The sequence below is a fragment of the Halorubrum sp. C191 genome (assembly GCF_002727095.1).
Classification (GTDB): Archaea; Halobacteriota; Halobacteria; order Halobacteriales; family Haloferacaceae; genus Halorubrum; species Halorubrum ezzemoulense.
This window is the reverse complement of record NZ_NHNZ01000098.1, coordinates 1-54,858: the sequence shown is the minus strand read 5'-3', so window position 1 is coordinate 54,858 and position 54,858 is coordinate 1. Positions and strand designations below refer to the sequence as shown.

At 70.1% G+C, this 54,858-nt stretch carries 58 protein-coding genes; 25 read left to right on the top strand and 33 right to left on the bottom strand.

The features are described from left to right. Positions 1–314: 314 nt before the first annotated feature. Together Z052_RS09155 and Z052_RS09150 are read right to left on the bottom strand one after the other, a co-directional pair. The gene (locus Z052_RS09155) at positions 315–2,006 is read right to left on the bottom strand and encodes a tryptophan--tRNA ligase (RefSeq protein WP_094520975.1); all 1,692 of its coding nucleotides are present in this window, start codon (positions 2,004–2,006) and stop codon (positions 315–317) included. A gap of 125 nt (positions 2,007–2,131) precedes the next feature. Continuing rightward, entirely contained in the window at positions 2,132–2,956 is an 825-nt protein-coding gene (locus Z052_RS09150) for a TOBE domain-containing protein (RefSeq protein WP_099288985.1), read from the bottom strand. A gap of 116 nt (positions 2,957–3,072) precedes the next feature. Between Z052_RS09150 and Z052_RS09145 the strand changes: the two genes are divergently transcribed. The 3 genes from Z052_RS09145 to Z052_RS09135 are packed head-to-tail and all read left to right on the top strand — an operon-like array spanning position 3,073 to position 5,568. Then, complete coding sequence (locus Z052_RS09145) at positions 3,073–4,044, top strand: substrate-binding domain-containing protein (protein WP_049930602.1); 972 nt, start codon at positions 3,073–3,075, stop codon at positions 4,042–4,044. 2 nt (positions 4,045–4,046) lie between these two features. Continuing rightward, positions 4,047–4,793, top strand: coding sequence for an ABC transporter permease (locus Z052_RS09140; RefSeq protein WP_049930601.1), 747 nt, complete (start codon positions 4,047–4,049; stop codon positions 4,791–4,793). 22 nt (positions 4,794–4,815) lie between these two features. Then, positions 4,816–5,568 carry an amino acid ABC transporter ATP-binding protein gene (locus Z052_RS09135; protein ID WP_094520977.1) on the top strand — a complete coding sequence of 251 codons (753 nt, stop codon included), beginning with the start codon at positions 4,816–4,818 and terminating at the stop codon, positions 5,566–5,568. A 401-nt stretch (positions 5,569–5,969) separates the two neighbouring features. On the opposite strand, the gene Z052_RS09130 is transcribed toward Z052_RS09135, so the two are convergent. Next, complete coding sequence (locus Z052_RS09130; RefSeq protein WP_094520978.1) at positions 5,970–6,521, bottom strand: HIT domain-containing protein; 552 nt, start codon at positions 6,519–6,521, stop codon at positions 5,970–5,972. Beyond that, positions 6,521–7,429: a type II methionyl aminopeptidase gene (map, locus tag Z052_RS09125; RefSeq protein ID WP_049930597.1), complete on the bottom strand. Its 909-nt coding sequence runs from the start codon at positions 7,427–7,429 to the stop codon at positions 6,521–6,523. The genes Z052_RS09130 and map overlap by 1 nt, the downstream gene beginning before the upstream one ends. 62 nt (positions 7,430–7,491) lie before the next feature. Between map and Z052_RS20190 the strand changes: the two genes are divergently transcribed. Both Z052_RS20190 and Z052_RS09115 read left to right on the top strand, forming a co-directional pair. Beyond that, positions 7,492–7,668: a hypothetical protein gene (locus Z052_RS20190; protein ID WP_158228677.1), complete on the top strand. Its 177-nt coding sequence runs from the start codon at positions 7,492–7,494 to the stop codon at positions 7,666–7,668. Between the two features lie 47 nt (positions 7,669–7,715). After that, positions 7,716–8,027, top strand: coding sequence for a CGCGG family rSAM-modified RiPP protein (locus Z052_RS09115; RefSeq protein ID WP_094520980.1), 312 nt, complete (start codon positions 7,716–7,718; stop codon positions 8,025–8,027). Positions 8,028–8,051: 24 nt separating this feature from the next. Here the strand turns inward: Z052_RS09115 and Z052_RS09110 are convergent, their stop codons facing one another. Next, positions 8,052–10,127 carry a histidine kinase N-terminal 7TM domain-containing protein gene (locus Z052_RS09110; RefSeq protein WP_094520981.1) on the bottom strand — a complete coding sequence of 692 codons (2,076 nt, stop codon included), beginning with the start codon at positions 10,125–10,127 and terminating at the stop codon, positions 8,052–8,054. 74 nt (positions 10,128–10,201) lie between these two features. Between Z052_RS09110 and Z052_RS09105 the strand changes: the two genes are divergently transcribed. After that, the gene (locus tag Z052_RS09105) at positions 10,202–10,669 is read left to right on the top strand and encodes a peroxiredoxin (protein ID WP_049930591.1); all 468 of its coding nucleotides are present in this window, start codon (positions 10,202–10,204) and stop codon (positions 10,667–10,669) included. Positions 10,670–10,700: 31 nt separating this feature from the next. Here Z052_RS09105 and Z052_RS09100 read toward each other — a convergent pair whose 3' ends face one another. The 3 genes from Z052_RS09100 to Z052_RS09090 form a co-directional block, all read right to left on the bottom strand. After that, positions 10,701–11,615 (bottom strand): DMT family transporter, encoded by a 915-nt coding sequence (locus Z052_RS09100; protein WP_049930589.1) that lies wholly within the window; start codon positions 11,613–11,615, stop codon positions 10,701–10,703. A 132-nt stretch (positions 11,616–11,747) separates the two neighbouring features. Next, positions 11,748–12,794 (bottom strand): geranylfarnesyl diphosphate synthase, encoded by a 1,047-nt coding sequence (gene idsA3 / locus Z052_RS09095; protein ID WP_049930588.1) that lies wholly within the window; start codon positions 12,792–12,794, stop codon positions 11,748–11,750. Continuing rightward, entirely contained in the window at positions 12,791–14,143 is a 1,353-nt protein-coding gene (locus Z052_RS09090) for a ribonuclease J (protein ID WP_049930694.1), read from the bottom strand. Before Z052_RS09090 ends, idsA3 begins: the two co-directional genes overlap by 4 nt. A gap of 256 nt (positions 14,144–14,399) precedes the next feature. Here Z052_RS09090 and Z052_RS09085 point away from each other — a divergent pair, with 256 nt between their 5' ends. The 7 genes from Z052_RS09085 (at position 14,400) to Z052_RS09055 (ending at position 20,414) form a co-directional block, all read left to right on the top strand. Then, entirely contained in the window at positions 14,400–15,053 is a 654-nt protein-coding gene (locus tag Z052_RS09085; RefSeq protein WP_094520983.1) for a hypothetical protein, read from the top strand. Further along, on the top strand, positions 15,050–16,378 hold the full coding sequence (locus tag Z052_RS09080) for a hypothetical protein (protein ID WP_099288984.1): 1,329 nt from the start codon (positions 15,050–15,052) through the stop codon (positions 16,376–16,378). Before Z052_RS09085 ends, Z052_RS09080 begins: the two co-directional genes overlap by 4 nt. 101 nt (positions 16,379–16,479) lie before the next feature. Continuing rightward, complete coding sequence (locus tag Z052_RS09075) at positions 16,480–16,722, top strand: LSM domain-containing protein (RefSeq protein ID WP_049930582.1); 243 nt, start codon at positions 16,480–16,482, stop codon at positions 16,720–16,722. Further along, positions 16,719–16,895, top strand: coding sequence for a 50S ribosomal protein L37e (locus tag Z052_RS09070; protein ID WP_006112801.1), 177 nt, complete (start codon positions 16,719–16,721; stop codon positions 16,893–16,895). Before Z052_RS09075 ends, Z052_RS09070 begins: the two co-directional genes overlap by 4 nt. Before the next feature lie 154 nt (positions 16,896–17,049). Then, on the top strand, positions 17,050–18,087 hold the full coding sequence (locus tag Z052_RS09065) for an MsnO8 family LLM class oxidoreductase (protein WP_094520985.1): 1,038 nt from the start codon (positions 17,050–17,052) through the stop codon (positions 18,085–18,087). A gap of 155 nt (positions 18,088–18,242) precedes the next feature. Next, the gene (locus Z052_RS09060) at positions 18,243–18,866 is read left to right on the top strand and encodes a hypothetical protein (RefSeq protein WP_099288983.1); all 624 of its coding nucleotides are present in this window, start codon (positions 18,243–18,245) and stop codon (positions 18,864–18,866) included. Positions 18,867–19,004: 138 nt separating this feature from the next. Beyond that, complete coding sequence (locus Z052_RS09055; protein ID WP_094520987.1) at positions 19,005–20,414, top strand: carotenoid oxygenase family protein; 1,410 nt, start codon at positions 19,005–19,007, stop codon at positions 20,412–20,414. 39 nt (positions 20,415–20,453) lie between these two features. Here Z052_RS09055 and Z052_RS09050 read toward each other — a convergent pair whose 3' ends face one another. The 6 genes from Z052_RS09050 to Z052_RS09025 all read right to left on the bottom strand — a co-directional run bounded on the left by Z052_RS09050 (position 20,454) and on the right by Z052_RS09025 (position 25,938). Beyond that, the gene (locus Z052_RS09050) at positions 20,454–21,173 is read right to left on the bottom strand and encodes an SDR family NAD(P)-dependent oxidoreductase (RefSeq protein WP_094494488.1); all 720 of its coding nucleotides are present in this window, start codon (positions 21,171–21,173) and stop codon (positions 20,454–20,456) included. 109 nt (positions 21,174–21,282) lie between these two features. Next, a complete protein-coding gene (locus Z052_RS09045; RefSeq protein ID WP_086215532.1) occupies positions 21,283–21,756 on the bottom strand; it encodes a hypothetical protein in 474 nt (157 codons plus the stop codon). A 114-nt stretch (positions 21,757–21,870) separates the two neighbouring features. Then, entirely contained in the window at positions 21,871–22,986 is a 1,116-nt protein-coding gene (locus tag Z052_RS09040) for a deoxyhypusine synthase (RefSeq protein ID WP_049930571.1), read from the bottom strand. Positions 22,987–23,025: 39 nt separating this feature from the next. Next, entirely contained in the window at positions 23,026–23,310 is a 285-nt protein-coding gene (locus Z052_RS09035) for a ubiquitin-like small modifier protein 1 (RefSeq protein ID WP_049930569.1), read from the bottom strand. Between the two features lie 22 nt (positions 23,311–23,332). After that, complete coding sequence (locus Z052_RS09030) at positions 23,333–24,676, bottom strand: potassium transporter TrkA (RefSeq protein WP_094520988.1); 1,344 nt, start codon at positions 24,674–24,676, stop codon at positions 23,333–23,335. Further along, positions 24,673–25,938 (bottom strand): potassium channel family protein, encoded by a 1,266-nt coding sequence (locus Z052_RS09025; RefSeq protein ID WP_094520989.1) that lies wholly within the window; start codon positions 25,936–25,938, stop codon positions 24,673–24,675. The genes Z052_RS09030 and Z052_RS09025 overlap by 4 nt, the downstream gene beginning before the upstream one ends. Before the next feature lie 121 nt (positions 25,939–26,059). On the opposite strand from Z052_RS09025, the gene Z052_RS09020 reads away from it, so the two are divergent. Next, positions 26,060–27,235 carry an NAD-binding protein gene (locus Z052_RS09020; RefSeq protein ID WP_049930564.1) on the top strand — a complete coding sequence of 392 codons (1,176 nt, stop codon included), beginning with the start codon at positions 26,060–26,062 and terminating at the stop codon, positions 27,233–27,235. A 27-nt stretch (positions 27,236–27,262) separates the two neighbouring features. Here Z052_RS09020 and Z052_RS09015 read toward each other — a convergent pair whose 3' ends face one another. The 6 genes from Z052_RS09015 to sdhC form a co-directional block, all read right to left on the bottom strand. Beyond that, positions 27,263–27,898 (bottom strand): uracil-DNA glycosylase family protein, encoded by a 636-nt coding sequence (locus Z052_RS09015; protein ID WP_049930561.1) that lies wholly within the window; start codon positions 27,896–27,898, stop codon positions 27,263–27,265. Between the two features lie 111 nt (positions 27,899–28,009). Beyond that, the gene (locus Z052_RS09010; protein WP_086215536.1) at positions 28,010–28,237 is read right to left on the bottom strand and encodes a helix-turn-helix domain-containing protein; all 228 of its coding nucleotides are present in this window, start codon (positions 28,235–28,237) and stop codon (positions 28,010–28,012) included. 327 nt (positions 28,238–28,564) lie between these two features. After that, the gene (locus Z052_RS09005) at positions 28,565–30,394 is read right to left on the bottom strand and encodes an FAD-binding protein (RefSeq protein ID WP_049930559.1); all 1,830 of its coding nucleotides are present in this window, start codon (positions 30,392–30,394) and stop codon (positions 28,565–28,567) included. Between the two features lie 53 nt (positions 30,395–30,447). Next, positions 30,448–31,338 carry a succinate dehydrogenase/fumarate reductase iron-sulfur subunit gene (locus Z052_RS09000; protein WP_089308217.1) on the bottom strand — a complete coding sequence of 297 codons (891 nt, stop codon included), beginning with the start codon at positions 31,336–31,338 and terminating at the stop codon, positions 30,448–30,450. Positions 31,339–31,345: 7 nt separating this feature from the next. Then, positions 31,346–31,717 carry a succinate dehydrogenase hydrophobic membrane anchor subunit gene (locus Z052_RS08995; RefSeq protein ID WP_049930555.1) on the bottom strand — a complete coding sequence of 124 codons (372 nt, stop codon included), beginning with the start codon at positions 31,715–31,717 and terminating at the stop codon, positions 31,346–31,348. Position 31,718: 1 nt separating this feature from the next. Further along, complete coding sequence (gene sdhC, locus Z052_RS08990; RefSeq protein WP_049930554.1) at positions 31,719–32,144, bottom strand: succinate dehydrogenase, cytochrome b556 subunit; 426 nt, start codon at positions 32,142–32,144, stop codon at positions 31,719–31,721. Positions 32,145–32,388: 244 nt separating this feature from the next. Here sdhC and Z052_RS08985 point away from each other — a divergent pair, with 244 nt between their 5' ends. The 5 genes from Z052_RS08985 to Z052_RS08965 all read left to right on the top strand — a co-directional run bounded on the left by Z052_RS08985 (position 32,389) and on the right by Z052_RS08965 (position 35,900). Then, on the top strand, positions 32,389–32,583 hold the full coding sequence (locus tag Z052_RS08985; protein WP_004596869.1) for a cold-shock protein: 195 nt from the start codon (positions 32,389–32,391) through the stop codon (positions 32,581–32,583). 172 nt (positions 32,584–32,755) lie between these two features. Beyond that, a complete protein-coding gene (locus tag Z052_RS08980; RefSeq protein ID WP_089308218.1) occupies positions 32,756–33,478 on the top strand; it encodes a TetR/AcrR family transcriptional regulator in 723 nt (240 codons plus the stop codon). After that, on the top strand, positions 33,475–34,848 hold the full coding sequence (locus Z052_RS08975; protein WP_049930551.1) for an MFS transporter: 1,374 nt from the start codon (positions 33,475–33,477) through the stop codon (positions 34,846–34,848). The genes Z052_RS08980 and Z052_RS08975 overlap by 4 nt, the downstream gene beginning before the upstream one ends. A 132-nt stretch (positions 34,849–34,980) precedes the next feature. Further along, complete coding sequence (locus tag Z052_RS08970; RefSeq protein ID WP_049930549.1) at positions 34,981–35,457, top strand: 50S ribosomal protein L11; 477 nt, start codon at positions 34,981–34,983, stop codon at positions 35,455–35,457. A gap of 155 nt (positions 35,458–35,612) precedes the next feature. Continuing rightward, complete coding sequence (locus tag Z052_RS08965) at positions 35,613–35,900, top strand: transcriptional regulator (RefSeq protein ID WP_094520990.1); 288 nt, start codon at positions 35,613–35,615, stop codon at positions 35,898–35,900. A gap of 27 nt (positions 35,901–35,927) precedes the next feature. On the opposite strand, the gene Z052_RS08960 is transcribed toward Z052_RS08965, so the two are convergent. Both Z052_RS08960 and Z052_RS08955 read right to left on the bottom strand, forming a co-directional pair. Further along, entirely contained in the window at positions 35,928–36,380 is a 453-nt protein-coding gene (locus Z052_RS08960) for a universal stress protein (protein WP_049930546.1), read from the bottom strand. 138 nt (positions 36,381–36,518) lie between these two features. Continuing rightward, a complete protein-coding gene (locus Z052_RS08955) occupies positions 36,519–38,420 on the bottom strand; it encodes an ATP-binding protein (RefSeq protein WP_094520991.1) in 1,902 nt (633 codons plus the stop codon). 104 nt (positions 38,421–38,524) lie between these two features. Here Z052_RS08955 and Z052_RS08950 point away from each other — a divergent pair, with 104 nt between their 5' ends. From Z052_RS08950 to Z052_RS08940, 3 genes are all read left to right on the top strand, one after another. Then, positions 38,525–38,860 carry a hypothetical protein gene (locus tag Z052_RS08950; protein WP_086215542.1) on the top strand — a complete coding sequence of 112 codons (336 nt, stop codon included), beginning with the start codon at positions 38,525–38,527 and terminating at the stop codon, positions 38,858–38,860. Positions 38,861–38,903: 43 nt separating this feature from the next. Beyond that, positions 38,904–39,611 (top strand): DUF2270 domain-containing protein, encoded by a 708-nt coding sequence (locus tag Z052_RS08945; protein ID WP_094494494.1) that lies wholly within the window; start codon positions 38,904–38,906, stop codon positions 39,609–39,611. Between the two features lie 80 nt (positions 39,612–39,691). After that, on the top strand, positions 39,692–41,083 hold the full coding sequence (locus tag Z052_RS08940; protein ID WP_049930540.1) for a M28 family peptidase: 1,392 nt from the start codon (positions 39,692–39,694) through the stop codon (positions 41,081–41,083). A gap of 63 nt (positions 41,084–41,146) precedes the next feature. Here Z052_RS08940 and Z052_RS08935 read toward each other — a convergent pair whose 3' ends face one another. From Z052_RS08935 to Z052_RS08920, 4 genes are all read right to left on the bottom strand, one after another. Continuing rightward, entirely contained in the window at positions 41,147–42,379 is a 1,233-nt protein-coding gene (locus Z052_RS08935) for an alkaline phosphatase family protein (RefSeq protein ID WP_094520992.1), read from the bottom strand. Between the two features lie 182 nt (positions 42,380–42,561). After that, positions 42,562–42,753 (bottom strand): hypothetical protein, encoded by a 192-nt coding sequence (locus tag Z052_RS08930; RefSeq protein ID WP_049930539.1) that lies wholly within the window; start codon positions 42,751–42,753, stop codon positions 42,562–42,564. Between the two features lie 67 nt (positions 42,754–42,820). Further along, positions 42,821–43,561 carry a helix-turn-helix domain-containing protein gene (locus tag Z052_RS08925; protein ID WP_094520993.1) on the bottom strand — a complete coding sequence of 247 codons (741 nt, stop codon included), beginning with the start codon at positions 43,559–43,561 and terminating at the stop codon, positions 42,821–42,823. A 114-nt stretch (positions 43,562–43,675) separates the two neighbouring features. After that, entirely contained in the window at positions 43,676–44,248 is a 573-nt protein-coding gene (locus Z052_RS08920; protein WP_049930536.1) for a peroxidase-related enzyme, read from the bottom strand. 136 nt (positions 44,249–44,384) lie between these two features. Here Z052_RS08920 and Z052_RS08915 point away from each other — a divergent pair, with 136 nt between their 5' ends. Together Z052_RS08915 and Z052_RS08910 are read left to right on the top strand one after the other, a co-directional pair. Beyond that, complete coding sequence (locus Z052_RS08915; protein ID WP_049930535.1) at positions 44,385–44,858, top strand: PaaI family thioesterase; 474 nt, start codon at positions 44,385–44,387, stop codon at positions 44,856–44,858. Next, positions 44,851–45,696, top strand: a complete 846-nt coding sequence (locus Z052_RS08910; protein WP_094520994.1) for an amidohydrolase family protein — start codon at positions 44,851–44,853, stop codon at positions 45,694–45,696. The genes Z052_RS08915 and Z052_RS08910 overlap by 8 nt, the downstream gene beginning before the upstream one ends. 55 nt (positions 45,697–45,751) lie before the next feature. On the opposite strand, the gene Z052_RS08905 is transcribed toward Z052_RS08910, so the two are convergent. From Z052_RS08905 to Z052_RS08875, 7 genes are all read right to left on the bottom strand, one after another. After that, positions 45,752–46,915, bottom strand: coding sequence for a phenylacetate--CoA ligase family protein (locus tag Z052_RS08905; protein ID WP_049930533.1), 1,164 nt, complete (start codon positions 46,913–46,915; stop codon positions 45,752–45,754). Between the two features lie 137 nt (positions 46,916–47,052). Then, on the bottom strand, positions 47,053–48,099 hold the full coding sequence (locus tag Z052_RS08900) for a branched-chain amino acid ABC transporter permease (protein ID WP_099288982.1): 1,047 nt from the start codon (positions 48,097–48,099) through the stop codon (positions 47,053–47,055). An 87-nt stretch (positions 48,100–48,186) separates the two neighbouring features. Beyond that, complete coding sequence (locus Z052_RS08895) at positions 48,187–49,140, bottom strand: branched-chain amino acid ABC transporter permease (RefSeq protein ID WP_049930529.1); 954 nt, start codon at positions 49,138–49,140, stop codon at positions 48,187–48,189. Further along, the gene (locus Z052_RS08890) at positions 49,141–51,219 is read right to left on the bottom strand and encodes an AMP-binding protein (protein ID WP_099288981.1); all 2,079 of its coding nucleotides are present in this window, start codon (positions 51,217–51,219) and stop codon (positions 49,141–49,143) included. Beyond that, complete coding sequence (locus Z052_RS08885; RefSeq protein ID WP_129452547.1) at positions 51,220–52,053, bottom strand: ABC transporter ATP-binding protein; 834 nt, start codon at positions 52,051–52,053, stop codon at positions 51,220–51,222. Then, the gene (locus Z052_RS08880) at positions 52,053–52,904 is read right to left on the bottom strand and encodes an ABC transporter ATP-binding protein (RefSeq protein WP_049930523.1); all 852 of its coding nucleotides are present in this window, start codon (positions 52,902–52,904) and stop codon (positions 52,053–52,055) included. The genes Z052_RS08885 and Z052_RS08880 overlap by 1 nt, the downstream gene beginning before the upstream one ends. Further along, entirely contained in the window at positions 52,904–54,199 is a 1,296-nt protein-coding gene (locus Z052_RS08875) for an ABC transporter substrate-binding protein (protein ID WP_080508555.1), read from the bottom strand. Before Z052_RS08875 ends, Z052_RS08880 begins: the two co-directional genes overlap by 1 nt. A 160-nt stretch (positions 54,200–54,359) precedes the next feature. Between Z052_RS08875 and Z052_RS08870 the strand changes: the two genes are divergently transcribed. After that, a complete protein-coding gene (locus Z052_RS08870) occupies positions 54,360–54,755 on the top strand; it encodes a universal stress protein (RefSeq protein WP_049930521.1) in 396 nt (131 codons plus the stop codon). Positions 54,756–54,858 lie beyond the last annotated feature (103 nt).

Sequence of the window (54,858 nt, the reverse complement as noted above, 5' to 3'; positions counted from 1 at the left end):
CCTCCAAAGCCCCAGTCGCGAGGACTCGCGCGGCTCGCTGTGCTCCTCACTCGGTCGCTCACTCCGTTCGCTCCCTCATTGCGGTGCTTACGTCGCCGTGCTTCGTCCTCGCGACTGCCCCTTTGAGTCCCGCCCAGCACAGCACCTCACGCCTCCCCAGCCTCGTCGCTGGCACCCTCCGCTTCGCTCCGGGAGCCAGCGACTCCCTCGCGCGTGCTGCTCGGCCGCAAGGCGGCCTCGCAGGCACGCGCCACCGCACCGTTCGTTTATAAAACAGCTCGTGAGAGTTGCCCTGCGGCCTCAATAGAGACGCCTCAGTGCTCGCCGCCGGTGCCGCGCCGGTCGGAGTCGAGGTCGATGTCGAGGTCGTCGAGGAGTTCCTCGGCCTCCGCGCGCTTCTCCTGGTGGTCCTCGAGGAACTCGCGCATGAGCTCCGCGGCCTGCTCCTTACAGCCGCCGCAGAGGCGCTCGCCGTTGACGCACTCGGAGTACACCTCCTTGGTGAGTTCGTCGTCGTCGCCCGCGAGCAGGTAGGCGTACAGCTCGTAGACCGGGCACTCGTCGGCCTCGCCGCCCAGCTCGCGCTGCTCCTCGGCGGTGTCGCGGCCCCCAGTCGTCGCCGCCTTCACCTTGTCGTAGCCGTCCTCAGGATCGTCGAGCAGCGAGATGTGGCTCGCCGGGATCGACGAAGACATCTTGCCGCCGGTGAGCCCGGTCATGAACCGGTGGTAGATCGAGGAGGGCTGCCGGAAGCCGAACCCGTCGTGGTCGATCTCGACCTCGCGCGCGATGGACTCGGCCTCGTCGCGGGTCAGGTCGAACGCGTCGACGTGGCCCTCGAACACGCGTTTTTCCCCTTCCACGGCCTCGATCAGCGCCTCGAATGCCTCGTCGGTGGCGTTGCGGTCGAAGAACCGCACGCGGGGGCGGAGCGGCTCCTTCCCGCCGGCCTCGAGCTTGTCGAGGGCGCTCGCCTTCGCGGCCGCGAGGTCGACGCTCTCGCGGTCGCTCTCCGGCGGCTCGTAGTCGGCGAGCCACTCGGCGGCGTCCTCGCAGCGCACGTCGGTCTCGGCGGCGTCGTCCGCGTCTCCGGCGGCGTCGTTCTCTTCGTCGCGGGCCGCGAGCGCGTCGTAGGCGGCTCGCACGAGCCGGCGCTCGTCGTCGTCGAGCTCGAAGGAGGCGAACGCCTCTGTCACCTTGAAGTAGCGCACGCGGGTCGCGAGGTCGCGGGTGAGCCGGACGTGCGGGTCCTGATCGGGACCGACCGGGATCACCGTGGGCTTCGGCTCGTCGACGAGCTGCGGGTAGAGGATGTCCGCGGTCTGGGTGATCACGCTCTGCATGTGCGAGATGTTCGTCTCCCCGTCGAAGCCGTAGATCGCCTCGAACTCCGAGAAGTTCGCCTTCGAGCCGAGTTCGAAGCCGAGGTCCTGGACCTCGCGGTTGTCGGACTGGCGGTAGATCTCGCCGTCCTCGGCGTCGAAGCCGAGCGCGAGGAGGCTCAGGAGGTAGTTCCGCGCGTGCTCGTCGATCTCGTCCCACGACATCCCGCGCGCGGAATGCGCTTCGAGGTCGGCGATGAGCCCGAACGCGTCGCCGCCCATCTCTTGGTGCCAGATGATCTCGTCGAACACGAGCTTGTGACCGATGTGCGGGTCCCCCGTGGGCATGAACCCGGAGAGCGCCGCGAACGGCTCGTCGTTCGCCATCGCCTCCGCGACCGCGTCGTACTCGCGGTGCCCGAAGATGACGCCGCGGCGCATCAGGTAGTGCGGGTCCGGCACGTCGTCGTCGACCTCGTCGAACGCCTCGATGCCGAACTCCGCGAAGAGGTCCGCGTAGTCCCCGACCGACGCCGACCCCCACGGGTCGAGCGCGACGTCCTCGGTCGGCTCGTCCGCGTCGGTCCCGCCGTCGGTCCGGGGGGGCGTCAACGGCCCGCGGTCGGCGTCGGGCTCGCGCCCGTCACCGCCCGGCGTCGTCCCTTCGGGGGTGTCCTCGTCCATACCACCTCTCCCGTCGGTCGACGCAAAAACCGTTCGCTTGCGCGGGAGCGCTTGGCACGGCCCGCCTGTCCGGAACGCCGGTCCGCCCCCCGGTTCAGAACGCTGGTCTACTCCGGTCGGCCGAGTCACTCGACCTGCGCAACGAGTCGCGTCGCGGTCGCCTTCCACCGGAGCGACACCGGGTCACCGGGCGCGAGGCCGAGCCGGTCGATGCTCTCGGCGGTGATCAGCGCCGCGACCTCGACGGCGGCGTCGTCTGTCCCTCCCCGTTCGACCGGTTCGACGACGATCCGAACCGTCGACACCGTCTCGCCCGAGTCGATGCGCGAGACGCGGCCGGCCAGGCGGTTCCGGGCGCTCGTCGCGTCCGGGTCGACCGCGTTGGCCGCGTCGTTGACGGTGACCGCGTCCGCGCCGATCCGGACTTGAACCGCGTCGCCGACGGCGACCGCGCCGCCGTCGGCCCTGTCGTCTGCGTCTCTGCCGTCGGCCCTGTCGTCTGCGTCTTCGTCGTCCACGGTGCCGCCGTGGAGTCCGGAGAGCTCTCCGACCGGCGTGTCGACGACGGCGAGTTCGCCGTCGACGGCGGCCACGGTCCCGTCGAGGACCGTCTCGGGCACCGACGCGGTCGCCGCGAGGACGGCCTGAAGGCGGTCGTAGCGGTCGAGGAGGTCCCGAGCCGACGCGGCGAGCCGGCTCCCGCCGCCGCCCTCGCCGCCCCGACGGCGCTCGACGAGCGTGCCGTAAGCGTCCTCCAGCGTCTCGATCCGGGTGAGAGCGCGGGCGCGGGAGCGGCCGAGCTCCGAGGCCGCGCCCGCGACCGATCCCGCCGCGTCGACCGCGCGCAACAGGGCCGCGTCGCGGCCGTCGAACTCGACGCCGTCCTCGATCAGCGCGGCTCGTCCGCGCCCCGCGGCCGGGGCGGGACCGGAGTCGGTCGGCTCTCCCATGCTCGGGGGATGCGTCCGGGACGTGTTGGGGGTTTCGACGCGCCCTCGGGCCGCTCCGGGCCGACGTTCCCCACCGTGACGCAACTTATATGTCGTGTCGCCCCGCCGTTGTATCTATGCCGATACAACGACGGAAGTTCGTGGCCGCGGTCGGCGCCGGAGCGATCGTGGGTACGGCCGGCTGTTCGTCGACGAACGACGGCGGCAGCGGCGACGGGACCGGGGGCAACGGCACCGACGGCGGAAACAGCGCTGAGAGCGTCGGCGTCGCCGGCGAGACGCTGACGCTCACGACGACGACGAGCACCTACGACACGGGGCTCCTCGACGCGATCCACCCGGACTTCGAGGAGATGTACGGCGTCACGGTCGACGCCGTCGCGCAGGGGACTGGCGCCGCGCTGGAGACCGCGCGCAACGGCGACTCGGACATCGTGATGGTCCACGCCCGCGGCCTCGAAGACGAGTTCATGCGCAACGGGTACGGGATCAACCGCCGCGACCTGATGTTCAACGACTTCGTGATCGTCGGCCCCGAGAGCGACCCGGCGGGAATCGGGGGGACGGGCTCAGCGACCGAGGCGCTGACGACCATCGCGGAGGCGGAGGCGACGTTCGTCTCTCGCGGCGACAACTCCGGGACCCACACGAAGGAGCTGAACCTCTGGGACGCGGCGGGCACGGATCCCGGCGGAGACTGGTATCAGGAGACCGGCACCGGGATGGGCGAGGCGCTGAACATCGCAAACCAGCAGGGCGCGTACACGCTCTCGGACCGCGGAACCTACATCTCGCAGCGCTCGGAGATCGACCTGACGATCCTCGTTCAGGGGCCGATCGAGGGCGGGCCGGAGATCCTCGCGAACCCGTACGGCGTCATGGCGGTCAACCCCGGCGTCCACGAGAACGCCAACTACGACCTCGCGATGGCGTACATCGGCTGGATCACCAGTCCCGGCGTCCAGGAGGCCATCGCAGAGTACCAGGTGAACGGCGAACAGCTGTTCTTCCCCGAGGCCGTCTCGGAGGACCCTGACTTCCAACAGTACGTTCCGGAAGGCTGGAGTAGCGACGACTCGGACGCGTAAGCGTGCCGCTCGAACCGGTCGCACAGCTGGCCCCCGCCCTCCTCGACTCGGGCGCGGGCCCCGCGGCGTCCCTGCTCGGCGCCTCGTTCAGGGAGGGGTACGTCGGGAGCATCATCGCGGTCTCGCTGTACGTGAGCCTCACCGCCGTGGCGCTGAGCACGCTCGTCAGCGTGCCGGCGGCCGTCGCGATCGGCCTCGCGGAGTTCCCGGGGAAGGGGTTCGTGAAGTCGGTCGTCAACACCGGGATGGGGTTCCCGAGCGTGGTGGTCGGGCTGGTAGTGCTGTTCGCGGTCTCCAACCAGGGGCCGCTGGGGTCGCTAGAGCTCATCTTCACCCGCGAGGCGATGATCATGTCGCAGTTCGTCCTCGCGACGCCACCGATCACGGCGATCAGCCTCGCGGCCGTGAGCGGCGTCGACGACGGCGTCCGGGACGCTGCTCGCGTCCTCGGCGGGACGCGGATCGACGTGGCGCTGGTCGTGATCAAGGAGGCCAAGTACGGGATCGCGACCGCGGTGCTGGCCGGGTTCGGTCGCGCGGTGAGCGAGGTCGGCTCCGTGCTGATCGTCGGCGGGAACATCACGAGCGCCGACGGCATCTCGAAGACGCGCACGCTCACCACCGCGATCCAGCTCGAAGCGCGGCAGGGGCGGTACGAGACCGCCATGGTGCTCGGCGCGGTGCTGGTCGCGCTCGTGTTGACCGTCAACGCGATCGTGGTCCGCTTCGGCGATCGGGGGGTGGCCTGATGCGGCGGGAGGTGTCCGGCTGATGCTCCGCGCGACGGGCGTGTCGCGGTCGCACGGCGACGAGAGAGTGTTCCGCGACCTCACGATCGACGTCGACGCGGGCGAGGTCGTCGCCGTCATCGGTCCCTCCGGCGTCGGCAAGACCACGCTGCTGCGGACGCTCGCGCTGTCGCTGGAGCCGGACGAGGGGACGGTGACGCTCGACGGGACCGACGCGTGGGCCGTCGACGAGTCGGCGCGGCTCGCGCTGCGCCGCCGCGTCGGGATGGTGTTCCAAGAGGCGAGCCTCTTCGGGGGATCGGTCGCCCGAAACGTCGAGTACGGGCTCCGGGTCCGCCGCTCGTGGAGCGAGCGGATCGCCTCGCTCTTCCGGCTGTCCGGCGCCGCCGACGCGGTCCACGAGTCGCTGGAGGTCGTCGGACTCGCAGACAAGACGGACCAGCCCGCCGACTCGCTCTCCGGCGGCGAGGCCCAGCGGGTGTCGTTCGCCCGCGCGCTGGCGTACGACCCCGACGCCCTCTTGCTCGACGAACCAACCTCCGACCTCGACCCACGGAACACGGCCGTCATCGAGGAGGCGATCGGTGAGGCGAAAGCGCGGGGGATCGGCGTGGTCGTGGCGACCCACGACATGCATCAGGCCGAGCGGGTCGCGGACCGCGTCGCGGTGCTGCTCGACGACGGGATCACGGAGATCGGTCCGACCGAGGAGATCTTCGACGACCCCGCCGACGAGCGCACCCGGAAGTTCATCTCGGGCGAACTGGTGTACTAATTTGCGTCGAGGGGAGGCGGGAGATCGGTCGAATACAGCGATCCGGTCGGGTGATCGACGACGCTGCGGTGAATACCTCCAAAGCCCCAGTCGCGAGGAGACGGGACGCCCGTTGTGCTCCTCGCTCGCTCCGCTCGCTGTGGTGCTTACATCGCCTCCCGCCTTCTCGCGACTGCCCCGTTGAGTCCCACCCCGCACAGCGACCGCACCTCACGGCTCCCCAGCCTCGTCGCTGGCACCCGTCGCTTCGCTCCGGGAGCCAGCGACTCCGGCGAGAATCGAAGATTCTCCGGCAGCCGGCGTTTCGCGCCGGCGACCTCGCGCGGGCGATTCGCGCCATACGGGCGCTCATCGGCACGCGCCGCCACGCCGTTTGTTTATGAGTGATCGACACCGCCGAGTTAGACGCCGAAGTCAAGTTCGACCGCCTCGCCCGCCTCGGCGTCTCCCGGATCGACGACCGCGTCGTCGGCCGCGAAGCCCGCGTGGAGGTGGTCGTAGGTGCGGTCTATCGCCTCCACGATCACCTTCGTGGCGCCGGTGACGGGCATGAAGTTCGTGTCGCCGCTCCAGCGCGGGACGACGTGGGTGTGGAGATGGTCGATCGACCCCCCCGCGGCGTCGCCGCCGAGGTTCTGGCCCGTGTTGACGCCGTCGGGGTTCACGTCGCGGCGCAGCGCGGCGAGCGTCGCCGCCTTCAGCTTCGCGTGATCGAGGAGTGTCGCGTCGTCGAGGCCGGTCGGATCCTCGACGTGTGCGTCCGGGATCACCATCGCGTGACCGGGGTTGTACGGCGCGTTGTTCAGGAGGACGTAGTTGCGCTCGCTGCGGGCGACGACGCGCGCCTTGCGGGCGTCCTCGCGCTCGGGCAGGACGCAGAACGGGCAGCCGTCGATCGGGTCGGCGTCGCGCTCGACCCATTCGATCCGCCACGGCGCGAAGATCCGGTCCATCAGTCGTCGAAGCCGTGGATGCCCGCGGTCGTCACCTCGACGCCGTCCTCGGTGACGAGCAGCGTGTGCTCCGCCTGACTCACGAGGGCGTCGTCGTCCTCCTTCAAGACGGGGTACCCCTTGATCGCGTTCGCCTGCTTCAGGCGACGAAGCGCCATCCCCGCCCGGTCCGTCTCCAGCCAGCGCGCCGCGAACGGGAGGTCGTCGAACGCCTCGATCTCTTCGAGCGCCTGCCGCGCCCGCCGGTCGCGCACGCTCGCGGAGCCCTGCTGCTCGAAGATCTGTTCGTCGGTCCCCTCGCCGACCTTTCCGCGGCCGTCGGTGGCGAACGGCTCGATGGCGACCGCCTGCCCCGGCTCCAGCTCGACCGACCGGTCGACGCCGCGGTTCGGTACCGTGGGCCCGGTGTGGGCGTCGTAGCGCTGGACGCCGTGCCCGGAGAGGTTGAGGACGGGCGTGTAGCCGTAGCCGCGGATCACGTCTTCGATCGCCTGCCCGACGACGCCGACCTCGACGCCCGGCCCGGCCTCGTCGAGCGCGGCCTCCAGCGCCATCTCGGCGGCCTCGACGAGTTCGGGCGTCCCGCTGTGGTCGACCGTCACCGCGGCGTCGGCGATGTAGCCGTCGACGTGGACGCCGACATCGAGACACACCATCTCCTCGCCGAACTCGGTCTCGTCGTCCCGACCCGGCGTCGCGTGCGACGCCTCGGGGTCGACGCTGATGTTGACCGGGAACGCGAGGCCGGCCCCCTGCTCGCGGACGAAGTCCTCCGTCCACTCGGCAACTTCGAGGTGGGTCCGGCCCGGCTCGACCATCTCGCGGGCCTCGTTCATCGCCTCGACCAGCACCGCGCCGGCCTCGCGGTAGCTTTCGACCGCGTCCTCGTCCAGAGGTCCGTGACTCATGGCTCCGGCTTCGGCGAGGGCGCGCAAAGAGGTTGCGGAGGGCGGTCGACTACGCCCCGTTCGTGACCTCGACGTACCACGCGTCGCCGGTCGGGGTCGTCGTCTATCTCGCGAGCGTCCAAGGGCTCGTCCGCGTCGCCGAACGGGTCGCGACTGATGAGTCTGTCGTCGGGTCCCGCGGGAGTGTCTCCTGTCCCCAAGACGTTCGCGCGCCGGTCGTCGGTCGACGCTCCGCGTGAACATGTTCGCTCGAAGACGTAGGGGAACTGAGGGCGTCGGATCGGACATGTCGAGTACACCCTCAGGCCACGATCACGACGCGGACCCGGTGACCGACCACGTCCACGAGAATTCGTGGTCTGCGAACCTCGAAGGCCCCGAACACGCGGACGACCGGGATCTGCTCGTCCGACACGCGATCGAAGCGGTCGAGCACACGGCCGCGGGCAACCACGTCAACCTCGTCACCCACGGCGACCACGGCCACCCGGAGACGTACCTCGTCGACGCGCTCGAATCGGAGCTCGGCGGCGACCTCGACTGGGAGTACATCGAGCAGTGCGGCTGCGGGGGTCACGTCGTCCGCGTCCGCGTCTGAGCCGACACCGGAAGGTCGGCGGATCTACTCGCACTCTTCGGCCGCTCGCGGGAGCCACATCCGGACTACCGTGCCGGTCGGCTCACGGGTGTCGATCTCGAGGTCGCCGCCGGACTCCGTGACGATCCAGTGGACGAGCCAGAGGCCGAGCCCGCTCGCGTGTTCGAGCGCCGTCTCCCGCGCCTCCGAGAACACCGTCCGCTCGACCGGCGGGATGCCGGGGCCGTCGTCGGCCACGTCGAGCCGGAACCGGTCGCCGTCGGCGACGACCGTCGCCTCGACGTGCGGATCATCGTCGTCGTTGTGGACGACAGCGTTCTCCAGCACGTTCCGGACCGCGGACTCCAGCAGTTCGTCCGCGGCGACGACGGCGGAGTCGGGCACCGTCACCGTCACCGTCGCCCGCGGGAACGACGAGCCCAGCGACTCGCAGAGGCGGTCGACGAGTTCGGCGAGGTCGATCTCGGTCTTGTCGGCGTCGCTGTGTAGCGCGACATCGATCTCGCGCGCCTGATCGCTGAGGTGCGTCAGCGTCTGTACCTTCCGGTCGATGACGTCGAGGTACGGGTCGCCCTCCTCGTCGACGTGGTCGCGGAGCAGGTCGGCGTACCCGCCGATGACGTTGGTGTCGTTCTTCAGGTCGTGGCGCAGCACGCGGTTCAGAACCTGGAGCCGCTGTTCGTACCGCCGAGCCTCCGTCACGTCGGTTGCGGTGATGACGACCTCGCGCGCGTCCTCGAACAGCCGCTCGATCACCGTCTCGAACCGGCGCCAACTGCCGTCGCCCCGGGCGATCCGGTGCGTGATCGACTGGGGTTCGGCGCCCTCGAAGGCGCGCTCGAACGCCTGCTGCGCCTCGCGTCGGTCCTCCGGGTGGACCAGGTCGATCACAGGACGCCCCTCGATCGCCGCGGGAGCGTGACCGAGCAGGCGCTCAATCGAGGGGCTCACGTACCTGATCAGGCCGTCCTCGCCGCAGACCGCGATCACGTTCGGCGACTTCTCGATGAGGGCGCGGTAGCGCCGCTGGAGCGTTTCCCGCTCGGTGACGTCGCGGAACAGCAGGACCGTCCCGCCGCGGGTCGTCCCCGGGCCGGTGATGTCGTGGACGTCAACCGTCAGGAACCGCGGCGCGGCGTCGTCGCCGCCGACGGTCACGCGGAACTCGTCGTCGGACGACGCTTCCCCCTCGTCGGACCCCGCCTCCGTCACCGCGTCGACGACCGGCGGGGCGTCGGCGAACGCCTCGTCGGCGCGGGCGCCGAGTTCGGCGTCGGGAAACAGCGCCTGAGCCGGGTCGTTGCGATCGATCACCCGGCCGTCGGCGTCGCAGACGACCACGCCATCGGAGAGGTTCGCGAACACCGCGTCGCGGGCGATCGGCGACACGTCGAGCAGCCGGTACCGGAACACGACCCACGCCAGCAGCGCCGAGGTCCCGCTGAAGGCGATCGGCGTGAAGTCGACCACGCCGTCCGCCGGACCGACGAGCCCGAAGATGCCGGCCGCGCCGAGCGCCGGCGGCGCGACGCCGGCGGCGAAGAGGAGGGCGGCCTGCCGGCGGAACACGCCGTCACGGGAGACCGCGGCGTAGCCGAGCACGCCGAAGGAGAACAGGTTGACCGCGTAGGTGTACCCGACGAATCCGAGCAGGGCGGGCGTCGGCGCGTAGCCGAGGAGGCGGTACCCGCCGGCGTCGACGAGCGAGGGGTCGGCGTAGAACAGCGGGTCGGCGCCGACCGTCAAGACGGCAACGGCGGTCGCGGCCGGGACGACCCAGAAGAGCGCGAACCGGCGGCGACCGAGCCACTCGGTCCGGTCGACGTACGAGAGGACGAAGGCGGGCCACGCGACCGCCAGCCCCGCGGTCCCGAGCCAGACGAAGCGGTTGAAAAGCAGCGTGGGACCGAGCGCGGTCGCCGATAGCTGCGCCGCGTACGCCAGCGACCAGACGCCGGCGCTGCCGGCGACGCCGACGAAACTCCACAGGAGCGCCCGGCCGCCGCGAGAACGGTTCGCGGCCGCGTACGCGGCGAATCCGAACGACGCGACGGCCGCGACGAGCAGCGGAACCGTGTACGGCGTCGGTTGCCACGCCATCGATACCGGTAGGATGCGAGTAGTCGGTAAAAAGGGACCGAATCCTCTAACCAGTTCGAGCGGCGTCGATCCGTATGCTCGAACCCGGCGACGACGCGCCCGCGATCACGCTCACCGACCACCGCGGCGAGACGGCCACCGTCGACCCGACCGCGGCCGGCCACACGGTGGTGTACTTCTACCCGCGCGCCGACACCCCCGGCTGTACCGCCGAGGCGTGCGGCTTCCGCGACGAGTGGGACGCGTTCGAGGACGCCGACATCGCCGTCGTCGGGATCAGCGACGACCCGGTTGAGGACCTCGAACCCTTCGCCGAGGAGTACGACCTCCCCTTCACGCTCCTCTCGGACCCGGACGGCGCGGTGTCGAGCGCGTACGACTCCTACGGCGAGAAGTCGATGTTCGGGAACACCTTCGACGGCGTGTTCCGGAACACGTACGTCATCGACGACGAGGGAACCGTCGTCTTGGCGTACGAGGGGGTCTCCCCCGAGGACCACGCCGTCGAGATACTCGACGACATCCGCGCGCTCGACGGCTGATCGGGGCGGTCGACGCCGTCGAGGGCGACCGCTATCCCGACGGGCTGATCCCGGCGACCGCGTCGGCGATCTCGCGGCGCTTCAGCAGGCCGAAGCCGAGGACGATGACCGCGAAGCCGGCGACGGTGAACGCCGTTACCGGCTCGGCGAGCAGCAGGGCGCCCGCGACGGTGGCGACGACCGGCACGACGTACGAGACGAGGTTGATCTCGAAGGGGCCGAGCCGGTCGAGCAGCGTGAAGTAGATGGTGTACGCCACCGCCGACGAGCAGAGCCCGAGGAACGCCAGCGCGAGGAGCGCGCGCGGCGCCGCGGCGGGGAGGCGCTGGCTCTCGCCGATCCCGAGGCTCAGTGCGTGGATAGCCAGCGCGCCGAACCCCATCGCCCACCCGGTGAGCGCGACGCTGGAGAACGACGTCTCGACGGTCCGGAGCCCGACGCTGCCGACCGCGACGGCGACGACGCCGATCGCGATCAGCCCGACGCCGACCGCGACGCCCCCGCCGAGGCTCGCGGGGTCCGGCTGTGCGACGAGGCCGACGCCGAGGAACGCGAGGACGACCCCGACCGCGCCGCGCGCGTCGAGGTCCGCCCCGCCGATCCACAGGGCGGCGACCGCCGCGGTCGCGATGGGGACGAGGCTGTAGGTGATCGAGGCGATGCCGCTCGTGGTGTACTGCTGGCCGACGAACAGCAGCGCGTTGTTTGCGGCCACGGAGAGTCCGCCACTGAACCCGATCGCGGCGAGGTCGCCGCGCGTCCGCGGAAACGGACCGTCCTGCGTGACGAACACGTACGACAGCAGCGCCAGCGCGGCCACGTCGAACCGGTAGGCGGCGTACAACACCGGCGGATAGTAGTCGAGGCCGACCTCGATGGCGACGAACGATCCGCCCCACAGCAGGGCGAGGGTGAAGAACAGGAGGGCGTCTCGGTACCGTGACACGGTCGACCGAACGCGGGCCGCGGGTAAAGCGGTGTCCGTCGCGGCCCGGACCGCCGGTGCCGGCTCGTCCGGCCGTGACGCCGTGTCTGGAAGTCCCGACCCGTCCGGCGGGTCCGTCGCGCCGCGGCCCGCTCAGTAGCCGCGGACGATGAGGTAGTCCGCGAGGTCTTCGAGCAGGCTCCGAGAGCCGCTCTCGGGGAGCACTCCGAGGTGGTCCTTCGACCGCGCGGTGAGGTCCTCGGCGGTCTCGCGGGCGTACTCGATCGAGCCGACCTCTTCGAGGGCCGCGACCGCGTCGTCGATGGCCGCCTCGGTCACCGCCGCGGGCGTGTCGGCGTCAACGAGCCCGTCGACGTCGACTCCCTGTTGTCGGGCGTGGAGCGTGATGAGCGTCTCCTTCCCCTCCACGAGGTCGGAGCCGCGCTGCTTCCCGAGCTCCTCCGAGGGGACGGTGAGGTCGAGCACGTCGTCTTGGATCTGGAACGCGCGTCCGGAGTCGATCCCGTACTGATACAGGGCGTCGACGACCGCCTCGTCGGCGCCGAGTAGGAGGGCGGGCGTCGCGGCCGAGGCGCCGTACAGCACCGCGGTCTTCAGCTCGACCATGTCCAAGTACTCGTCGGGGAGGATGTCGTCGCGGCTCTCGAAGGCGACGTCGAGGGCCTGCCCCTCGCAGATCTCGGTACAGGTCGACGCGAGCATCCGCATCGCTTCGAGCCCGTGTTGCGGGTCCGCGCCCGTCTCGGTCATGAACTCGAACGCTTTCGAGTAGAGGGTGTCGCCCGCGAGGATCGCCGTTGAGACGTCGTACGCCTCGTGGACTGCCGGGACGCCCCGCCGGAGGTCGTCCTCGTCCATGATGTCGTCGTGGATCAGCGTGAACGACTGGATCACCTCGATGGCGACCGCGGCCCGCATCACGTCGACCTCGTCGCCGTCGAGCGACGGGAACGCGCGGAAGTCGGCGCCCATCGGCTCGGTGCCGGTGACCGCCTCAGCGGCCAGGGTCGTCACCGTCGGGCGGAGCCGCTTGCCGCCGGCCTCGAGGATGTATCGGGTGGCCTCGTACAGTCGCTCAGGCTCCTGGACCGGCAGCTCCTCGTCGATAGCGGCGTTGACGAGCTCACGCCGCTCGCGGATGGCGTCGAGCACCCGCGCCTCCTTCGTCTCGCTCGTCATTCGACGAGCTGGATCGTGGACCCGTTCTGCGTGACGTGGACGTCGCGTCCGAGCTTGTACCCCTGCGTCTTCGCGAGGTCGACGTACGGCGAGCGACCCTTGAGCGTCTGGTGGCCGGGAATGAGATGCTGCGGCTGGAGCGCCTGTAGCATCTCGTAGTGGCCCTCCTCGCGGAGGTGGCCGGAGACGTGGATGTCGTCGTAGAGGCGGGCGCCCTGCATCCGGAGCAGCTGTTCGGACTGGTAGCGCTGCCCCTCGTTGGTGGGTTCCGGGATGACGCTCGCGCTGAAGACGACCTTGTCGCCGTCGTCGATCTCGTAGGGGGTCTCGCCGCGGCCCATGCGGGTGAGCATCGCGCGCGGCTCGCCTTGGTGGCCCGTCACGATGGGGAGGAAATTGCCCTTCCCCTCCTTCATGATCCGCTTGAACGCGCGGTCGACCGACTTCCGGTGACCGTACATGCCGACGTCGCCCTGGAAGTCGACGAAGTCGAGCCGCTCGGCCGTACCGGAGTACTTCTCCATCGAGCGCCCGAGCAGGACCGGCTGGCGGCCGATCTCGCGGGCGTACTCGACGAGGGTCTTCACGCGGGCGATGTGCGAGGAGAACGTGGTGGCGATGATGCCGCCCGTGTAGTCCTCCATCGATTTCAGCGTGTCCTCGACGTGTTTCTTCGCGTACGACTCGGAGGGGGTCCGGCCCTTGCTCCCGGCGTTCGTACAGTCCTCGATGTACGCGAGGACGCCCTCGTCCTGCCGGCCGATCTCGCGGAACCGGTCCATGTCGACCGGGTCGCCGATGACGGGGTCGTGGTCCAGGCGCTTGTCGAGGCCGTAGACCACCGCGCCCTCGGGCGTGTGGAGGACCGGGTTGATCGCGTCGATGATCGAGTGGGTGACGTTGACGAACTCTAGTTCGACCTGCTCGGAGTCGCCGATCGCCATCGACGCGCCGGGCTTCATCTTCACGAGGTCGTTGTCCACCTGGAACTTGCCCTCGTCTTCGATCTGCTGGCGCACCAGTTCGATCGTGTACGGCGCGGAGACGATCGGCGCGTCGTAGCGGTGGGCGAGCTTCGGGATCCCCGCGATGTGGTCGAGGTGCCCGTGGGTGGGGACGATCGCCTTGACGTCGCCTTCGAGTTCGCTCATCACCCGATCGTCCGGGATAGCGCCCATGTCGATCAGGTCGAGGCTGTGCATGCTCTCGGTCTCCACGTTGTCGTGGATGAGGACCTTACTGAGATTCAGGCCCATGTCGAAGATGACGATGTCCTCGCCCGCCCGGACCGCCGTCATCTGTCGACCGACCTCTTCGTAACCGCCGAGTGTCGCAATTTCGATTTCCATGGTGTTGTCGTGTTTGACGCCGTGGTCGGCGCCGGTCACTGAAACCCCGCAAGGAGCCGTCGGCGCTACGTCCTACCGCGCGTCGTTGAAGGCCCCGCTACGGCCGAGTCACCGCGACTCACCGTGTCCCGCGGGAGTGTGGTACATCGGCGTACTCCCGCGCACGTTAAAAACTCCCGGGTTCGGCCCCGCGGCGGGGATTCGCGCCCGAACTGGCCCCACAAAGGGTTTCACGCTCTCGATCGAACCCCCGGCGATGGCAGACGTACCCCGCCGCCGAGCCCTCCTCGCGGCCGCGTCAGGGATCGCCGCGCTGGCCGGCTGCGCCGGTGGCGACTCCGCGTCGAACAGCTACCCCGTCCGGGGCGATCAACCGATAGACGGGTACGAACTCGAACGAGCGCGCGACGAGAGCGGCGAGCCGATCCTCACCGGCGGTGAAGAGACGCCGTCGAGCGAAACCGACGAGCGCGGGCGACGGCGGCCTCGCGCCCGGCGCGTATTGGTCTCTGGCGACGGCCTCGACGCACTCGACTTCGCCGAGACCGCGGCCGCCGACCGCCTGCGGTCGTTCCTCGACGGGACGGACTTCGAGTCGGCGTCGGCCTACCTTCTCTCGATGCCGGTGACGGCCTGTCGCGACGTCCGGCTCCGGTCTGTCGCCGTCGAGCCGTCGGAGCTCGCCGACGGCGACCTCCACCCCCGAGCCGACTTCTGCCGGGCGTACCGCCCGGCCGACGTCGAGTGCGATCCGGAGGCCGTCCACACCGTCGGCTTCGCGATCCGACTCCCCGTGGCGGCGGAGCGGTCGAGCGGGAGCGGAATGGGGATGCGTGGCTCCTGTCGACAGGGAGATCCGCCTGCCGTGTTCAACTCCTCGGCACCCGGCGCGGGAGGTGATGGCGAGTGAGCCGCGAGTCGACGGGTCGCGGGTCCGGTTCGCACGGCGGCTCAAGCTCTCGCCGCCGGTTCCTCGCAGGGGTCGGAGCGGCGGTCGGGACGGCTGCGGTCGCCGGCTGCTCCGGACTCCCGTTCGGCGGCGGCGAGGAGCGCCGCGGCTCGCCCGTATCGCTCCCGTCCGGCGCCGTGGGGACCGTCGACTGGCCGGCGTCGCCGTTTCCGGCGACCGTACCGGAGTCGCTCGCGGACGCCCACGAGGCGCGGACCCGGAGCCTACTCGACGACGTGCCGGCCGAGCCGGGGATAGCCAACGCTGCGGTGGCGATGGAGATCGGTTCCGACCGCGAGCGGGCGCTGGAGCGGGCGGACGCCGGAGTGACAGCCGAGTGGCCGGTGGACGTCCTCTCGGCGTGGCGTCGTCGTCGGGAGGACGCCGCGGCGGTGCGCGGCGCGTACCGCGCGGCCACCGGCGTCGACGACGGCGCCGACCTGGCCGCTCGGCGGAGCGCGATCCGGGACGCTCGGGGCGCGCTCGCCGCCGAGGTGGAGTACCGAGCCGAGTCGCCGGTCGCGGCGGCGCTGGCGTACGAGCCGGTCGAATCGCTGCTCGCGGAGTGCGAGCGGCACGTCCGGCCGGAGCTGACGTACCCCGCCGACCCGGTCGCCGAGCCGTTCCGAGCCGGCGAGGCGACGGCTCGGGTCGAGCGCGCGCGGGCGACCGCGGACGACGCCGAGAGCCTCCGGAACGCGTACCTCGACGGGCGCGACGGACCGGTCCCGCGGTGGGCGTCGCTGGTCGCGGCCGCCGACGAGCTGCGGGGCTCCGTGGGTCGGACACGCTCGACCGTCCGGGAGCGCGCCGGCGGCGACGGCCCGCTCGGCGGCGAGGACCTGAGCGGGACGGTCGCACAGGAGCTTGTGGCCACGGGCGAGCTCCGGACCGACTCGGCCGTCGAGGACGTCGAGCGGGCGGTCGACGCCGGCGACTGCGCCACGGCCGTCGTCGAGTCCGGCGTTGCGTTGGCCGAGCTCGACGCGTTTCGGGCGGCCGGCGGCGAGATCCGCGACGGCGAACACCGGGAGGCCCCCTCGGAGTCGTCCGTGCGGTCGGCCGCGGAGCGGGCGCGGACGGCGGTCGGCGAGGCCGTCGCCGGCGACGATCCGCTGGCGACGCGGCTCGTCCGCCCCGGGCTGGACGGCTTCGAGTACGTCGCCGACCGCGTCGAGAAGGGGTACAGCTCGGCCCGGCGGGCGCAGGCGACCCTTGAGTACGTCGCCCTGTACGCCGCGGCGGTCCCGGCGGCGAGCGAGTTCGTCCGCGAGCGGCTGGACTGACGGACTGCGGCGGGCGCGAGCGCGAAGTTCGTGTCAAACCGACCGGCCTCGGGGGCTCCGTCCCGGTATTTTTATTACCGCGACGGGCGGCGATACGGACAATGAGTGGACGACCCCTCGACGTGCTCGAAGCGTCGCTCGAGGAGCCCGTGACGGTACACCTGAAGGACGGCACGACGTACTACGGCGTCCTCGGCGGCTACGACCAGCACATGAACGTCGTCATCGAGCCGGAGGCTGACGTGGACGGCCGCGTCGACGAAGACCTCGACGGCGAGTTCGCGGTCGCGATCGAAGACACAACGATTATACGCGGCGATAACGTCGTCACAATCAAAGCATGACCGGCGCAGGTACGCCCTCCCAAGGGAAAAAGAACAAGACGGTTCACGTGAAGTGTCGACGCTGCGGCGAGAAGTCCTACCACGTCAAGAAGGAGCGCTGCTCCTCGTGCGGCTTCGGCGAGTCCGCCTCCCGGCGCGACTACGCCTGGCAGTCGAAGACCGGCGACAACTGAACTGCGGTTCTTCTCTTCGCTTCGTCTTCACCGTCGACTAGCCGCGGCGTTTCGCTCGGCTGGTCCTCCCGGCCCCGCGGTCGGCGCGGTTTCGATCCCCCGACCGCTCCGCCGCCGAGCCAACCGTTAACCGGATCAGTCGCCGAACGCGGGTATGGACCTTTCAGTCGTCGACCTCTCGCCGGTCCCCCGGGGCGGCACCGCGGCGGACGCGTTCGCGAACACGGTCGACGCCGCGCGCCACGCCGAGCGACTGGGCTACGAGCGGTTCTGGGTCGCCGAACACCACGGGATGGGCGACCGCCTCGCCGGCACCACGCCAGAGGTGCTGCTCGGTCGGGTCGCGGGCGCGACCGACTCGATCCGGATCGGAAGCGGGGCCGTCCTCTTGAACCACTACAGCCCGTTCAAGGTGGCCGAGTCGTTCGGCGTCCTCGACGGGCTGGCGCCCGGCCGCGTCGACCTCGGGATGGGCCGCGCGAACGGCTCGCCCGCCTCCGACCGCGCGCTCGGCACCGACCGCCGCGTCGAGAACCCGAACGAGGACCACCGCGAGCGGATCACCGCGGTGGTGAACCACCTCCGCGACGCCTATCCGGACGAACACCCGTACGCCGACCTGTCGGTGCCCGGGTCGGCCGAGGGGCCGGCCGTCCCGTGGGTGCTGGGGTCGAGTCCGGCGAGCGGGGAGATCGCCGGCGAGCTGGGCCTGCGCTACTGCTTCGCCGGCTTCATCCGGCCCGGGTTCGCCGAGCGCGCGTTCGCGGCGTACCGCGAGGCGTTCGACCCCGACGCCGGCCCCGGCGGCCTCGACGAGCCGCAAGGGATGGTCGCGGTCAACGCGGTGGCGGCCGAGACGGACGCGGCCGCGGCCCGTCGGCGCGCGCCCGCAGAGGCGACGTTCCGGCGTATGAAACGCAGTGAGCTCGGCGACGAGACGCCGACCGAGGAGGAGGCGATCGACGAGCTAGGCGGCGCGCCGGACCCGACGCCGGCGACGCTGGACGACGACGAGTGGCCGCGGTCGATCTCCGGGAGCCCGGAGACGATGTCGGGCCTGCTGGAGCAGTTGGCCGACCGCGTCGGCGTCGACGAGGTGATGATCCAGAACACGGTGCCGGACCGCGAGGCCGCGCTCGATTCGCACGCGCTCCTCGCCGAAGCGATGGACCTAGATCCACGCGCCGACTGACGCGCAGACGCCTGGCGAGCGGACGACTGACGCCCCGACGGCGAGCCGTAGCGACCGTGGCGACGACCGACCGTCGAAGTGACGGGAGGTGACGGACGGCCCGCCTCGGTTCCGGTACGGACAGGCGTTTAGTCGTGTGCCTAATAGTCGCACACATGTCCGACGACGAGCCGACGGGGCGACCCTCGCTCGAGGCGGTGACCGAATGGGACGGCGGCGTCAGTTGGGTCGCGCATCCCGAGGAAGACGCGATGCGCGGGAGTCACGCGCTCACGACCGAGGGCGGGGTCTGGATCGTCGATCCGCTCGACGCCGACGGGCTCGACGACCGGCTGAGTGACCTCGGCGAGGTCGCCGGCGTGGTCGTGACCCACGACCGACACACGCGGGACGCCGAAGCGATCGCGGCGCGCCACGGCGTCTCCGTGTCCGTCCCGGAGTGGATGGACCTGACGCGAGAGAAACTCGACGGCGAGCCGGAGCCGTTCGACGCGGAGCTCCCCGGCACGAACTACGAGGCCCACCGCCTCATCGACACGGACGAGTGGGAGGAGGCGGTCCTCGTCGACGAGTCCGGTGGGACCCTCGTCGTCATGGAGACGCTTGGCACCCTCCCGGGGTTCTGTGAGGGCGACAACGACGTCGGCGTCCATCCGGCGCTCGACGAGGCACCGGAGGGCCTCGCCGACTACCGCCCGGAGCGAATCCTGGTCGGGCACGGCGAGAGCGTCTCCGAGGGGGGCGCGACGAAACTGGCGGCGGCGCTCGACGCCGACTGAACCGGCCCTCATGACGAGTTCCGGTGGTGCCCCTGCGAGTTCCGGAGCCGGGATGCGTGGTTGCTCGGGGTCGTTCCGCCCGTTCCGCCTCGAGGGACGGGTCAATTGATTACCGTACGGTCCGTATCAGCGGTCCGTATGGGGCAGGGCTACGGAGTCGGGTTCCGATCGCTCACGACGGAAGTGACGGACCACCGTCCCCCGGTCGAGGGCGACATCCCGTCGTGGCTGTCGGGGACGCTCATTCGGAACGGTCCGGGGCTGTTCGATGTCGGCGGTGAGCGACTCGGGCACTGGTTCGACGGACTCGCGATGCTTCGGCGATACGCGTTCGAGGACGGGGCGCTGTCGTACTCGAATCGCTTCCTCCGCACGGACGCCTACGCGGACGCGATGGACGGCTCCGTCTCCGGGCAGTTCGGGACCGACCGGACGGGCGTGGGGAAAATCGCGTCGTGGCTGCGGGCGCTCGGCCCGCCGGAGATCACGGACAACGCGAACGTTCACGTCGCCCGCCTCGACGGCGAGCACGTCGCGCTCACCGAGGCGCCGCGTCGGATCGCGTTCGACCCCGCGACGCTCGAGACCCGAGGCGCATTCGGCTTCGACGACGACCTCGGCGAACACGTCACCGCCGCGCACCTCGTGCGCGACCCCGAGACCGACGCGTGGTTCGGCTTCGTGACCGAGTTCGGTCGAACGCCCGAGTATCACGTCTACCGGCTCGCCCCGGACCGTCGCGCCAGGGAACGGGTCGCGTCGATCGCGGCGGACGGCCCGGGGTACATCCACGACTGTAGCATCACGACCGATCACGTCGTCCTCGTCGAGACGCCGCTCGTGATGCCGATCCGCCGCGCGCTGAGCCCGTTCTCCGAGGGCATCCTCGACGTCCTCGATTGGCAGCCGGAGCGCGGCACGCGCGTCCTCGTCGTCGATCGCGAGACCGGCGACCTCGTCGCGGATCCCGCGCTCCCGCCAGTCTTCGCCTTCCATCACGTCAACGCGTACGCGACGGGCGACGAGGTCGTCGTAGACCTCGTCGAGTTTCCCGACCCCGGTATCGTCGACGCGATGCGCCTCGACGCGCTCGACGGTGACCCCTCGGACGTCGACGTCCCCGACGGGCGCCCAGTCCGGTATCGGGTCGACCTGCGGTCCAACGAAGTCGATCGGTCGACGCTCCACCAGGTCGGCGTGGAGCTCCCCCGGGTCGCCCCCGACGTCGTCGGCCGCGAGTACCGGTACGCGTACGCGCAGGCGACGGACCGCGAGGGCGCGAACGGACTGGTAAAGCTCGACGTCGAGACCGGTCGGACGCGCGAGTGGTGGGAGGACGGCGTCTTCGTGGAGGAGCCGATCCCCGTGCGGCGGCCGGGCGCGACCGCCGAGGACGACGGCGTCGTCGTCGCGCCGGCGCTCGACAGCCGCGCGGAGGAGACCCGCCTGCTCGTCTTCGACGCCGGGACGCTCGCACTCCTCGCCGACGCGTCGCTCCCCCACGCGGAGCCGTTCGGCTTCCACGGCCGGTTCTTCCGTGACACTTGAGCGTCACCGCACCGTCCGTTGTCCGCTGTACCGACCCCGTTATATGAACTCGGAGTTCCGCGGCCCGTTCGTGACGTGGACCTCGAACGGCTGCGTGCCGACGTCGTCCCGTTCGACGAGGTGCCAGTACGTTTCCGCCATCTCGTCGGGGTCGAGGAACGTGTCGCCGTCCCGGTCCGGGGACCGTTCGCGAACCCCCGGCGAGTCGATCTGCCCGTCGATGACGACGTGAGCGACGTGAACGCCCTCCGGGCCGAACTCCTGCGCGATATCCATCGCCATCCCGCGGGCCGCGAACTTCGCGGCCGTGAACCCGATCGCGCCGCCGAGGCTCCGCACCGACGAGGTGGCGCCGGTGAAGACGACCGTCCCGCCGCCCGTCTCGAGCATGTCGTCGACCGCCTCCTGCGAGCAGGCGAACGCGCCGCGGCCGTTCACCGCCCACGCCTCCTCGAACTCCTCGACGCTCGTGTCCATGAGTCCCGTCCAGGAGGCGGCGCTCGCGTGGTTCACGAGAACGTCGACCGGTCCGAACGCCTCTCGGACCGTCTCGAACCCGTCCCGGATCTGCTCGACCGCCGTGAGGTCGGTCGGAACGGCGAGCCCCTCACCCGGGTCCGGCAGGTCCGCGGCGAGGTCTTCGAGGTAGTCCGCCGAGCGAGCGAAGAGCGCCACCCGACAGCCTTCGGCTGCGAACTTTCTGGCGAGCGACTCGCCGAGTCCCGGACCGACGCCCGCGATGACCGCTGTTCGCGTCATACGTCGCGTACTCGGGCCTCCCGTGTAAATTGTGGCGACGGCGTGGGGTAGCTGTCCCCGCGTGCGATGCCGACATCGGCGGGGCGGACCGGTCGATGCGCACCGAACGTCAGCCGGACGTGCCGGCGCCGCTTCCGGCGGGCGCCCTCGACGGCCGGCGGTGAACCGGGGGTAAGACGTCGTCCTCGTCGATCTCGTCCCAGTCGAAGGCGGGGACGAGGACGTCGAACTCGGGAGCGACGTCGACGGGGTCGATAGCGGTGACCGCCCCCTGGTCGGGGGCGACTCGATGCGGTTCGGCGACGTGGAGCGTCGGCGGCGACGCGAGGCCGAGTCCCTGCGGTGGCTCGTACGCGAGTCCGTCCCTGGCCGTGAGGTAGATCTCGCGACGACCGTAATCGAGGACGACCACTCGCTCCTCGCCGTCGGCTCGCCGCACGACCGCGTACAGCGTCTCGCGGGACCACGGACCGACCGGGTCGAGGTCCGCCGCGCGGGTGACGTGGACGTTGTGCCGCGAGCGCGGATCGAGGACGTCGTCGGGCCCCCCGAGCAGTTCCGGCCGGCCGCCGATCGAGCCCATACGCGCACGTATCGGTGTCTTCAGGCATATATCTCTCCCCGTATCGCGTGCGGCGTCCGGCCTCGCTCGTGGCCGAGATCGCCTGCGCGCTCGCCGGCGACCGGCGACGCGACCCTACTCCACGCGGTCGCGGGCGGCGGCGACGAGCATCGGGAGCATCACGGTCGCGTCGCCGTAGACGGAGGCGTTGCGCGCGTCCTTCTCCAGCTTCCCCCACGAGCGCGCCTCCTCGAGCGTCGCGCCGGAGAGCCCCCCGGTCGCCTCGGGGTCCATCGTGATCTGGACGGCGTAGTCGTACGCCCGCGGCGTGACGAGCATCGTCTGGAGCGTGAAGTTCTTCGGCACGCCGCCGCCGACGAGCAGGCAGCCGGCGTCGTCGGCCTCGAACGCGAGGTCGGTCAGCTCGGTCATGTCCGCGAGCGCGTCGAGCGTGAAGTCCGCGGTCTGGGCGTACATCCACGCCTGAAGCCCCAGCACGGAGTCCTGGACCGCCGGGCAGTAGATCGGCACGTCCGACTCGTAGGCGGCGGCCGCGACCCCCGGCCCTTCGGGCACGTCGTCGCGGTCGTTGACTTCGGCGTTGGCGCGGCCGAGCTCGCGCGTGAGGTCGGCGATGGAGACCGCGTCGGTCCCGTCAGCGTCGGGGTCGGCCTCCAGCGCGGGGAACACCTCCTCGCGGAGGTGCCCCTCGAACTCGGCGAAGTGCTCCTGCGGGAGGTAGACGTTGTAGATGCGGTCAACCCCCTCGTCGCGGAGCCCCTCGTCGTGTTCGCGGAGGCTCTTCTCCGGGTCGTGGGTGCGCCCGTGGTGGTGCTTCCCGCCGATGGCCTCGATGGCGTCGTGGGTGAGGTTCGCCCCGGTCGTCACCAGCGCGTCGACGTAGCCGTCGCGGATGAGGTCGGCGACGACCCGGCGCATCCCGGCGGGCACCATCGCGCCGGCGAGCGAGAGGAACACGGTACAGTCGTCGTTCGCGAGCATGTCGGCGAGCACGTCGCCCGCCTCGTTGACGGACGCCGCCCCGATCCCCGCGTCGCCGTAGCCGTCGACGAGTTCGCTCACCGTCATCCCCGCCGTCGCGCGCGTGTGGCCGACCGGGTCCTCGTGGAACTCCTCGCGGTTCGGCTCGCCGCCGGTGCCGTCACCGTCGGCGTGATCGCCTTCACCGCCGTGATCCTCGCCACCGGCGTCCGCGGCGTCGTCTCGGGGGTCCCCGTCGCTGTCGGTCATGGCTCCGACTGGGGTCGGCGCGCGTTTGAAACGACCGATCTATCGGTCGGCGGCCCCACCGCTCACCGGCGGGAACAGCGCCAGTTCGTCGCCCGCCTCCAGCGTCGCGTCGAGCCCGTCGTCGTGGCGGACGCTCCGCCCGTTCCGGAGGACGTTGATGTGGTCTGCGACGCTCCCGTCTTCGATCACGCGGTCCCGGAGGTCGGGGTGCGCGTCCAACAGCGCGTCGAGCGCGTCGCCGACCGTGTCGCCCGGCTCCGCGTCGACGGTCACCGCGCGGTCGCCCGCGATCTCCGCGAGGTCGGCGAACAGCTTCCACTCCATAGCGGATCCCCGCGCGGGCGGCTCAAGAGCGTTGCGTCCCGTCGGAGTCGACGGCGGCGTCGCCGTCGTCTTCGACCCCCGCCGCGTCGCCGTCCCCGGTCGCGGCGGACTGGGCGGCGCCTGCGGCCTCCGCGGCCGACGCCGCCGTCTGGGCGCTCCCCGCGGTCGACGCGGCCGCCTCGAACGACCGGATCGCGTCCGGACGCCCGACGAGGTACGCCAGGTCGCCAGCGCCGAACGCGTAGTCGTGCGGCGGGATCGGCTGGACGGACCCCGCCGCCGGTCGGACCGCGGCGACGACGGCGCCGACCTCGCCGACGGTGCTCCCGTCGAGGTCGCTCCCGGCCGCGACCGTGGCCGAGGCCATCGTCTCGTCCGCGCTCCGCAGCAGCGAGGCGAACTCGCGATCCGCCCGCGGCTCGGCGGGGAGCGTCACGAGCCGATAGCCGCCTTGGTCGGTCAGGCGTTCGGCGTCCGACTCGTCGAGCGCGACGGTGACCGCGTCGCCGGCGACGCCCCGCAGTTCGCCGGTCGCGACGCGCTCCGGCTCCGCGTCGTCGCGCCACAGCTGGACCGTGTCCCCGGCGGTGGCGTTGTTCGGCGGGTCGGCCGCCACCGCCACCGCCGCCGACTCCGGCGCGAGCGTCGGGCCGAGCCCGGCGGCGCGGGAGCCGACCGCGAAGTACTCGACCGACCCGTCCGCGTCGAGGTCGACGTCGACGTAGCCGACGCCGTACTCGTCTTTGAGCCGGGTGACGAGCCGTTCGCGGAGCGACTCCGGAGAGAGCTTCCGGGGGAAGAGCAGCGTCTTCTCGGCGATCTCGTCCTTCTTCTCCGGGGAGACGGGGTCGTACGTCTCCATGTCACCGATCTCGTCGGCCGGTGGGAGCGTCACCGCCGTGAACCGCCCGACAGCGCGCACGACCCCGCTGAGTTCGCCGTCGAGCTGCTTGGCGCCGGAGAGCGCAAACACGTCGACCGCGAGCCTGTCGCCCGCGTATCGGCCGACGGGCGCCATCACCACTGCGACGCCGAGCGAGACGAGGTTGAAGAACACGCTCTCGGGCGCCAACAGGGTCGGATTATCGCCGATCGCGACCGACCCCAGCGAGGTCGTGTTGAGGTACAGCGCGACGACCGCGACGCCCAGCAGCCCGGTCACCCCCTCGGGGATCGCCGTTCGGAAGTACCAGCGGTAGGAGAGCGCCGCGCCCCCGGTCAGGAGGGCGGCGACGACCGCGAACGTGACGAGCGTGACGGCCGCCTGTCGCGGCCGCGCGAATCCGACCTCGACGGCGGCGAGGGGGACATCAGCGGCGGCGAGGGAGACGCCGACGGCGGCGACCGCACCGAGCGCGGGGCTCACGCGGCCACCTCCGCGAACCGGTCGAGCGCGTCGCGGCTCCCCACGACGAACAGGTCGTCGCCCGCCGACAGCGGCTGCGTCCCGTCGGGCGCGACGCGCCACGAGTCGTGACGGGCCGCGAGGACGGCTACGTCGTAGGCTTCGCGGACCTCGGCCTCGCCGATGGTGTGCCCGTCCAACGGTCCGCCGGCGGCGACGGTGACCTTGCGGAACCGCTTCCCCGTCCGCCGGAGCAGGGCCGTGAGCTCGTACTCGCGGCGGGTGCCCCGCGACAGCACCAGCACGCGCCCGCGGTCGGCGCGGAGGAGATCCGTCGCCTCGGAGCGGTCGACGGCGAGCGTCACCCGCCCCTCACCCCCGGTCGTCGTGGGCGCGGTCGCCGCCGGGGGCGAGGGAGCGTCCGTCTCCCCGCCGTCGGTTCGGAAGTCCTCCGAATCCGCGTCGTCGCCCGCGGGGGGAACCACAGTCGACGCCGCCCCGGCGCCCAGCTCCGGCTTCCCGCTCGACTGCGCGGCGATGACGGCGCCCTCGACGTCGATGTCCGGCGTTATCACGCGAACGACGTCGCCGCGGGCGATCCCGGTCGGCACGAGCGCCGACACCGACACCGCGCGCTTCCCGGCGGGCACCCGCTTCGAGAGCGCGCCGGTCGGCGGGGCGGCCGACACCGTCGCGCGCGCCTGTTCGTCGATCTGGACCGACACGTCGGCCAGGTCGAACTCGGTGCGGAGCCGCTCCGCGAACCGGTCTTCCAGCTCCGCGAGCGGGAGGTCGGCCGGAAACGTCCAGTCGCCGTCGAGGATCGCGGCGCGCGTGTCAGCCGGCAGCGGCGGGTACCCCTCGATGTCGGTCACCTCGCCGGCGACCTCGACGGAGACGCGCCCGCGGCCGCCGACGAGCTCGATCACGTCCGTCGAGAGCGTGCGGTCGCGGAGCTGCTTGAGCGAGATCCGCTTGGGGGCGCTGGCGCCGAGGCGGTCCCCCTGCGCGTGGGCGTACAGCGAGATCATCAACACCACGACGATCGCCGTGAGGATCGCTGGCGCGCGCTCCGACGACCGAATCGTCTCGTCGTTGAGCGCGAGCAGGCCGCCGTTGACGCCGGCGATCGCGAGCGACAGCACGACCACTCCGAGCCCGGGGATCGTCACGTCGGTGACGTACTTGAACACGAACCCGAGGGTCCCGGCCACCAGCGCGGGAACGATCCCGGTGATCACCCCGAGGTAGACGCCGAAGACGATCTCGACGGGCAGCGACATACGGCGTCCAATCCGCGGCGCGGTTAAACCAGTACCGGCGCGAGCGACGCGCGGAGCGCCCGTCGGATCGATTCCGCGGCGGCCTCGCGGGGTTTAAGTTCGGTCTCGGCGACCCGGGAACATGGAGCTGACCCGGGACTGGGTGACCGTTCGGGCGTCGATCCTCCTGACGTTCGCGGTCGCGGTGCTGTCGATCCTCGCCGGGCTGGCCCAGATCGGGGGGCTCGGCGTCGACGGGCCGCTCGCCCCGTACGTGCTCCCGGTCGTCCGCCAGACGGTCGGGTTCACCGGGACGATAACCGGCTTCGCGATGTTCGGGAGCGGGTTCGCGCTCCGGAACGGCTACCGGATCGGGTGGTACACCACGGCCGTGTTGCTGCCGCTGACGGCACTTCAGGGGCTGATGCAGGCCTCCGTCCTGTCGTTCCCGCTCGTGGCGCTGTCGCTCCTCTCCGTGCCGACGCTCGTGGTCAACCGGGGCCGGTTCGACCGGGACTTCAGGCCCTCCCCGACGCAGTTGGCCGCGGGCGCGGCGCTCGTGGGGGCGGTCGCGTACGGGACGCTCGGGTCGTACGCCCTCAGAGACCAGTTCGAGGGCATCGAGACGATCGTCGACGCCTTCTACTTCACCGTCGTCACCGCCTCGACGGTGGGGTACGGCGACGTCCACCCCGCGACCGGTCCCGCCTCCGACATCGCGCAGCTGTTCGCGCTCTCCTCGCTCGTGGTGAACGTCGCCGCCTTCGCGGTGGCGCTCGGGGTCCTCCTCACGCCCGCCATCGAGGCGCAGCTCTCCAAGGCGCTCGGAAAGATGACCGACAGACAGATCGACCTCCTCGACGACCACGTCCTCGTGCTCGGCTACGGGGACCTGACGGAACCGATACTCGAAGAGCTCGACGCCCGCGACGGCGTCGAGTACGCCGTGGTGACGCCGGACGAGGCCGCCGCGAGGCGGCTCGCTGACCGCGACATCCCGGTGTACACCGCGGATCCCAGCGACGTCGACCCGCTCGAACACGTGAACCTCGACGGGGCCCGGGCGGTCGTCGCCGCCACCGAAGACGACGCGCACGACGCGCTGGCCATCCTCACCGCCCGCCAGCTCAATCCCGACGTGCGCATCGTCGCGGCGGTGACGCAGCGGGAGAACGTGGACAAGCTCCGGCGCGCCGGCGCCGACCAGGTGATCTCGCCGACGACGCTCGGCGGGCACATCATCGTCGACTGCGCGTTCGGCGCGGACAGCAAGGACGCGACGGAGGGAATCATCGAGGACATCGACCTCGACGACTGAGCGACGCTCAGGAGAGGTCGCGACCGCTCAGCGGCTCTGTCGGCCCTTCGTCTGCCGGTAGTCCCGGCTCAGGACGTTCTCGCGCATGTGGTCGCAGAAGGCGTCCGCCTCGGCGTCGCTCATCTCGCTCGGCTCTTTCATCGGCACGAGCTCGAACCCGCGTCCGCGAATCGTCGTCGCGTGTTCCGCGTCGACATCGAACGAGTCGGGCCGGCGAGTCGTGTACTCGACCGCCAGCTCGCGGAGCGGTCGGTCGCCGACCGGCACGATGATCTGGGGGTTTATCATCCGGATCTCCGCGTTGAGGAAGGGCTCGCAGGTGTCGACCTCCCGGTCCGTCGGCTCGCGGTCGGGGTGGCGACACCGCGTGAGGTTCGTGAAGAAGAGGTTTTGTACGTCCGGTTCCGCGGCGTCCGGCGCCGACCGGACGAACCCGAGGTCGGCGAAGATCGACTGGACGCGTTCGCCGCCGCCCGCGCCGGTGAAGGGGACGCCGTTGCGCTCGGCGGCCTCCGTGGGGCCGGTCCCGACGACGAGGAACTCCGCGCCGACGTCGCCGTAGCCGTGAACGACGCGGTCGCGAGCGCCGCACAGCTCGGCGCAGTTCTCGCAGTCGGCGTCCATCGCGAACGGGTTCTCGAAATCCGTCTGATTCGCGTCCACGGTTGCTCTGTGGGCTCCGCGTCCCTAAACGCTCCGCCGGGGAGGGCCGTACGAGAACGAGGCGGTGCGGAACGAGCGTGAAAAGCAGCGTGCGGCGGTGGCGCGGCCCGTTCAGTTCGGGACGTACCGGTCGCCGTCGCAGTCGACGAGTCCCTCGCTGCGGAGGGTCTTCAGGATACTGTACAGGGAGAGCTTCTTCATCCCGAGCGACTCGCCCATCTCGGACACCGTGGCGTCGCCGTTCGTGGTCAGGTACAGGTACACGAGCTTGGCGCGGGGCGACTGGAGCTCCCGGGGCAGCGCGGGGGCCGCCGCGGACGCGGTCTCCGTCTCGATCATCTTGTCCGAAATGACGGGTTCGACGATAATAAACCCCCTATTCAACGTTCGTCGAAACGGCGTGGATCGGTCTGAGAACAGCCCTGAAGCCATTTTTCTCTCAAATCGGACCGATAACGTCGATCGACGAACGGCGAATCGACGCGTATCGACGCTCGGTTTCGACCGTCGACGGATAAGGAACCGTGAACGATCCGGATCGATCGGGCGAAACGATCCGGGGCCGCCGCCGGACAGATCGGGGGCCGCGACCGGACCGGGCGAACTCCGGCCCAAGAGGTCGGAGCCGCGACGCGCCGCCGCGGGCGACCGAGCGTCCCGGGCGGTTCAGTACGACCGGCTCTTCGGCTCGTACGTCTTGTTCTCGCCCTCGAGGACGACCGGCTTGTACCACAGTTCCGGCTCGCCGTCGTTCCACGAGACGAGCGTGTGCTTCAGCCAGTCCTCGTCTTTGCGCTCCTGGTGCTCCTTGCGCCAGTGGGCGCCCCGGAACTCCTCGCGAGCGAGCGCGCCCATCGTCAGCGCCTCCGCGAGGTCCAAGATGTTCCGCGTCTCGATCGTGTGGATGAGGTCGGTGTTGAACGTCCGGGACGGGTCCGACACCGCGACGTCCTTGTACGCCTCGCGGGCCTCGCGGAGGTCGGCTAACGTCTCCTCAAGTCGCCCTTCCTCGCGGAACACGTTGACGTTGTCCGTCATCGTTTCCTGAACGGCGGAGCGGATCTCGGCGTGGTTGCGGCCCTTCCGCGAGAGCAGTTCGTCGACGCGCTCCTGCGCTCGGTCGACGGCGCCGCCGAGGACGCTCTCGGCGTCGGTCGCCACGGCGCCGCCGTCGGCCGCGGCCGTGCCCGAACCGCTCGTCTCGCCGACCTCAACACCGAACTCGTAGTCGGCGGGCTGCCAGTCGCCCGAGCGGCCGGTCTCGATCTCGGCCTCACCCATCTCCTCGCCGGCGGCGTGGCGGCCGGCGCGCTTGCCGAAGACGATGAGCTCCGGCAGCGCGTTACCGCCGAGGCGGTTCGCCCCGTGGACGGAGGCGCAGGCGCACTCGCCGGCGGCGTACAGCCCGTCGATGACGGTCTCGCCGAACTCGTTCGTCTCGATGCCGCCCATCGCGTAGTGCTGACCGGGCTTGACCGGCATCGGCTCCGTGAGCCCGTCGGCGCCCTCGAAGTCCTCCGCGAGGTGGAGGATGTTCTCCAGGCGGTCGAGGATGCGTTCCTCGCCAAGGTGGCGCATGTCGAGGTGAACGTACTCGTCCTCGATGCCGCGCCCCTCGTTGACCTCGGTCAGCTCGGCGCGGGAGACGACGTCGCGGGAGGCGAGCTCGCCGTCGTTGTTCGCGTAGCCGTGTTCGAACATGAACCGCTCGCCCTCGCTGTTGTAGAGGATTCCCCCCTCGCCGCGGACGCCCTCGGAGATGAGGACGCCGGTCGACGGCAGCGTCGTCGGGTGGAACTGGATGAACTCCATATCCTCCATCGGGACGCCGGCTCGGTACGCCATCGCGACGCCGTCGCCGGTGTTCGCCACCGCGTTAGTGGTGTGGTCGAACACCTGCCCCATCCCGCCGGTCGCGAGGATAACGCCGTTCTCGGCGCGGAAGCCGCTTATCTCGCCGCTCTGGATGTCGTACGCGACGACACCGTGGCAGGTCCGCTCCGCGGGATCGTCCTCGTCGGTGACGGCCAGGTCCATCACGTGCCACTCGTCGTACACCGTGATCCCGCGTTTGACCACCTGCTCGTACATCGTGTGGAGCATCTGGTGGCCGGTCTCGGCGCCCGCGTACGTCGTGCGCGGGAAGGACAGGCCGCCGAACGGTCGCTGCGAGACGCGCCCGTCGTCCTCGCGGGAGAACGGCATCCCCCAGTGTTCGAGGCGGATGACCTCCTCGGGGCTCTCCTGACAGAGCGCCTCGACCGCGGGCGCGTCGCCGAGGTAGTCGGACCCCTTCATCGTGTCGTACGCGTGGTCCTGCCAGGAGTCGGCGTCGCGCAGCGCCGCGTTGATCCCGCCCTCTGCCGCGCCCGTGTGCGACCGGACGGGATGGAGCTTCGACACCATCGCCACGTCCGCGCCCGCTTCCTGTGCCGCGATCGCCGCCCGGAGTCCCGCCCCGCCGGCCCCGACGACGACGACATCGTGTTCGTGCATTGTTGGTATGTAATTTCGTAAGTTCCGAAGTCCCTTGATACTGTCTGTCGGGATTACCAGAACTTCAGGTTGTTTTTGACCGCCTCGCGCTTCAGCTCCTGGATGTGCTCGGTGAGGGGGATGTCCTTCGGGCACACCTCCGTACAGGAGAACTGCGTCTGACACCGCCAGACACCGTGCTCCTGCTCGATGATCTCTAAGCGCTTCTGTTTCATCTCCTCGCCCTCGCGCTCGTCCATCGCGAACCGGTACGCCTTGTTGATCGCGGCCGGCCCGAGGTACTCGTTGTCCCCCGCGGCGACGTTACACGAGGACATACACGCGCCACACCAGATACAGCGCGTGGACATCTTGATCTTCTCGCGGTTCTCCCGGTCCTGGCGCTGCTCTTCGAGCTCGCCGTCCGGGTACTCGTCCGTCTGGAAGTACGGCTCGACGGCCTCCATCTGCTCGTAGAAGTGCTCCATGTCGACGACGAGGTCCTTCGTCACCTCGGCGTGGGGGAGCGGCTCGACGCGGACCGGCTCCTCGAGGTCCGATATCTGCGTCTTACAGGCAAGCTTCTGGCCGCCGTTGACGAACATCGCGTCGGAGCCGCACACCGCCTGCCGGCAGGAGTGGCGGAACGTGAGCGAGGAGTCGTACGTGTCTCGCGCGTACATCAGCGCGTCGAGGACGGTCATCCCCTTCGTGAACGGGACGTGGAAGGTGTCGAACCGCGGCTCCTGTTTCCCCTCGACCTGCGGGTCGTAGCGGAACACCTTCAGCTCGACCGTGCTCTCGTCGGCGGCCGCCTTCTCCGCTTCCTCCTCCTGTCGCTGCTGGCGGCGCTCGGCCGCGCGGCGCCGCTTCTCGGCGCGGCGCTCCTCGCCCTTCGAGGCCGGCTCCGTCTCGGTTTCGGCCTCGGTCGATTCCTCGGTCTGCTTCGGAATTTGCGTGCTCATTGTCGGTTCAGTAGAGTCCGATGCCCGCCCACGCGTTCGCGGTGCGGATTCCCTGCGCGATCAGCACGACGCTCGCGGCGACGAGCGTCCACTTGATCACTGTGCGTTTCGTGCCGGTGAGCCCCTGGTTGACCAGCGCGTTGTAGACGCCGTTGACCCCGTGGAACGTCGCTGTCACGAGGAAGAGGATCATCAGCGAGTAGTAGCTCAGCTGCTCCATCCGGCCGGAGCTGGCGAGGAACGACACCTCGTCGGCGTGGTGGACGAAGTGGAGCAGGAAGAAGTGGAACGCCAACACGACCAGCAGGAACACCGCCGTGATCCGCTGGAGCAGCCACATCCGGCCGCCCGACTGGAACGAGGAGTAGCGCTCGGCCATCTCAGAACGCCCCCGCGATGAACGTCGGCACGGACGCGACGGTGATCGCTCCGGTGAGGACCAGCGACGCGTAGAAGCTCTTGTCCTGTGCGTCCAACCCGATGCCGAGGTCGGTGAGGAGGAGCCGGGTGCCGTTGAGCATGTGGAAGACGGCGACCGCCAGCAGGCCGACCTCCAGGATGCGGACGAGCAGCAGCCCCTCCAGCGAGACGATCGTCTGCGTGTACACGTCGTTGCCCGCGGCGATCGCGGCTTCGCTGGCGCCGGCCGCCGGAATCCCCGTACTCAACACGGCGATGTGCGTGAACAGGTACCCGATGAGCACCCATCCGGTGAACTTGTGGAAGATCCACGCCCACATCCCCGCCTCGAACTCCCGCCAACGGCCGAAGTCCTCGATGAGGCCTCGATTGTACGACTGACTCATACCTAACGGTTCTGAACCGGGGTCGTATAGTAGTTACTAACACGGCGGGGCTCGCTCCCGGATCTCGGCGAGCGACGAACGCCCGCGAAACGGACGCAACGACCCGAAATGGCGGATTTTTGAACGCTCCGCGAGAGCCGGCTCGCGGCGGCGCGACGCGGTCGGACCGGCCCGTGAGACCGGGTTTCAGGGACCGCACCGTCACGGAAGCCTTTTATGTTCCACTCCCGCTTCTTCGGTCGCAATGGCGAAAGGCGAAGTCGATTTCTTCAACGACACTGGCGGCTACGGTTTCATTTCGACTGACGACGCGGACGAGGACGTGTTCTTCCACATGGAGGACGTCGGCGGTCCGGACCTCGAAGAGGGTCAGGAAGTCGAGTTCGACATCGAGGAGGCGGACAAGGGTCCGCGCGCGTCGAACGTCACCCGTCTGTAAGTCGGCGACGACACCCGAGGCGAATCGGCTTTTCGACCGCTTTCACCCCTCGAGCGGCCGCTCCGGATCGCGGGCCACCGCGGGCGGTAGGCCCGGTCGGCGCCGACGGCGAAACACCCGATCCGACCCCGACCGATAGGGATTTACCGCTCGTTGACTGACTAGTCAGTCAATGAGCGACGCGCCGAGCGCGGCGGAGGAGATCATGGACGGGGTGTACAGCGCCCTCCGCGCTCACGGGTACGCCGACCTGACGATGCAGGACATCGCCGACGAGTGTTCGAAGAGCAAGTCGCTGCTCCACTACCACTACGACACGAAGGAGGACCTGCTCGTCGCCTTCCTCGACTACGTCGTCACCGACTCGGAGGAGCGGATCGCGGCCCGCGCCGACGACCCGCCCGTCGAGCGGCTGGTCCAGTTCGTCGGGTGGTTCGTCTTCGCGCCCGACGAGGCCGACCGCGAGGCGTTCCACATCGCCCTGTTGGAGCTGCGCACGCAGGGACCGTTCAACGAGCGGATCCGCGAGCAGCTGGCGCGCAGCGACCGGCTGCTGCGGGGCACCGTCGCCGACATCCTCGGGGACGGGATCGATGCCGGCGTCTTCCGCGACGTCGACGCGGAGGAGACGGCGGCGCTGCTCGTGGCCACCCTCGACGGCGCCCGGACCAGACAGATCACCCTCGCCGGCGCCGGGCGCGACGACGACGCGGCCGGCTACACCCGCGAGGTCGCAGAGGCGACGCTCCGGCGGATCGTCGGCCCGCTGCTCGCGGAGGGCGTGGAACTGCCGCCGCTCGACGAGTCGATCGACGCGCTTCGGGGCGACGCCGACCCTGACGAATCGGTCGACGACGACGGAGCGGCCGGCAGGTCCACGGACCCCGGCGAATGAGCCGCTTCGGGTTCGAGCGACCGCCGCCGGTGCTGCTCGCGGTGATCGCGAGCACGTTCTTCGTCGGCTTCGGCGGCGGCGTCGTCTTCCCGATCCTCCCCAACCTCGGCGCAGTCCTCGGTATCTCCGCGTTCATGGTCGGCGCGATCCTCTCCGCGAACCGGTGGGTTCGACTCATCGCGAACGCGCCCGCCGGCGCCCTCGTCGACCGGTACGGGACCCGGACGCCGTTCGTCGCCGGGCTGTTCGTCGAGGGGGTCGCCACGCTCGGCTACGTCGTCGCGCTCGCGATGCCCCCCGCAGAGGCGCTCCGTCCACTCGCGGCCTCGCTCCCCGCGTTCGCCGTCGGCCCGTTGGTCGTCGGTCCCGAGCAGTGGTTCGCCCCGATCGGCGTCGCCGTCGCGCCCGAGACGTGGTTCCTGCTCGCGCGGGTCCTCTGGGGGCTCGGCTCCGCGGCGGTGTTCGCGACGGCGTACACCATCGCGGCCGACCTCTCCGACAGCGGTTCGCGGGGGACGAACATGGGGATCGTCCGCGGCGGGATCACGATGGGGTTCCCGGCCGGCCTCGTCCTCGGCGGCGTCGTCTCCGCGCTCGTGGGCAACGTCGCCGCCTTCGCCGTCGCCGCCGCCTTCGCGCTCACCGCGAGCGCGGTCGCCTACCGGTACGTCCCGGAGACGCACGTCACCGGCGACCGCTCCGACGACTCGATCAGGCCGTGGGAGATCGACACCGCCGTCCCGGCGCTGACGGTCGGGCTGGTCAACTTCGGACTGATGTTCGCGTACATCGGCGCGCTGTTCTCCACGCTCGTCTTGTTCCTCGGCGCGAACGACATCTCGCTGTTCGGTCTCGCCCCGCAGGGCACCTCCGGGCTGTTCATGGCCGGAACGGTCCTCTCGGCGGCGTTCTTCATGCTCGTCGGCGGACGCGTCTCCGACACCCGCGACTCCCGCACGCCGATCCTCCTGACATTCCTCGTCGTCTCGTTCGTCGGGTTCCTGCTGCTCGCGCGGGCCGGCTCGGTCCTCTCCTTGGGTCTCGCCTGCGTTTTCATCGGCGCGGGACAGGGCGGGACGAGCGGCCCGATGATGGCGCTGCTCGCTGACCTCACCCCCGACGAGCGCATGGGGCGCGCCTCGGGAACGAACAACGTCCTCGGCGACGTGGGGGGCGGGCTCGGCCCCATGGTGTCGCTCCCCCTCATCGAGGCGGTCGGCTTCACGCCGATCTACGCCGCCTGCGCCGTCCTCCCGCTGCTGGCCGGCGTCGTCCTCCTTTTCGGAGTCCGACGGGAGACCGGGACGTTCCTGCCCGGGCAGGCCGCGGGCGAGGCCGGCGGGAACGACCCCGTCGCGACGGACGCGTAGCCGCGCTCGTCGCCGCCCGACCGGCGGGACGGGAACTCCTTCCGGCGGGGCGTCGGGACGCCGTATGCGAACCGCTATCGCCCCCTGCCCGAAAGAACAACCGTTAAAAGTCGGCGTCGGGTTCGTACGGACATGGCTGGAACTATCGAAGCGCTCGTCCCCGGCGGGCAGGCCAACCCCGGCCCGCCGCTCGGTCCCGAGCTCGGACCGACGCCGGTGGACGTTCAGGACGTCGTCGAGGAGATCAACGACGAGACCGCTGCCTTCGACGGCATGGAGGTGCCCGTCACCGTCGAGTACGACGACGACGGCTCCTTCACCATCGAGGTCGGCGTGCCGCCCACGGCGGAGCTCATCAAGGACGAGGCCGGCTTCGACACCGGCTCCGGCGAGCCGCAGGAGAACTTCGTCGCCGACATGTCGATCGAACAGGTGAAGAAGGTCGCAGAGCAGAAGTCGAGCGACCTGCTCGCGTACGACACGAAGGCCGCCGCCAAGGAGGTCGGCGGCACCTGCGCCTCCCTCGGCGTCACCATCGAGGGCGAGGACGCCCGGACGTTCGACGACCGCGTCGACGCCGGCGAGTACGACGACGTCCTCGACGAGTAACGCTTTTTTCCGGCTCTCCGCTTTCCGGCGCCGCTTTTGATTCCGACCCGTTACACCGCGGTCCGCGTCATCGGGGTGCGTGCCCTCCGCACCGTCCGGGTTCGGGCCGTCCGCGGAGGCGGCCACTTATGAGCGGACCGGACCGACACGTCGGTATGCCGGATCTCAACCCGATCGCGAAGCGGATCCACAACGTCCAGCCCCAACCGGTTCGGCTCGAACTCGACTCCGGCGAGACCGGCGTCTTCGAGTTCTCGTCGACGGAGTTCTTCCAGCGGGAGTTCCGCGGCGAGGGCGTCCGAACCGACGGCGACGCCGACGCCGAGTTCCGACTGATCAGCTCCGAGGACTACGAGGACATCCTGCTCGGCCGGTCCGGACCCGACGAGGAGGGGTGGTCGATGGTCGGCGAGGTGGTCGCGGCCGAGCGCGCCGAGGGGTAGGCGGACCGCCTCGTCAGCGGAGCGCGCTCAGCGGACGACCGTGACGGGCACCTCGGCGCGGCGCACCACGCCCTCAGCGACGCTGCCGAGGAGGACCCGCGAGAGGCCGGTCCGGCCCCGGCTCGCCAGCACGAGGTGGTCGAACGGCTCGCCGTCCTCGCCGTCTTCGCCGACCGGCTTCTCGCCGCCCGCGACGCCGAGGATCGTCTTCGTCGGGCGGCCGACCTCCAGCCGCGTCTCGACATCCCGGTCGACTATCTCCGACACTTCGGCGAGGACCCGTTCGCCGCGCTGCTTGGCGCTCTCGTACCACTGGTCGGACGCGCCCGGGAACCCGCCGTCGGCGCCCGTCGCCGAGTCGGCGGGGTTGATCACGTGAAGGGCCGTGAGGTCGGCGTCCGGCCACTCGTCGGCCGCGAACCGCAGCGCCTCGGCCGCCTCTTCCGACCCGTCCACCGCGACGAGGATGCGCTTGCTCATACGCGGCGGTTCGACTGCTCCGGACAAAAAGGGCGGCGATGAGTTCGAGCCGGCGACAATTCACCGCGAGGCCGTAGGCCGGGACCGGGCGGCGGGGCAGTCGGTCGCGGAGCGCTCGCCGGCCGCGCGGCGCTCGTCTCAGTCGTGCCGCGTCACGCACTCCGAGAGGCCGATCAGCTCGACGGGCTCGGAGTTGTCCGGCGAGTAGACGACCATCTGCCCCTTCTCCATGTACGGCACCTTGCCGGCGAGGTTCGACGGGATGTTGACGCTGGAGATCGCGTCCTCGTCGCCGAGGTTCAAGACGATCTTCGTGTTCACCTGCTTGAACACCGACTCGGCCACGTCCTGGGGGTCCTGCGTGATCAGGAACAGGCCCAGCCGCTCCTTGCGGCCCTGCTTCGCGGCCTCCGTGAACTTCTGGACCACCTTCTGGGCCTGGACGTTGTCGGCGTCGGCGAGGAAGTTGTGCGCCTCGTCCATCCCGACCAGCAGCGGCGTCTCCTTGATCCGGTCGCTCGCCGGGTCGTTCGAGAGCTTGTCGTCGACGAGTAGCCCCGCGACCGCGAGGACGACGATCTCCTTCTGCCGGGAGGTCGGCAGGTGGTAGGTTGGGACGACCGAGAGCCCGCCGGGGCGCACGAGGGTGTGGTCCAGCTCCGTGATCGGCTTCGCGTCCTGATCGAAGATCCCGCTCGGGACCCCGCGGACCCGCCGTTTGACCGCGTCGAACGTCGCCTCGTGGATCCGACCGCTCTCGTGGAGCTCCTCTTTGAGCGCCGGGTCGTCGAGGTACGAGAGGAACTCGCTGTAGGTGCCCGCGTCGCCGTAGTTGTCGAAGAACCGGTTGATGAGGGTCAACAGCGCGGGGTACTGGTTGTCGTTGAGCCCGGAGCCGGCGACCAGCCACGGCATGTCCTTCGCCAGCGAGAAGGGGATCGTGAACTCGACGCGCTCGGCGCGGTGCCCCTCGCCGGGGTACGTCGCGTTCGCGACGCGGGGCACGAGGGCGACGGTGTCGTCGTGGCCCCCGTGGGCGATCCCCTCGCGTTCCAGCCGGCGCGCGAACGCGTCGTCGAGGTCGGGGTTGTCGTCGTGCATCTGCGCGTACTCGTCCTGCGGGTCGAACTGGACGACTGCCATTCGCGATTCGCGGCCGTCGCCCATCGGGTAGGTTCGGTCGGAGTCGAGGTACTGGCGGAGGACGTTCTTCGAGGCGTGGGTCTTCCCGGAACCGGTGCCGCCGGCGACGAGCGTGTGCCGGAACGCGAGTGGGTCGCCGTCGCCGTAGTCGTCCTTGACGCGGTAGTCGACCGTCGGGGGCTCCGCCGCGGTGCGGACCTTCTCGCCCCCGACGGAGAGGTGGCCGAGGAAGACGCCGTCGTCGGGGATCTTCAGCCCCGTCTTGATCTCGGCGTCGTCGTCGGCCTCCTCGACGACCGCGCCCGGCTTCGGCACGCGGTCCGTCATCCGGCGTTTCATCCCCTCGCCCTCGCCGTAGACGACGGACATCGGCTCCAGGTCGGCGACGAACTTGTAGTCGCGCTCGGCGAACTCGTCGCGGCGCATCTGCCGGCGGGCGTGGATCTCGGTCGCGTCGTCGGACTGGAACTCCTGCGCGTACTCCAGTCCCGTGATCCGACAGAACAGCCGCTCGCCGTCCGGGTACGGGATCAGGAGGTACTTTCCGAGCCGCACCGACTCGCGGTTGCCGGTCGTGACGAACGCCTTCAGCGACGTCTCGTCTTCCTCCTCGGCCACGCGGAGCCCCTGAGAGACCGACACGACGCCGAGCCCCGCGTCGCTGCCGGCCGGCGTCGCGTCGTAGGCGGCAAAGGCCTCGTCTTCCGCGTCGCCGCGCGCGTCAGCGGTCCCGGCTTCGGTCGCCGAATCACCCCCCGCATCGGCCGCACTCCCGCCGTCGGCCGCCGAGGCAACCCCGCCGTCGGCCGTGGAGTCGCCTCCGCCGTCGGCCTCGCTCGGCGCGCCGCCGTCGCCGTCACCGTCTCCAGTGAACTCGGTGAAATCCTCCAGCGTCATGGCGTATCCACCGGCCGCCGGGCCGAAAGCGTTTGCCCTCCCGCCGGGACGCACGGGAACCCCTCCCGCGGCGCGCTTATCACGCTCGACCCCGTACCCGTGCCATGATACTCGTTCGCGGCAGCGGAGGCGGGACGGACCTCACCGGTACGGTGTTCGAGCGCGGCGAAGAGCCGCCGGCGTACAAGGGCGCGCCCGACGAGGACGCGCCGTACGTGTGGGTGTGCGACTCCTTCTACGAGGTCGAGAGCGGCGGCTCCCCGCTCGTCGTCGACGGCGAGGAGATCCGCGTCGCCTTCGAGGAGCCGATGCCCCGCGGGTTCGACACGCGCGACCAGGCGGTCGAGGCGGCCCGCGACCACGTCCGGACGCAGTTCGCGCGGATCGGCGTCGACCCCGATGAGGTCGACGTCGAGGTGACCGCGGCGGACCCCGCCTGAGTCTCGCCTCGCTTTTACCTGCCCCGCCTCGGTACGGGTCGGTATGTCCGAACCGTCGGAGGACTTCGACCCCGAGTCTCGGGAGGAGCGCGAGGTCGCCGCCGAGGCCGCCGGCGACCGGTCCGATTTCCTCTCGCTGATGGGCCACGCATACCGCGGCGAGCTCGGACGGACGAGCTCGTGGCGGACCCGCATCGACCGCACGACCAACTGGGCGGTCGTGGTGACCGCGTCCCTGCTCACGTGGACCTTCTCGAGCGCGTCGCGGCCGCACTACGTGCTGCTCATCGGGCTCGTCATGCTCAGCGTCTTCCTCGGCATCGAGACGCGTCGGTACCGCACCTTCGACGTGTGGCGGTCCCGCGTCCGGCTGCTGGAGGAGAACGTGTTCGCGAACGCCCTCGATCCGGAGGGCGTCGAGCAGTCGAACTGGCGGGCGCTGCTGAGCGAGGACCTCCGCGAGCCGACTATCAAGATGCCGGCCGTCGAGGCGGTCTCGCGGCGTCTCCGACGGGTGTACGCGCCGCTCGTCTCCGTCCTCGTCGCCGCGTGGGTCGTGCGGCTCACGGTGTTCACCACCGCCGGAAACGGCGTCGTCGCGACGGCGTCGGTTGGGCCGATCCCCGGCGCGCTCGTGCTCGCGCTCGTCGGCGGGTTCTACGTCGTCGTGATCGCGCTGACGGTTCGGCGGGCGCCGAGACGAGCTAAAGGAGAGATGCAGGCCGCCGAGGACGCCGAGGAGTGGAAGTGAACCGGTACGGCCTCGCGAAGCCAGACGAGGCGATCCGCGACTCCCGCAACCCCTTTTCGCTCGGGGCACTACCGAACCGTATGACCGAGCTACCGGACCGCGTCGTGGGCGACGCGCGGACGAGCGACTTCGGGTGGAGCCTCCTCACGGACCTGACCGACATCGGGAACCGGATGGCGGGATCGACCGGGGAGCGGCGCGGCGCGGAGCGCGTCGTCGAGGCGTTCGAGGCGGCCGGCCTGCGGAACGCCGGGCTCGACGAGTTCGAGATCCCCGGCTGGTGGCGCGGCGACTCCTCGCTGTCGGTGTCGGGCGCGGTGGAGCGGCACCACGGGAACTCCCACGAGGTGATCGCGCTGCCCGGGACCCCGAGCGGCGAGGTGACGGCCCCCCTCGTCGACGTCGGCGACGGCACCGACGAGGAGTTCGCGGCCGCGGGCGAGGCGCTGGACGGCGCGGTCGCGATGGCCTCCTCTCGCACGCCGGAGAGCCACGACCGGTGGATCCACCGGATGGAGAAGTACGTCGCGGCGGCGGAACGCGGCGCGGTCGGGTTCGTCTTCCGGAACCACATCGAGGGGGCGCTCCCGCCCACCGGCGAGATCGGGTACCACAACCGACCGGGGCCGATCCCCGCCGTCGGCGTCTCGAAGGAGGTCGGCGACCGGCTCTCGCGGCTCGCCGAGACGGCCGCGGACGGCGACGGCGGAGGCGGCCGCGGCTCGGGAGCCGACCGCCCGACCGTCTCGCTCGACGTCGACTGCCGCAACGAGCCGACGACCTCGGTGAACGCGGTCGCGGAGGTCGGCCCGGACACCGAGGAGGCGGTGTACCTCACCGCCCACGTCGACGCCCACGACGTGAGCGACGGCGCCAACGACAACGGCGCGGGGTCGGCGCTCGTCGCGGAGGTCGGTCGCCTGCTCGCGACGGTCGAGGGCGACCTCGACACGCGGGTGCGCCTCGTCACCTTCGGCTCGGAGGAGATCGGGCTGTGGGGGGCATACCACTCGGCGGAGACGACCCCGAAGGAGGATATCGCCTGCGTGGTGAACCTCGACGGCGCGTGTAGCTCGCGGAACCTCCGCGTGGGGACGAACGGGTTCGACGGGATGCGCGAGCCGTTCGAGGCGGTCGCGGACGCGTTCGATGCCCCCCTGACGACCGGCGAGACGATCTCGCCCCACGGCGACCAGTGGGCGTTCGTTCAGGAGGGAATCCCGGCCGTGATGGCGTCGACGACGAGCGACCAGTCAGGGCGCGGCTGGGGCCACACTCACGCCGACACCATCGACAAGCTCGACTCCCGCGACCTCCGCGAGGTGGCGACGCTCGTGACCGCGGCCGTCTACCGGTTCGCGACGGGTGACGTGGGGGCGGACCACCGATCGCGGGAGTCGATCCGCGACGCCATCGACGAGGGGTACGTCGAGGAGCTGAAGACGGGCGGGCGGTGGCCCTACGACGGGTAAGCCCGGGAGGTCGACGCAAGACACCCGGCAGAGGCCGGCGTCGAGTCCGGACCGCGCGCCGCGTCAGTCGAGCGCCGAGGCGCGGGCCGCCGCGAACGGGACCAGCATCTCCGCCGGGTTGAGCCCGCCGTGCATCCCGACGTACGACAGTTTCTCCGGCTCGACGTCGCCGAACCACACTCCCGAGTCGCGGTGCGTGACGATCAGGTCGCCGCAGCGCCGTCGGAACCGGTCTGAGACCGGGCGGTCGCCGAAGAGGTCGCGGTCGATCGCCTCCCGCCGGGTGAACGTCCGCGCGTCGTGGTCCGAGAGCGCTCGCCGCGCGTCCGGGACCGTTCCCGGTCGCAGGTGGAGGTGAACGTTGCGGGGGCTGCCGGACATCTTGACCGGCGTGCCGTCGGCGTGCCGTCGGAGGTTCCCCGTCACCGCCTCGTTCGCCGAGAGGTCGAGATTGGCGTCGGGGTCCGTGTTCACGTGGCCGTGGTCGGCCGTCACGAGCAGCAGCGTCCGCTCCGCGGTCCGCCGATCGACCCGCCGCAGAGCGGCGGTGACCTGCTCGCAGACGGTCGCCACCGTCTCGCCGTACGCCCGGCCGTCGGTGCCTTCGGCGTGGGAGACGTGGTCGACGTGCGGCACGTACGCGTAGACGTATCCGGGGTCGCCGCTCGCCGCGACCGCCGCCGACAGGCGCTCGCCGAACGAACCGAGGCCGTCGTAGACGTGCTGGGTAACGTCCTCGCCGCCGGCGTCGAACGGCTGGAGGCGGTGACAGTCGACCCCCGCGTCGCGCATCCGAGCGTAGAGCGACTCGCATCCGACGACTGACCCCTCGGGGACTCGCTCCGCCGCCGCGCCCGATTTCACATCCCTCCCGAGCGGCAGGAACGCCGTATCCAACCGGGGGTCGTAGACGTTCCACCCGACGCACCCGTGTTCGCACGGGAGTCGCCCCGTCTCGAGCGTGGTGATCGCCGCCGCGGTCTCGGACGGGTAGACCGAGGTGAGCGGGGTCACCGTTCCCGCCTCGGTGAGCCGGTCGAGGAGGTCACACCGTGGACGGTGGCGCTTCCAGCCGTCGAGGCCGAACCCGTCGACGAGGAGGAGGACGACCGTGTCCACGTCCCTCTCGACGCCGTCGAACACGTCGCTCGGGAGGGCGCGGCGGCCGCCGGCGTCGAGCACCGATCGGACGGTGTCCGGGACGTTCCCGAAGCAGTAGTCCTCGTACGCCGGGAAGAGGTAGCCGTCGCGCTGCTGACGGTCTCGAAGGACCCGCTCGATATCGTCTCGAAACACGGTAGCGGTCGTAGAGAGGTCCCGACGCCCTCCGGGCGGATCGTTTCTTAACCTGTCGTGAGCGTCTCGTCGGTCCTCGGCGAGCGCCTCTCGGCGTGGCCGCGAGGGGGCCGGCGGGGCGGGGCGCCGGCCCCGAGTCCGGCGCGGCGGCTCGCGGACGGCTCGTCAGGCCGCCGCTCGGCTCACTCCTCGTCGGAACCGTCGCAGACGCCGAGCGGGAGCGACTCGGGGGCGTCGCCGTCCGCGTCGAGGCCGGCGTACGCGTCGTCGATGAGCCGGGCTAACTGCGTCTCGGGGCTCACGCCGCGGGCGGCGGCGAGGGCCGCGAGCCGCTCGTACTGCTCGTCCGGCACGGTCACCGTTCCCTCGTCCATACGCGGCGCTCCGTCCCGAAGCTACAAAAGCGTTGGTCCGGCCCCGCTCGCGGGCGATCAGTCCGGCTCACGGCGAGTCGGTCCGGTCTCCCCCGTACGCGGCGTCGACCGGCTCGCCCTCCGCGAAGCGATCGAACAGCGCGTTCATCACCGACGACTCGGCGCGAGAGAGGTGCTCCCAGACGGTCGTCGAGCCGAGGCCGAGTTCGGCGGCGACCTCCTCGACGCCCACGCCGCCGCCGTGGTCGTAGTAGCCCGCGGCGATCGCGGTGGCGAGGACCTCGCGCTGCCTGTCGGTGAGCCCGTCGAGGAGGCCGGACGCGGGGAGCTGCGGCGAGCGCTCGATGGACGCGAGCTCCACGTTCCGCGCCAGTTCCACCTCGTTCCCGCCGCGTTCGAGCTCGCGCATTACCGCCGAGAGGTCGTCGTCGTCCTCCAGGTACGCCGTCCAGCGCTCGACGCCGCCGGAGATGGTCGTCCCCGTCCGGTAGTGGATCCCCAGCCGCGAGAACCGCTCGCCGATCCCGTCCCAGTCGGCGGCCGAGATGTCGATCGTCAGTGCGACGTAGGCGTGGGCGCCCTCGATCGGCGCGAGCGGCTCGGCCGACACGATCAGGTCGAACTCGCGGAAGTCCTCGACGAACGCCGCGATCTCCGCCGCCGGACCGGTGAGCTCGGCGATCCGCTTGCGCTCGGACCCGCTGCCGGTCATCGAGGAGACGGACCGGTACCGCACCTCCGGGTGGCGCGCGCTCACCTCGCACTCCGGCTCCCCCGCGTGGTGGATCCGGAACGTCACTTCCCGCATGGCCGATTCGAGGTCGCCGAGGTTCAAACGGGTTCCGGACCGGTCGCGAGCCGTCCTCGTCGGTGGCGGCGCGTCGTCGGTGGCGGTGCGTCGGCGGTGGCGGCGCGGGCGCGGTCAGTCGCTGCGCCCCATCGCGTAGAACTCGTCGTTCGGACGCATGTCCGCGACGGTCGCCATGCGGTTGGAGAGGTTGAAGAAAGCCGCCACGGAGGCGATGTCCCACACTTCCTCCGGGGAGAAGCCGGCGTCTCGGAGCCGCTGTACGTCCTCGTCAGTCACGGCCTCGGGCGACTCGGTGAGCGTGACGGCGAAGTCGAGCATCGCCATGTGGTGGTCGGAGACGTCGGCCTGCCTGTGGTTCGTGGCGAGCTGGTCGGCGAGCTTCGGCGCGCCCGCGTAGATCCGACAGAGCGCGCCGTGGCCGACCACGCAGTAGAGGCAGTCGTTCGCGCCCGACACCGCGACGACGATCATCTCGACCTCCTCCCGAGCCAGCGGCGTGTCGGACACGAGCGCGTCGTGGTACGCGAAGAACGCCCGAAAGTGGCTGGGTTTGTACGCGAACGCCGAGAACACGTTCGGCGTGAATCCGGCGTCTTCCGTCTCCTCGTCGATGCGGTCGCGGAGGTCCTCGGGGAGGTCCTCGTAGTCGGGCACGGGGAACCGTCGCATCGCGTCCTCGTTCATACCCCCAAGCGCGCGCCGTGACCACAAAGCCGTTCCCCCGGACTACCCATCGCTTCGCTGCTCTCCAACGTCTCGAACGGTCTCGTCGACCTGGGCGGTTGATTTATGCGGGGGCGTGGCGTGCGTTGGCACACGCATGCCCGACCCGAGCGACGCCGGTCCGGGAGCCGGCGACAGCGACCGCCGGCCGGCGCCGAGTTCGGGAGAGGCAGACCGGACGGCGGTCGTGGAGCGGCTGTACGGCGAGGTCCCCTTCCACCGGCGGCACAACCTGGAGGTGCTCGCCGTGACACCCGAGCGCGCCAGCGTCAAGCTGCCGTTCGATCCCGGGCTCGTGGGCAACCCCGACCTCGGCGCGGTCCACGGGGGCGTCGTGAGCGCGCTCGTTGACCTCGCCGGCGCCGCCGTTTTCGTCGGCGGGCGCGAGGCGTTCACGCCCACCATCGACCTCCGCGTGAACTACCTCGAGGCCGCCGGCCGGGAGCCGCTGTACGCGACGGCAACGGTTGACCGCCGCGGCGCCGACATCGGCGTGGCGAGCGTCGAAGTCGAGTCCGGGGACGCCGTCTGCGCGACCGGCACGGGCGTCTACAAGCTCACCGATGACTGAGTTCCCCGTCGACGGCGTCGTGGACGCGCACGTCCACCTGATGCCCGAGCGGCTGATGGCCGCCATCCGAGAGGCGCTGGGCGAGGCCGCGGGCTGGACGTTCGACCACCCGACCGACCGCGACCGGATGGAAGCGGCACTGACCGCCGCCGGCGTCGAGCGGTACGTCGCGCTCCCGTACGCCTCGCGCCCGGGGACGGCGGGCGACCTCAACGAGTGGGTGATCGAGGCTGCCGCGGACTCCGAGATGGCGGTCCCGTTCGCCACCGTCCACGCCGGCGACGACGACCCGGGGACCGTCGTCGCGGACGCCCTCGACGCCGGGGCCCGCGGCCTGAAGCTCCAGTTGCCGGTCCAGGGGTTCGCGGCCGACGACCCGCGGCTCGACCCCGCCTACGAGGCCGTCGCCGCCCGCGACGTGCCGGTCCTGCTCCACGCCGGGACGGCGCCGATGTTCGAGGACAGCCCCCACGTCGGCGTCGAGCGCTTCGAGTCGTTCCTCGCCTCCTACCCGGACGTGCGGGTGTGCGCCGCGCACATGGGGACGTACGAGGTGGACGCGTTCGTCGAACTCGCCCGCGACAACGGCAACGTCTTCCTCGACACCACCTTCGCCATGTCGAGCGTGGCCGAGACGTACATGGAGTTCGACCCGGCGACGGTCGCCGACGAGACGCTGATCGAGCTCTCGGAGTCGGTCATGTACGGCTCCGACTACCCGAACATTCCGTATCCGTACGCCCGGGAACGAGAGCACCTGCTTGCGCGGGATCTCCCGGTCGAGGCGCAACGGAACATGTTCTCTCGGACCGCGCGCCGCTTCCTCGACGGCGACTGAGCGACGATGCCGCCTCCTCGACGGCGACTGAGCGACGCCGATGCTCGGCGGGCGCTTAGTACCGCTCGTCCACGACGCCGGGCTCGTCGAGGTCGGCGACCAGTTCGACGGCGTCCGGGGTCACGATGAGGCGGTCGCCGAGCGCCGCGCGCAGTTCGTCGGCGTCGGCCTCGCCCTCGCAGATCACGACGAGGCGGTCGGTGGTCTCGGGCTGAGACACTTCGACGCGGTACTCACCGGTCAGTCCCTCGAAGCCGGCGAGCACCGTCTCGATGCTCTCCGGGTACACCTTCACGCCCTTGACCTTCAGCCGCTCGTCCGTGCGGCCGATGACGCCGTCGGGCAGCACGACCGTCCCGTCCCGGACCGCGAGTTCGGCGAGGTCGCCGGTCCGGTAGCGCACAAGGGGAACCCCCGCTTTCCTGAGGTGCGTCACGACGACCTCCCCACGCTTGCCGGCGTCCAGCACCTCGCCGGTGTCCGGGTCGACGACCTCCACCACCGCGTAGTCATCGACGACGCGGAGGCCGTCCTCGGCCGCGGTCTCGGCCGCGACGGGCATGATGTGCCGCGTACCGAAGTAGTCCACCGCGGTCGAGGCGTCGAGCGCGTCCTTGACCGCCTCGCGGCGGCCGGGGATCGACGTGAACGGCTCGCCCGCGCCGACGAACGTGTCGACCGAGCCGCCCTCGGCGCCGATCTTCAGCGCGAAGCTCGGGTTGCCCACGACGGCGTCCACGTCGTACGCCTCGATGGTGGCGGCGGCCTGCTCGGAGTCGCCGGGGCCGAGCGGGAACACCTCCGCGCCGAGGCGTTCGAGCGCCCGATGGAGCACGTACCCGGTGCCGAACAGCTCGTAACCGAACGTGTTGACGACGCGGTCGCCGGGCTCGACGCCGGCGCGTTCGAGCACGTCCGCGTTGGCGGCGGCCTGGGCCTCGAGGTCGTCGGCCGTGTCGAACACCGGTCGCAGCTGCTCGCCCATCGGCGAGAACGTGACCATGGCTGCGCCGTCGTACAGCGACCCGCTCGGCGGCGCGGCCTCGAAGTCGGCCTCGAGCTCCCCCGCCGTGGTGAACGGGAGCGACCGGAAGTCGGCCCACGAGTCAACCGCCGTCGGGTCGACGCCCGCGTCCGCGAACTTCTCGGCGTAGAAGTCGCGGTCGGCGACCCGCTCCAACTGCTCCCCGACCGCAGCCAGTGTGCTGTCGTCGTACATCGCGTTAACACACGAAAAACTGGCACATAAATCTCCGTCACGGGCGCGGCGTCGAAGTCGACCGCGTCAGATCAGACGGATCGCGTCAGGTCAGACGGGAGCGACGCGACCGTATCGCGGCGCGCGGGCCGTCGCGCTCAGTACGCGAACGGCCACGTGCGCAGGTACTCCTTGATCTTGCCCAGCCCGGCCAACACCCCCTTCGGCTCGACGGCGAGCACGACGATGATGATCGAACCGAAGAACACCGGCAGCAGGGCGGTCGCGTTGGTTCCCGTGAGGTCGGCGAGGTAGTTCAGCCCGTCGTTGAGGTAGTCCTGCACGAGCGTGACGACGCCGACGCCGAGCAGCGCCCCCCACACGCGCCCGAGGCCGCCGAACAGCAGCATGACGTAGTGTTCGAGCGTGAGCCCGAGGGTGAAGTACTCCGCGTTGATGAAGCCGATCTGGAACCCGAACAGCCCGCCCGCGACACCGATCATGAACCCGCCGATGGCGAACGCGAGCAGCTTGTTCTTGAACACGTTGACACCGAGGACGGACGCGGAGAGGTCGTTCTCGTGGAGGGCGCGGAACGTCTTTCCGATCCCGGTCCGCGAGAGGTTCAGCGACAGCAGCGCGAACACTAACAACAGCACCAGCGCGAGCAGGTACTTGTCGATGGTCGTGCCGAGGGCGCCGACCGGGCCGACGAGGCCCACGTTCGAGGGCACCGACTGGGTCGTTCCGCCGTGGATGAACGCGAGCTGCGGGTTCACGAAGAACCACTCCTCGGCGATGAACTGGAGCGCCAGCGTCGAGATGGCGATGTAGAACCCCTTGACCCGGAACGACGGGAGGCCGAAGCCGACCGCGACCAGCGCGGAGATCAGGCCGCCGACGGCGAGCGCCGGAAACAGCCCCGCGCCGACGGCGAGCAGCCTGCTCGTGCTGTACGCGCCGATGGCCATGAACGCGCCCTGCGCGAGCACGATCTCGCCCGCGTAGCCGAGGATGACGTTGAGCCCCAACACCGCGATGGCGAAGATGTACGCCTGCGTCAGCAGCGTCACGGTCCCGCCGCCGAGCAGGAACGGCGCGATGAAGGGGATCGGCAGCCCCAGGGCGAGCGCGATCTTCTGCGTCCGCCACCGGACGAGGCCCATCCGCGACTCGTAGTCGGTGAAGTACTCACCGCAGGGCATGCGACCACCCCCCTTCGGCCGCGGCCGTTCGAGTCGTCGGTACGCCGCCGGAGCGCCGCGTGGCGCGCGAACTGTGTCCGTTCATGGTCAGAGCCTCTCTATCCGCTCGGTGCCAAACAGGCCGTACGGCTTCACCAGGATGACGACGAGCAGGAGGATGAGGGGGAGTATCTCCCCGAACCCCGCGCCGAAGTTGGCCTGAACGTCCGTGAACGGGACGTACACCGCCGTGCCGCCCACGAGGTAGTACGAGCCGAGTTCCTGGAGGACGCCCACGACGATCGAGCCGATGAACGCCCCGGGGATGCTGTCGAGGCCGCCCAACACGACGGCGGCGAAGATGATGATCCCCGTGTTCTCGATGGAGACCGCCGCCCCGCCGCTGGAGGTCGCGAGCAGGATGCCGCCGATGGCGGTGATGGCGATCGAGAGCGTCCACGCGAGCGCGATGGTGCGCTCGATCGAGACGCCGAGCACCATCGCCGCCTGCTCGTCGCTGGCCGACGCCCGGAGGATCGACCCGGTGACGGTCTCGCGGAAGAACAGCATCAGCACGGCGACGACGACGAGCGCGATGGCGACGGCGATGGCGTACGCCGCCTGTATCGAGGTGCCCAGCGGGAGGCTGAGCTGGCCGCCGAACGTCAGCGCCGACGGGTACGCCTGCGCGTTCTGGCCGTACAGGAAGAAGACGACGCCCTCGAGGATGCTGCCGAGCGCCAGCGTCACGATGATGACTGACAGCACCGGTTCGCCGATGAACTGGCGGAACACGACGCGTTCGAGCGCCAGCCCGAGCACGAGGCCGAGCAGGACCGTCACGAGCACCGCGGCCCACGCGGGGATCGCCGCCGGGAGCACGGTGGCCGTGCCGAAGACCACGACCCCGTACGCGCCGATCATCGCGATCTGGCCCTGCGCGAAGTTCAGGACGCCGGTCACCTTGTAGATGAGCGAGAAGCCCATGGCCACGAGCGCGTACAGCGCGCCCAGTCCGAGTCCGCTCAGCGAGATGTCGATGAACGTGACCCAGTCGACCATCTAGCTCACCTCCAGTTCGCGGTCGTCGTCGAGGACCGGTTGGTCCACGTCGACGATGCGCATGACGCCGCGTTCATCGGACTCTCTGCCGTCTTGGTACGTGATCGTGAGCTCCATTGCTATCTCGGTGCTGCCGTCGTACAGGGCGGTCACGAGGTCGCCGTACCGGTCCACGACGACCTCGCGGCGGAGCTTCCCGGTGCGGGTGAGCTCCCCGTCGTCGGCGTCGAACTCCTTGAACAGGAGCACGAACCGCCGGATCGGGTTGTCGAGGTCCTCGTTGGTCTCGGCGACCACTCCGCGAAGCAGCTCTAAGACCGGTTCCTTCCGCGTTAGGTCGCTGTACCCCGCGTACTGGATGTCTCGCTGGTCGGCCCACTCCGCGACGTTGTCGTACCGAATGTTCAGCACCGCGGTGAGCTCGGCGCGGTCGTCGCCGACGACCATCGCCTCCTTCACGTAGGGGTTGAACTTCAGCTTCGTCTCGACGCTGATCGGCGCGACGGCGGTGCCGTCGCTCATCTCCAACACGTCGTCCATCCGGTCGAAGATCCGCACGTGGTCGTCGTCGGTGAGCGCGCCGAAGTCGTCGGTGTGGAGCCAGCCGTCCTCGAACGCCGACTCCGTCTTCTCCGGCATCCCGTAGTAGCCGGAGGTGACGACCGGGCCGCGGACGAGGAGTTCACCGCCCGGCGTGATGCCCACCTCGACGTTCGGGAACACCTCGCCGACCGTCTCGACCTGGACATCGTCGTCGCGGTGCATCGTCACGAAGCCGCACACCTCGGACTGCCCCCAGATCTGCTTGAGCGGGACGCCCATCGCGTGGTAGTACTCGAAGTGGTCCTCCCCGAGCGGGCCCCCGCCGGTGTAGACGTTCTTCGCGCGCTTCAGCCCGATCTTGTCGAGTATCGGGCGGTACGCCACCCAGTACGACAGCCAGTGGGCGCCGCGCAGCCACGCCGGCGGCTCCTCGTCGTTCCTGTCGCCGATGACGTACTCGGCGTACTTCTCGCCGATGCTCGTCGCCTTCTCGTACACCCAGCGCTTGAACCGGGTGGTGTTCTCGACCTTCGCCTTGATATCCGCGACCCACGCCTCGTACCGCTTCGGCGACGAGAAGATGATCTCCGGGCCGATCTCGCGGAGGTCCTCCTCTTCCGTTTCGGGCTGTTCGGGGAAGTTCGCGGTCCAGCCGGCGACGAACGCGGCCGCGAGCAGGATCATCTGCTCGCCCACCCACGCCATCGGGAGGTAGGAGAAGTAGTCCGACTCCTTCGGCAGCGGGTCGATGTCGATGGCGGCGTTGGCGAGGTTCACGAGGTTGAAATGCGAGAGCCGGACGCGTTTCGGCATCCCCGTCGTCCCCGACGTGGGCGCGAGCATCGCGGTCGCCTCCGCGGGCACGGCCTGGATCTCGGACGCGAGGTAGTCGTCGCTCACGGCCCCGGACTCGCGGCGCTCGCGGCCGCGCTTCTCGACGTCCTCGTAGGCGACGATCTCCGGGTCGCCCGGCTCGGTCTTCTCGCCGTTCTCGTACCGGAACATCCCCTTGTCGTCCCGGTAGATGATGGTCGACAGCGACGGCACGTCGCCCGAGACGAGGAGGAGCTTGTCCACCATCTCTTGGTCTTCCGCGTACACCACCTCGGGCTCGAGCAGTCGGAGCTGCTTCTCGATGTCCTCGGGCAGCATGTCCTCGTAGTTCGGGGCCGCCATCCCGCCGAGGGACTGCGCGGCGATCCACGCCCACAGCTGGTGCGGGCGGTTGTAGCCGATGGTGAACAGCACGTCCTCGTCGCCGAACCCGTACTCCTCTAAGCCGAGCGCGAACCGCTCCACCCGGTCGTAGTACTCCTCCCAAGTGAACTCCTGCCAGACTCCGTACCGCTTCCAGCGCAGGGCGATGTCGTCAGGATGCTCGGCGGCGTGGTCGATGAGGATCTCGGGGAGCGCCCGGTCGGAGACGATGGGAACCGACTCGCCCTCCGGCGCGGTCAGGACGCGCTCGACGGAGAGCCCCGAGTCGTCGGAGTCGCCCGACGCGACGCCCTCGCTCTCGGCGTTGTCGGCCGCCATCTACTCGACCCCCGTGTAGACGCGGGCGACCTCGGGGTCGTTCGTCACCTCCTCGGGCGGCCCGCGGGCGATGACGCCGCCCTTCTGCATGACGATCATCCGCTCGGAGACGGCGGTGACGACTTCGAGGTCGTGCTCGATCATCACGAGCGTCAGCCCCTCCTCCTCGTGGAGGTCGGTCAGGAAGCGGATCATGTCGTACTTCTCGTCGAAGGTGAGCCCGCTCATCGCCTCGTCGAGCAGGAGCACGTCCGGTTCGAGCGCGAGCGAGCGGGCGAGGTCAACGCGCCGCTGGACGCCGAGCGGCAGCGTCGACACCGTCGTGTGGCGGTGTTCCCAGAGCTCGAGGTAGTCGAGTATCTCCTCGACGAACCGCATGTTCTCGGCCTCCGTCTTCCGGCCGGTCCCGTAGTACAGCATCGCCGAGAGTACGTTCGGGCGCTCGGCGACGGCCCGGGTCGTCATCACGTTCTCTAAGACGTCCTCGCTCTCGAACAGCTCCAAGCCCTGGAACGTCCGCCCGATGCCGTGGCGCGCGCGGTAGTGTTCCGGCCTGCCGCTGACCTCCTCGCCGTTCAGGAACACCTCGCTCCCGGCGTCGGGCGTGTAGAAACCGTTGAGGATGTTCAACAGCGTGGTCTTCCCGGCCCCGTTCGGACCGACGATGGACACCCACTCGCCGTCGGCGACACCGAGGTCCACGTCGTCGACGGCGGTGATCGAGCCGAACGTCTTGGTCACGTTCCGGCAGCCGATCGCGGCGTCCTCGGGAGAAACGTGAGTCCCGCCTCTGAGCGCCGCCGCCCGCGTCTCGGCCTCCTGATCGGCGCTCATCAGGTCCACCTCTTGCGGATCTTGTAGTGCCTGATGTCGGTGTAGCGGGAGTCCTCGCTGGACGTGCCGAGGTAGAACTCCTTGATCTCCTCGCGCTGGACGAGATCGTCGGCCGGGTCGTGAAGCTCTATCTGCCCGTTCTCCATGACGTAGCCGTAGTCGGCGATCTCCAGGGTGCGCTTGGCGTTCTGGTCGGCGATGAGCATCGTGATGTCCTCCTTCCTGTTGATCTCCACGAGCGTCTCGAAGATGTCCCTGACAAGTTTCGGCGCGAGGCCGAGCGACGGCTCGTCCAACAGGAGCAGGTTCGGCCGGTGGATGAGCGCTCGCGCGATGACGAGCATCTGCTGTTGCCCGCCGCTGGCGTAGCCCGCCTTGAGGTCTAAGATGTCCTCCAACTGCGGGAAGTACTCGAAGGCGATCTGGTAGTCGTCCTCGTCGAACCGGAACCGGCGGCCCTCGCGGTAGAGCCCGCACCGGAGGTTCTCCTCGACGGTGAGGTCCTCGAACACCCGCCTTCCTTCGAGGATGTGCGTGATGCCGCGGCCGACCATCTCGTTGGCGCCGTAGTTGGTCACGTCCTCGCCGCGCAGGAAAACGCGACCCCGCGTGACCTCGCCGCGCTCGCTCCGCCCGATGCCGCTGATCATCTTCAGTATCGTCGATTTCCCGGCGCCGTTCGGGCCGAGCAGCGCGACGATGTCGCCCTCGCTGGCCGACATCGAGACGCCCTGCACGGCGAGGAAGTGCCGGTCGTAGACGATCTCGACGTTGTCGAGTTCGACGACCGGTGGATCGCCGTCGCCCGCCGCGGCCGTCGCGTCCGCGGTCGTTTGCTCGTCGGTCGCCATCACAGTCCGATCCAGGAGTCGCGACGGGGCAGTTCGACGCTGGTGTCGAAGCTCAGGCTGCCGTCGGTGACCTCGAACAGCCGCCCGTTCATCGTCGGGCGCCGGTCGTCCTCCGCGTAGCTGAACGGCTCAGCGAGGCCGAACATGTCGTCGTCCTCGATGCCGAACATCCCCTGTCTGACGTTCGGCCCGGTCGTGACGTCGTTCCCGGCCTCGGCCGCGTTCTGCAGGCCCTTCAGCGCGAGCAGCGCGTGGATCACGCCGCGCACGTAGTTGAGTTGGGCGACCTCCGGGTCGTCCATGCTGCGCCCCTCGCGCTCGAAGTTCGCCTCGATGATCTCCGCGCCCCGGCCGCCGCTGTCGAGAGCGCCCTGGAACGTTCGGAACGCGTTGACGTATCGCACGCCCTCGAAGATGTCGGGCGACTGCTGGACCACGCGCTCGTCGACGGTGTAGGTCAGGCCGCACACCGTCAGGTCGGGGTAGATGTCCTGTCGGTCCTCCAAGAGCACCCGCATCGGCGCGGACGTGTTCTGGTGGATGAGGTAGTCGATCTCCTGGTCGCGGGCCTGTCTGAGCTGCGTGGTCGCGGAGTTGGCGGTCAGCGGGAGGTTGATGTCCGAGGCCACGTCGAGCCCGAGCTCCTCGGCGTACTGCTTGCCGCCCTCGACGGGCGACCGCCCGAACGCCGTGTTAGAGAAGATGAACCCGACCGTCGCCTCGGGGTCGTTGTCCGCGATCCACCGCAGGTGGGCGCGGGCCTGGCTGGTGTAATCGAGGTTCCCGAAGAAGTTGTACGGGAACTCCTCGGTGACGAGGTTCGCGGAGTAGGACGCGGAGACGTACACCACCTCGTCGTCCGCGACGGTGCCCGCCAGCGCCTCGGTGTCGGCGGTCCCCCAGCCGATGATCAGCGGCGGCGACGACTCCGAGGTGTACTGCTGGTAGTACTGCTGGGCCTGCGGCACCTCGTAGGCGTAGTCGTTGTTCGGATGGTCGATGCTCACGTCGAACAGGTCGTTCTCGTTGATGTACGTGATGGTGTCGCGAGAGCCGATGGCCGTCGGCCGGCCCACGTCGGAAGTCGCGCCGCTCTCGTCGTATATCCCGGGCACCGTAACGGAATCGGGCATCCCCCCGCTCCCTCCGCCGCCGCTGCCGCTTCCGCTGTCTCCGCCGTCCCCGCCGCCGATACATCCGGCGAGCGCCAGCGTCGCCGCTCCGGCGGCACCGCTCTTCAGGACGTTGCGCCGCCGGTACAGCCTCGTCGGATCCCCTGTGTTATCATTTGTCATGAGCATCTACCTACCACCCAGAGCCACGTACTACATAATCATTAGGGATGGATTCACTCGCCTGCGGGCAGTCCTTCGGTCGCCGCGGCGCTCGAGAGCACCGCGCGGAGCGATCCGGTCCGCCGAAACAGTCAAATGCGAGTGCCGCAACGACTGTCGCATGTTCACTTTTGTTGTGGGTATCGACGCGGACGAGGACCGGGCCAGCGCGCAAGCCGAGACGATCGCGTCGATGCCGCTGGAGACGGACGACGTGACGGCGGTCCTCGTTCACTCCTTCAGCGAGAACAGGGAGGGGGGCACCGTCGAACAGGTAAAGTCAGTTCGGGTCGCTCGGTCGCGACTCGAAGACGCCGGGATCGAGGTGACGCCCGAGGGGTACGGCGGTGACGCGGCCCGAGCGATCCTCAACGTCGCCGACGAGTACGACGCCGACCAGATCGTCGTCGCCGGGCGGAAGCGCACCCCCACCGGGAAGGTCCTGTTCGGCAGCGTCACGCAGAGCGTCATCCTCGACACCGAACGACCGGTCCTCGTCTGTAGCGGGGGCGAGTAACCGACCTCACCCTGCTTCGCTCGCGCTGACAGGCTCGCTCGTTGGGGGGGCTCGCTCGTTGATGGTGGGGCTTCGATGTGGTCCTCGCCGTCATGCGACGCGA

Bases quoted from the DNA above. Each gene is read 5' to 3' on its own strand.
- Z052_RS09155 (WP_094520975.1), bottom strand. From the start codon at position 2,006: ATGGACGAGGACACCCCCGAAGGGACGACGCCGGGCGGTGACGGGCGC.
- Z052_RS09150 (WP_099288985.1), bottom strand. From the start codon at position 2,956: ATGGGAGAGCCGACCGACTCCGGTCCCGCCCCGGCCGCGGGGCGCGGA.
- Z052_RS09145 (WP_049930602.1), top strand. From the start codon at position 3,073: ATGCCGATACAACGACGGAAGTTCGTGGCCGCGGTCGGCGCCGGAGCG.
- Z052_RS09135 (WP_094520977.1), top strand. From the start codon at position 4,816: ATGCTCCGCGCGACGGGCGTGTCGCGGTCGCACGGCGACGAGAGAGTG.
- Z052_RS09130 (WP_094520978.1), bottom strand. From the start codon at position 6,521: ATGGACCGGATCTTCGCGCCGTGGCGGATCGAATGGGTCGAGCGCGAC.
- map (WP_049930597.1), bottom strand. From the start codon at position 7,429: ATGAGTCACGGACCTCTGGACGAGGACGCGGTCGAAAGCTACCGCGAG.
- Z052_RS09115 (WP_094520980.1), top strand. From the start codon at position 7,716: ATGTCGAGTACACCCTCAGGCCACGATCACGACGCGGACCCGGTGACC.
- Z052_RS09110 (WP_094520981.1), bottom strand. From the start codon at position 10,127: ATGGCGTGGCAACCGACGCCGTACACGGTTCCGCTGCTCGTCGCGGCC.
- Z052_RS09105 (WP_049930591.1), top strand. From the start codon at position 10,202: ATGCTCGAACCCGGCGACGACGCGCCCGCGATCACGCTCACCGACCAC.
- idsA3 (WP_049930588.1), bottom strand. From the start codon at position 12,794: ATGACGAGCGAGACGAAGGAGGCGCGGGTGCTCGACGCCATCCGCGAG.
- Z052_RS09090 (WP_049930694.1), bottom strand. From the start codon at position 14,143: ATGGAAATCGAAATTGCGACACTCGGCGGTTACGAAGAGGTCGGTCGA.
- Z052_RS09085 (WP_094520983.1), top strand. From the start codon at position 14,400: ATGGCAGACGTACCCCGCCGCCGAGCCCTCCTCGCGGCCGCGTCAGGG.
- Z052_RS09075 (WP_049930582.1), top strand. From the start codon at position 16,480: ATGAGTGGACGACCCCTCGACGTGCTCGAAGCGTCGCTCGAGGAGCCC.
- Z052_RS09070 (WP_006112801.1), top strand. From the start codon at position 16,719: ATGACCGGCGCAGGTACGCCCTCCCAAGGGAAAAAGAACAAGACGGTT.
- Z052_RS09065 (WP_094520985.1), top strand. From the start codon at position 17,050: ATGGACCTTTCAGTCGTCGACCTCTCGCCGGTCCCCCGGGGCGGCACC.
- Z052_RS09060 (WP_099288983.1), top strand. From the start codon at position 18,243: ATGTCCGACGACGAGCCGACGGGGCGACCCTCGCTCGAGGCGGTGACC.
- Z052_RS09055 (WP_094520987.1), top strand. From the start codon at position 19,005: ATGGGGCAGGGCTACGGAGTCGGGTTCCGATCGCTCACGACGGAAGTG.
- Z052_RS09050 (WP_094494488.1), bottom strand. From the start codon at position 21,173: ATGACGCGAACAGCGGTCATCGCGGGCGTCGGTCCGGGACTCGGCGAG.
- Z052_RS09045 (WP_086215532.1), bottom strand. From the start codon at position 21,756: ATGGGCTCGATCGGCGGCCGGCCGGAACTGCTCGGGGGGCCCGACGAC.
- Z052_RS09040 (WP_049930571.1), bottom strand. From the start codon at position 22,986: ATGACCGACAGCGACGGGGACCCCCGAGACGACGCCGCGGACGCCGGT.
- Z052_RS09035 (WP_049930569.1), bottom strand. From the start codon at position 23,310: ATGGAGTGGAAGCTGTTCGCCGACCTCGCGGAGATCGCGGGCGACCGC.
- Z052_RS09025 (WP_094520989.1), bottom strand. From the start codon at position 25,938: ATGTCGCTGCCCGTCGAGATCGTCTTCGGCGTCTACCTCGGGGTGATC.
- Z052_RS09020 (WP_049930564.1), top strand. From the start codon at position 26,060: ATGGAGCTGACCCGGGACTGGGTGACCGTTCGGGCGTCGATCCTCCTG.
- Z052_RS09010 (WP_086215536.1), bottom strand. From the start codon at position 28,237: ATGATCGAGACGGAGACCGCGTCCGCGGCGGCCCCCGCGCTGCCCCGG.
- Z052_RS09005 (WP_049930559.1), bottom strand. From the start codon at position 30,394: ATGCACGAACACGATGTCGTCGTCGTCGGGGCCGGCGGGGCGGGACTC.
- Z052_RS09000 (WP_089308217.1), bottom strand. From the start codon at position 31,338: ATGAGCACGCAAATTCCGAAGCAGACCGAGGAATCGACCGAGGCCGAA.
- Z052_RS08995 (WP_049930555.1), bottom strand. From the start codon at position 31,717: ATGGCCGAGCGCTACTCCTCGTTCCAGTCGGGCGGCCGGATGTGGCTG.
- sdhC (WP_049930554.1), bottom strand. From the start codon at position 32,144: ATGAGTCAGTCGTACAATCGAGGCCTCATCGAGGACTTCGGCCGTTGG.
- Z052_RS08985 (WP_004596869.1), top strand. From the start codon at position 32,389: ATGGCGAAAGGCGAAGTCGATTTCTTCAACGACACTGGCGGCTACGGT.
- Z052_RS08980 (WP_089308218.1), top strand. From the start codon at position 32,756: ATGAGCGACGCGCCGAGCGCGGCGGAGGAGATCATGGACGGGGTGTAC.
- Z052_RS08975 (WP_049930551.1), top strand. From the start codon at position 33,475: ATGAGCCGCTTCGGGTTCGAGCGACCGCCGCCGGTGCTGCTCGCGGTG.
- Z052_RS08970 (WP_049930549.1), top strand. From the start codon at position 34,981: ATGGCTGGAACTATCGAAGCGCTCGTCCCCGGCGGGCAGGCCAACCCC.
- Z052_RS08965 (WP_094520990.1), top strand. From the start codon at position 35,613: ATGCCGGATCTCAACCCGATCGCGAAGCGGATCCACAACGTCCAGCCC.
- Z052_RS08960 (WP_049930546.1), bottom strand. From the start codon at position 36,380: ATGAGCAAGCGCATCCTCGTCGCGGTGGACGGGTCGGAAGAGGCGGCC.
- Z052_RS08955 (WP_094520991.1), bottom strand. From the start codon at position 38,420: ATGACGCTGGAGGATTTCACCGAGTTCACTGGAGACGGTGACGGCGAC.
- Z052_RS08950 (WP_086215542.1), top strand. From the start codon at position 38,525: ATGATACTCGTTCGCGGCAGCGGAGGCGGGACGGACCTCACCGGTACG.
- Z052_RS08945 (WP_094494494.1), top strand. From the start codon at position 38,904: ATGTCCGAACCGTCGGAGGACTTCGACCCCGAGTCTCGGGAGGAGCGC.
- Z052_RS08940 (WP_049930540.1), top strand. From the start codon at position 39,692: ATGACCGAGCTACCGGACCGCGTCGTGGGCGACGCGCGGACGAGCGAC.
- Z052_RS08930 (WP_049930539.1), bottom strand. From the start codon at position 42,753: ATGGACGAGGGAACGGTGACCGTGCCGGACGAGCAGTACGAGCGGCTC.
- Z052_RS08925 (WP_094520993.1), bottom strand. From the start codon at position 43,561: ATGCGGGAAGTGACGTTCCGGATCCACCACGCGGGGGAGCCGGAGTGC.
- Z052_RS08920 (WP_049930536.1), bottom strand. From the start codon at position 44,248: ATGAACGAGGACGCGATGCGACGGTTCCCCGTGCCCGACTACGAGGAC.
- Z052_RS08915 (WP_049930535.1), top strand. From the start codon at position 44,385: ATGCCCGACCCGAGCGACGCCGGTCCGGGAGCCGGCGACAGCGACCGC.
- Z052_RS08910 (WP_094520994.1), top strand. From the start codon at position 44,851: ATGACTGAGTTCCCCGTCGACGGCGTCGTGGACGCGCACGTCCACCTG.
- Z052_RS08905 (WP_049930533.1), bottom strand. From the start codon at position 46,915: ATGTACGACGACAGCACACTGGCTGCGGTCGGGGAGCAGTTGGAGCGG.
- Z052_RS08900 (WP_099288982.1), bottom strand. From the start codon at position 48,099: ATGCCCTGCGGTGAGTACTTCACCGACTACGAGTCGCGGATGGGCCTC.
- Z052_RS08895 (WP_049930529.1), bottom strand. From the start codon at position 49,140: ATGGTCGACTGGGTCACGTTCATCGACATCTCGCTGAGCGGACTCGGA.
- Z052_RS08890 (WP_099288981.1), bottom strand. From the start codon at position 51,219: ATGGCGGCCGACAACGCCGAGAGCGAGGGCGTCGCGTCGGGCGACTCC.
- Z052_RS08885 (WP_129452547.1), bottom strand. From the start codon at position 52,053: ATGAGCGCCGATCAGGAGGCCGAGACGCGGGCGGCGGCGCTCAGAGGC.
- Z052_RS08880 (WP_049930523.1), bottom strand. From the start codon at position 52,904: ATGGCGACCGACGAGCAAACGACCGCGGACGCGACGGCCGCGGCGGGC.
- Z052_RS08875 (WP_080508555.1), bottom strand. From the start codon at position 54,199: ATGACAAATGATAACACAGGGGATCCGACGAGGCTGTACCGGCGGCGC.
- Z052_RS08870 (WP_049930521.1), top strand. From the start codon at position 54,360: ATGTTCACTTTTGTTGTGGGTATCGACGCGGACGAGGACCGGGCCAGC.